This window comes from Bacillus sp. RO1 (assembly GCF_012524115.1).
Lineage (GTDB): Bacteria > Bacillota > Bacilli > Bacillales > Bacillaceae_I > Sutcliffiella_A.
Map to the genome: position 1 here is coordinate 1 of NZ_JAAZWB010000075.1, position 57,671 is coordinate 57,671.

The 57,671-nt window shown below is 39.0% G+C and carries 63 protein-coding genes and 1 other annotated feature (1 of these 64 running past the window's edge); of the genes, 6 read left to right on the forward strand and 57 right to left on the reverse strand.

The window, feature by feature from the left end; translation table 11 throughout:
* Nucleotides 1-139: 139 nt before the first annotated feature.
* From HC179_RS11125 to yqfC, 19 genes are all read right to left on the reverse strand, one after another.
* On the reverse strand, nucleotides 140-1,279 hold the full coding sequence (locus HC179_RS11125) for an acyl-CoA dehydrogenase family protein (RefSeq protein WP_168864373.1): 1,140 nt from the start codon (nucleotides 1,277-1,279) through the stop codon (nucleotides 140-142).
* 148 nt (nucleotides 1,280-1,427) lie between these two features.
* The gene (locus tag HC179_RS11130) at nucleotides 1,428-1,955 is read right to left on the reverse strand and encodes a hypothetical protein (protein WP_168864374.1); all 528 of its coding nucleotides are present in this window, start codon (nucleotides 1,953-1,955) and stop codon (nucleotides 1,428-1,430) included.
* Between the two features lie 127 nt (nucleotides 1,956-2,082).
* The gene (gene rpoD, locus HC179_RS11135; RefSeq protein WP_060665046.1) at nucleotides 2,083-3,207 is read right to left on the reverse strand and encodes an RNA polymerase sigma factor RpoD; all 1,125 of its coding nucleotides are present in this window, start codon (nucleotides 3,205-3,207) and stop codon (nucleotides 2,083-2,085) included.
* A gap of 45 nt (nucleotides 3,208-3,252) precedes the next feature.
* A complete protein-coding gene (gene dnaG / locus HC179_RS11140; protein WP_168864375.1) occupies nucleotides 3,253-5,067 on the reverse strand; it encodes a DNA primase in 1,815 nt (604 codons plus the stop codon).
* A 31-nt stretch (nucleotides 5,068-5,098) separates the two neighbouring features.
* Nucleotides 5,099-5,569, reverse strand: coding sequence for a YaiI/YqxD family protein (locus HC179_RS11145; protein WP_168864376.1), 471 nt, complete (start codon nucleotides 5,567-5,569; stop codon nucleotides 5,099-5,101).
* 733 nt (nucleotides 5,570-6,302) lie between these two features.
* A complete protein-coding gene (locus tag HC179_RS11150) occupies nucleotides 6,303-7,112 on the reverse strand; it encodes a pyruvate, water dikinase regulatory protein (RefSeq protein ID WP_168864377.1) in 810 nt (269 codons plus the stop codon).
* Between the two features lie 14 nt (nucleotides 7,113-7,126).
* Nucleotides 7,127-7,756, reverse strand: coding sequence for a transcriptional regulator CcpN (gene ccpN, locus HC179_RS11155; protein ID WP_082380827.1), 630 nt, complete (start codon nucleotides 7,754-7,756; stop codon nucleotides 7,127-7,129).
* A gap of 221 nt (nucleotides 7,757-7,977) precedes the next feature.
* Nucleotides 7,978-10,059, reverse strand: coding sequence for a glycine--tRNA ligase subunit beta (glyS, locus tag HC179_RS11160; RefSeq protein WP_168864378.1), 2,082 nt, complete (start codon nucleotides 10,057-10,059; stop codon nucleotides 7,978-7,980).
* The gene (gene glyQ / locus HC179_RS11165; protein ID WP_148987640.1) at nucleotides 10,052-10,939 is read right to left on the reverse strand and encodes a glycine--tRNA ligase subunit alpha; all 888 of its coding nucleotides are present in this window, start codon (nucleotides 10,937-10,939) and stop codon (nucleotides 10,052-10,054) included. Before glyQ ends, glyS begins: the two co-directional genes overlap by 8 nt.
* Nucleotides 10,940-11,219: 280 nt before the next feature.
* Nucleotides 11,220-11,397: a binding site (T-box leader), on the reverse strand.
* 40 nt (nucleotides 11,398-11,437) lie between these two features.
* Nucleotides 11,438-12,214 (reverse strand): DNA repair protein RecO, encoded by a 777-nt coding sequence (gene recO / locus HC179_RS11170; RefSeq protein WP_168864379.1) that lies wholly within the window; start codon nucleotides 12,212-12,214, stop codon nucleotides 11,438-11,440.
* Nucleotides 12,215-12,325: 111 nt separating this feature from the next.
* On the reverse strand, nucleotides 12,326-12,466 hold the full coding sequence (locus HC179_RS11175) for a YqzL family protein (RefSeq protein WP_082380828.1): 141 nt from the start codon (nucleotides 12,464-12,466) through the stop codon (nucleotides 12,326-12,328).
* A 147-nt stretch (nucleotides 12,467-12,613) separates the two neighbouring features.
* Nucleotides 12,614-13,531: a GTPase Era gene (era, locus tag HC179_RS11180; RefSeq protein ID WP_168864380.1), complete on the reverse strand. Its 918-nt coding sequence runs from the start codon at nucleotides 13,529-13,531 to the stop codon at nucleotides 12,614-12,616.
* Nucleotides 13,524-13,922: a cytidine deaminase gene (locus HC179_RS11185; protein WP_060665055.1), complete on the reverse strand. Its 399-nt coding sequence runs from the start codon at nucleotides 13,920-13,922 to the stop codon at nucleotides 13,524-13,526. The genes era and HC179_RS11185 overlap by 8 nt, the downstream gene beginning before the upstream one ends.
* Nucleotides 13,923-14,232: 310 nt before the next feature.
* On the reverse strand, nucleotides 14,233-14,628 hold the full coding sequence (locus HC179_RS11190) for a diacylglycerol kinase (protein WP_168864461.1): 396 nt from the start codon (nucleotides 14,626-14,628) through the stop codon (nucleotides 14,233-14,235).
* Nucleotides 14,609-15,082 (reverse strand): rRNA maturation RNase YbeY, encoded by a 474-nt coding sequence (gene ybeY, locus HC179_RS11195; RefSeq protein WP_205825299.1) that lies wholly within the window; start codon nucleotides 15,080-15,082, stop codon nucleotides 14,609-14,611. The genes HC179_RS11190 and ybeY overlap by 20 nt, the downstream gene beginning before the upstream one ends.
* A complete protein-coding gene (locus tag HC179_RS11200) occupies nucleotides 15,079-17,292 on the reverse strand; it encodes an HD family phosphohydrolase (protein ID WP_481747971.1) in 2,214 nt (737 codons plus the stop codon). The genes ybeY and HC179_RS11200 overlap by 4 nt, the downstream gene beginning before the upstream one ends.
* 78 nt (nucleotides 17,293-17,370) lie before the next feature.
* Nucleotides 17,371-18,336, reverse strand: a complete 966-nt coding sequence (locus HC179_RS11205; protein ID WP_168864381.1) for a PhoH family protein — start codon at nucleotides 18,334-18,336, stop codon at nucleotides 17,371-17,373.
* A gap of 3 nt (nucleotides 18,337-18,339) precedes the next feature.
* A complete protein-coding gene (yqfD, locus tag HC179_RS11210; protein ID WP_168864382.1) occupies nucleotides 18,340-19,527 on the reverse strand; it encodes a sporulation protein YqfD in 1,188 nt (395 codons plus the stop codon).
* 15 nt (nucleotides 19,528-19,542) lie between these two features.
* A complete protein-coding gene (gene yqfC / locus HC179_RS11215; RefSeq protein WP_168864383.1) occupies nucleotides 19,543-19,827 on the reverse strand; it encodes a sporulation protein YqfC in 285 nt (94 codons plus the stop codon).
* Between the two features lie 156 nt (nucleotides 19,828-19,983).
* Here yqfC and HC179_RS11220 point away from each other — a divergent pair, with 156 nt between their 5' ends.
* Nucleotides 19,984-21,567 (forward strand): recombinase family protein, encoded by a 1,584-nt coding sequence (locus HC179_RS11220; RefSeq protein ID WP_240948517.1) that lies wholly within the window; start codon nucleotides 19,984-19,986, stop codon nucleotides 21,565-21,567.
* 137 nt (nucleotides 21,568-21,704) lie between these two features.
* Nucleotides 21,705-22,361 carry a hypothetical protein gene (locus HC179_RS11225; protein WP_168864385.1) on the forward strand — a complete coding sequence of 219 codons (657 nt, stop codon included), beginning with the start codon at nucleotides 21,705-21,707 and terminating at the stop codon, nucleotides 22,359-22,361.
* Nucleotides 22,362-22,417: 56 nt separating this feature from the next.
* On the opposite strand, the gene HC179_RS11230 is transcribed toward HC179_RS11225, so the two are convergent.
* The 14 genes from HC179_RS11230 to HC179_RS11290 form a co-directional block, all read right to left on the reverse strand.
* On the reverse strand, nucleotides 22,418-23,194 hold the full coding sequence (locus tag HC179_RS11230; RefSeq protein ID WP_168864386.1) for a hypothetical protein: 777 nt from the start codon (nucleotides 23,192-23,194) through the stop codon (nucleotides 22,418-22,420).
* A gap of 22 nt (nucleotides 23,195-23,216) precedes the next feature.
* Nucleotides 23,217-24,233, reverse strand: coding sequence for a hypothetical protein (locus HC179_RS11235; RefSeq protein WP_168864387.1), 1,017 nt, complete (start codon nucleotides 24,231-24,233; stop codon nucleotides 23,217-23,219).
* Nucleotides 24,234-24,430: 197 nt separating this feature from the next.
* A complete protein-coding gene (locus HC179_RS11240; RefSeq protein ID WP_168864388.1) occupies nucleotides 24,431-24,757 on the reverse strand; it encodes a hypothetical protein in 327 nt (108 codons plus the stop codon).
* 139 nt (nucleotides 24,758-24,896) lie between these two features.
* A complete protein-coding gene (locus HC179_RS21205) occupies nucleotides 24,897-25,022 on the reverse strand; it encodes a hypothetical protein (RefSeq protein ID WP_277351319.1) in 126 nt (41 codons plus the stop codon).
* Nucleotides 25,000-25,194, reverse strand: coding sequence for a hypothetical protein (locus tag HC179_RS11245; protein ID WP_168864389.1), 195 nt, complete (start codon nucleotides 25,192-25,194; stop codon nucleotides 25,000-25,002). Before HC179_RS11245 ends, HC179_RS21205 begins: the two co-directional genes overlap by 23 nt.
* Nucleotides 25,194-25,349, reverse strand: a complete 156-nt coding sequence (locus tag HC179_RS11250; RefSeq protein WP_168864390.1) for a hypothetical protein — start codon at nucleotides 25,347-25,349, stop codon at nucleotides 25,194-25,196. Before HC179_RS11250 ends, HC179_RS11245 begins: the two co-directional genes overlap by 1 nt.
* Nucleotides 25,350-25,352: 3 nt before the next feature.
* Nucleotides 25,353-25,502, reverse strand: coding sequence for a hypothetical protein (locus HC179_RS11255; protein ID WP_168864391.1), 150 nt, complete (start codon nucleotides 25,500-25,502; stop codon nucleotides 25,353-25,355).
* Nucleotides 25,503-25,644: 142 nt separating this feature from the next.
* On the reverse strand, nucleotides 25,645-26,283 hold the full coding sequence (locus HC179_RS11260) for a hypothetical protein (RefSeq protein ID WP_168864392.1): 639 nt from the start codon (nucleotides 26,281-26,283) through the stop codon (nucleotides 25,645-25,647).
* Between the two features lie 2 nt (nucleotides 26,284-26,285).
* Nucleotides 26,286-26,705, reverse strand: coding sequence for a hypothetical protein (locus tag HC179_RS11265; RefSeq protein WP_168864393.1), 420 nt, complete (start codon nucleotides 26,703-26,705; stop codon nucleotides 26,286-26,288).
* 37 nt (nucleotides 26,706-26,742) lie between these two features.
* On the reverse strand, nucleotides 26,743-27,165 hold the full coding sequence (locus HC179_RS11270; protein ID WP_168864394.1) for a hypothetical protein: 423 nt from the start codon (nucleotides 27,163-27,165) through the stop codon (nucleotides 26,743-26,745).
* A complete protein-coding gene (locus HC179_RS11275) occupies nucleotides 27,162-27,428 on the reverse strand; it encodes a helix-turn-helix domain-containing protein (protein ID WP_168864395.1) in 267 nt (88 codons plus the stop codon). The genes HC179_RS11270 and HC179_RS11275 overlap by 4 nt, the downstream gene beginning before the upstream one ends.
* 365 nt (nucleotides 27,429-27,793) lie before the next feature.
* Nucleotides 27,794-27,964, reverse strand: a complete 171-nt coding sequence (locus tag HC179_RS11280) for a hypothetical protein (RefSeq protein WP_168864396.1) — start codon at nucleotides 27,962-27,964, stop codon at nucleotides 27,794-27,796.
* Nucleotides 27,964-28,356 carry a hypothetical protein gene (locus HC179_RS11285; RefSeq protein WP_168864397.1) on the reverse strand — a complete coding sequence of 131 codons (393 nt, stop codon included), beginning with the start codon at nucleotides 28,354-28,356 and terminating at the stop codon, nucleotides 27,964-27,966. The genes HC179_RS11280 and HC179_RS11285 overlap by 1 nt, the downstream gene beginning before the upstream one ends.
* A 392-nt stretch (nucleotides 28,357-28,748) precedes the next feature.
* The gene (locus tag HC179_RS11290; RefSeq protein WP_168864398.1) at nucleotides 28,749-29,195 is read right to left on the reverse strand and encodes a helix-turn-helix domain-containing protein; all 447 of its coding nucleotides are present in this window, start codon (nucleotides 29,193-29,195) and stop codon (nucleotides 28,749-28,751) included.
* Nucleotides 29,196-29,812: 617 nt separating this feature from the next.
* On the opposite strand from HC179_RS11290, the gene HC179_RS11295 reads away from it, so the two are divergent.
* Complete coding sequence (locus tag HC179_RS11295) at nucleotides 29,813-30,379, forward strand: recombinase family protein (protein ID WP_168864399.1); 567 nt, start codon at nucleotides 29,813-29,815, stop codon at nucleotides 30,377-30,379.
* 271 nt (nucleotides 30,380-30,650) lie between these two features.
* Here HC179_RS11295 and HC179_RS11300 read toward each other — a convergent pair whose 3' ends face one another.
* A complete protein-coding gene (locus tag HC179_RS11300) occupies nucleotides 30,651-30,863 on the reverse strand; it encodes a hypothetical protein (RefSeq protein ID WP_168864400.1) in 213 nt (70 codons plus the stop codon).
* A 143-nt stretch (nucleotides 30,864-31,006) separates the two neighbouring features.
* Nucleotides 31,007-31,261: a hypothetical protein gene (locus HC179_RS11305; RefSeq protein WP_168864401.1), complete on the reverse strand. Its 255-nt coding sequence runs from the start codon at nucleotides 31,259-31,261 to the stop codon at nucleotides 31,007-31,009.
* Nucleotides 31,262-31,510: 249 nt separating this feature from the next.
* Here HC179_RS11305 and HC179_RS11310 point away from each other — a divergent pair, with 249 nt between their 5' ends.
* Entirely contained in the window at nucleotides 31,511-31,780 is a 270-nt protein-coding gene (locus HC179_RS11310; protein ID WP_168864402.1) for a hypothetical protein, read from the forward strand.
* A 27-nt stretch (nucleotides 31,781-31,807) separates the two neighbouring features.
* Here HC179_RS11310 and HC179_RS11315 read toward each other — a convergent pair whose 3' ends face one another.
* From HC179_RS11315 to HC179_RS11350, 8 genes are all read right to left on the reverse strand, one after another.
* On the reverse strand, nucleotides 31,808-32,611 hold the full coding sequence (locus tag HC179_RS11315; protein WP_168864403.1) for a restriction endonuclease: 804 nt from the start codon (nucleotides 32,609-32,611) through the stop codon (nucleotides 31,808-31,810).
* Nucleotides 32,612-32,864: 253 nt separating this feature from the next.
* Nucleotides 32,865-33,674: an abortive infection family protein gene (locus HC179_RS11320; protein ID WP_168864404.1), complete on the reverse strand. Its 810-nt coding sequence runs from the start codon at nucleotides 33,672-33,674 to the stop codon at nucleotides 32,865-32,867.
* Between the two features lie 332 nt (nucleotides 33,675-34,006).
* A complete protein-coding gene (locus tag HC179_RS11325) occupies nucleotides 34,007-34,597 on the reverse strand; it encodes a hypothetical protein (protein ID WP_168864405.1) in 591 nt (196 codons plus the stop codon).
* A gap of 76 nt (nucleotides 34,598-34,673) precedes the next feature.
* Nucleotides 34,674-35,663, reverse strand: a complete 990-nt coding sequence (gene floA / locus HC179_RS11330; protein ID WP_060665062.1) for a flotillin-like protein FloA — start codon at nucleotides 35,661-35,663, stop codon at nucleotides 34,674-34,676.
* A 20-nt stretch (nucleotides 35,664-35,683) separates the two neighbouring features.
* On the reverse strand, nucleotides 35,684-37,018 hold the full coding sequence (locus tag HC179_RS11335; protein WP_168864406.1) for an NfeD family protein: 1,335 nt from the start codon (nucleotides 37,016-37,018) through the stop codon (nucleotides 35,684-35,686).
* 213 nt (nucleotides 37,019-37,231) lie between these two features.
* A complete protein-coding gene (locus tag HC179_RS11340) occupies nucleotides 37,232-37,675 on the reverse strand; it encodes a GatB/YqeY domain-containing protein (RefSeq protein ID WP_010196220.1) in 444 nt (147 codons plus the stop codon).
* A 15-nt stretch (nucleotides 37,676-37,690) separates the two neighbouring features.
* Nucleotides 37,691-37,864 carry a 30S ribosomal protein S21 gene (gene rpsU, locus HC179_RS11345; RefSeq protein WP_010196218.1) on the reverse strand — a complete coding sequence of 58 codons (174 nt, stop codon included), beginning with the start codon at nucleotides 37,862-37,864 and terminating at the stop codon, nucleotides 37,691-37,693.
* Between the two features lie 156 nt (nucleotides 37,865-38,020).
* The gene (locus HC179_RS11350) at nucleotides 38,021-38,620 is read right to left on the reverse strand and encodes a flavin reductase family protein (RefSeq protein ID WP_240948518.1); all 600 of its coding nucleotides are present in this window, start codon (nucleotides 38,618-38,620) and stop codon (nucleotides 38,021-38,023) included.
* 36 nt (nucleotides 38,621-38,656) lie between these two features.
* Between HC179_RS11350 and HC179_RS11355 the strand changes: the two genes are divergently transcribed.
* Nucleotides 38,657-39,583 (forward strand): Na/Pi symporter, encoded by a 927-nt coding sequence (locus HC179_RS11355; protein ID WP_168864407.1) that lies wholly within the window; start codon nucleotides 38,657-38,659, stop codon nucleotides 39,581-39,583.
* A 1,059-nt stretch (nucleotides 39,584-40,642) separates the two neighbouring features.
* Here the strand turns inward: HC179_RS11355 and deoC are convergent.
* From deoC to gpr, 13 genes are all read right to left on the reverse strand, one after another.
* Nucleotides 40,643-41,314 carry a deoxyribose-phosphate aldolase gene (gene deoC / locus HC179_RS11360; protein ID WP_168864408.1) on the reverse strand — a complete coding sequence of 224 codons (672 nt, stop codon included), beginning with the start codon at nucleotides 41,312-41,314 and terminating at the stop codon, nucleotides 40,643-40,645.
* Nucleotides 41,315-41,464: 150 nt separating this feature from the next.
* Nucleotides 41,465-42,829 (reverse strand): tRNA (N(6)-L-threonylcarbamoyladenosine(37)-C(2))-methylthiotransferase MtaB, encoded by a 1,365-nt coding sequence (gene mtaB, locus HC179_RS11365; protein WP_168864409.1) that lies wholly within the window; start codon nucleotides 42,827-42,829, stop codon nucleotides 41,465-41,467.
* Nucleotides 42,830-42,839: 10 nt separating this feature from the next.
* Entirely contained in the window at nucleotides 42,840-43,598 is a 759-nt protein-coding gene (locus HC179_RS11370) for a 16S rRNA (uracil(1498)-N(3))-methyltransferase (protein WP_168864410.1), read from the reverse strand.
* Between the two features lie 15 nt (nucleotides 43,599-43,613).
* Nucleotides 43,614-44,555: a 50S ribosomal protein L11 methyltransferase gene (gene prmA / locus HC179_RS11375; RefSeq protein ID WP_168864411.1), complete on the reverse strand. Its 942-nt coding sequence runs from the start codon at nucleotides 44,553-44,555 to the stop codon at nucleotides 43,614-43,616.
* 45 nt (nucleotides 44,556-44,600) lie between these two features.
* Nucleotides 44,601-45,728 carry a molecular chaperone DnaJ gene (gene dnaJ, locus HC179_RS11380; RefSeq protein ID WP_148987655.1) on the reverse strand — a complete coding sequence of 376 codons (1,128 nt, stop codon included), beginning with the start codon at nucleotides 45,726-45,728 and terminating at the stop codon, nucleotides 44,601-44,603.
* A 318-nt stretch (nucleotides 45,729-46,046) separates the two neighbouring features.
* Nucleotides 46,047-47,885, reverse strand: a complete 1,839-nt coding sequence (gene dnaK, locus HC179_RS11385) for a molecular chaperone DnaK (RefSeq protein ID WP_168864412.1) — start codon at nucleotides 47,883-47,885, stop codon at nucleotides 46,047-46,049.
* 55 nt (nucleotides 47,886-47,940) lie between these two features.
* A complete protein-coding gene (grpE, locus tag HC179_RS11390; RefSeq protein WP_481747972.1) occupies nucleotides 47,941-48,513 on the reverse strand; it encodes a nucleotide exchange factor GrpE in 573 nt (190 codons plus the stop codon).
* 76 nt (nucleotides 48,514-48,589) lie between these two features.
* Nucleotides 48,590-49,621 (reverse strand): heat-inducible transcriptional repressor HrcA, encoded by a 1,032-nt coding sequence (gene hrcA / locus HC179_RS11395; protein ID WP_168864414.1) that lies wholly within the window; start codon nucleotides 49,619-49,621, stop codon nucleotides 48,590-48,592.
* 81 nt (nucleotides 49,622-49,702) lie between these two features.
* A complete protein-coding gene (hemW, locus tag HC179_RS11400; protein WP_168864415.1) occupies nucleotides 49,703-50,842 on the reverse strand; it encodes a radical SAM family heme chaperone HemW in 1,140 nt (379 codons plus the stop codon).
* 99 nt (nucleotides 50,843-50,941) lie between these two features.
* A complete protein-coding gene (lepA, locus tag HC179_RS11405; protein WP_168864416.1) occupies nucleotides 50,942-52,777 on the reverse strand; it encodes a translation elongation factor 4 in 1,836 nt (611 codons plus the stop codon).
* A 154-nt stretch (nucleotides 52,778-52,931) separates the two neighbouring features.
* Nucleotides 52,932-53,282 carry a DUF3679 domain-containing protein gene (locus HC179_RS11410; RefSeq protein ID WP_168864417.1) on the reverse strand — a complete coding sequence of 117 codons (351 nt, stop codon included), beginning with the start codon at nucleotides 53,280-53,282 and terminating at the stop codon, nucleotides 52,932-52,934.
* 25 nt (nucleotides 53,283-53,307) lie between these two features.
* Nucleotides 53,308-54,495, reverse strand: a complete 1,188-nt coding sequence (gene spoIIP / locus HC179_RS11415; RefSeq protein WP_168864418.1) for a stage II sporulation protein P — start codon at nucleotides 54,493-54,495, stop codon at nucleotides 53,308-53,310.
* Nucleotides 54,496-54,565: 70 nt separating this feature from the next.
* Nucleotides 54,566-55,753 carry a GPR endopeptidase gene (gene gpr, locus HC179_RS11420; protein WP_168864419.1) on the reverse strand — a complete coding sequence of 396 codons (1,188 nt, stop codon included), beginning with the start codon at nucleotides 55,751-55,753 and terminating at the stop codon, nucleotides 54,566-54,568.
* A 218-nt stretch (nucleotides 55,754-55,971) separates the two neighbouring features.
* Between gpr and rpsT the strand changes: the two genes are divergently transcribed.
* Nucleotides 55,972-56,238 carry a 30S ribosomal protein S20 gene (rpsT, locus tag HC179_RS11425; RefSeq protein WP_060665089.1) on the forward strand — a complete coding sequence of 89 codons (267 nt, stop codon included), beginning with the start codon at nucleotides 55,972-55,974 and terminating at the stop codon, nucleotides 56,236-56,238.
* Nucleotides 56,239-56,751: 513 nt separating this feature from the next.
* Here the strand turns inward: rpsT and holA are convergent.
* Nucleotides 56,752-57,671, reverse strand: partial view of a DNA polymerase III subunit delta gene (gene holA, locus HC179_RS11430; RefSeq protein WP_168864420.1) — the 3' portion only. Its footprint extends 106 nt past the window's final position; only the last 920 of its 1,026 coding nucleotides appear in the window; its start codon lies beyond the right edge, outside the window; it ends in the stop codon at nucleotides 56,752-56,754.

The window sequence follows — 57,671 nt, forward strand, 5'->3', positions numbered from 1 at the left end:
TTGATTTCCGCAAATGGCTTCGCTTTCCTAGGGGCGCTGCTGGAGCCTCCTCGGCTTCGCCTGCGGGGTCTCCACCTAGCGCTATCTCCCTCAGGAGTCTTCGCCTTTTGCTCCAATCAACAGCTAGAAATCCGTTTTACTATACACCTAAAGACCTTGCGATAACCATTCTTTGTACTTCTGAGGTTCCTTCTCCGATTTCTAGGAGTTTTCCGTCGCGCATGAAACGCTCTACGTGATATTCTTTCATGTATCCGTAGCCACCATGGAGTTGAACAGCCTGATCTGCAATTTCCATGCATACTTCTGATGCATAAAGTTTGCACATGGAGGCTTCTTTGGAGAAAGGTCTTCCCTGATCTTTTAACCAGGCAGCTTTATAAACCATCGTTCTGGCAAGTTCCAGTTTCATTGCCATGTCCGCTAGTTTAAATTGGTTAATCTGAAAGCTTGATAAGGAACGGCCGAATTGTTTTCTTTCCTGAGAGTAAGCGAGCGCTCGCTCAAAAGCTGCCTGTGCAATACCAACAGCCATAGCACCGATTCCGATGCGGCCTCCATCAAGAGTGATTAAGAACTGTCTGAAACCTTCTCCGCGTTTTCCTAAAAGGTTTTCCTGCGGCACACGGACATCTTCAAGGACAAGTTCCGTTGTGTTGGAAGCATTAAGGCCCATTTTTTCGTAGTTATCAATGACTTGAAACCCTTTAGCATCTGTTGGAACGATGACAGCAGAGATTTCTTTCTCATTACCTTTTTTATCGGTGATAGCCGTTAATGCCAAATGCTTGGCGTAGGAGGCATTAGTAATGAAACATTTGTTACCATTAATGATGAAATCTTCGCCATCTTCTACAGCAGTTGTCTTTGTACCACCTGCATCAGATCCGGCATTAGGTTCGGTCAACCCGAATGCACCGAGTGATTCTCCTGTGCAAATTGGCACAAGATATTTTTGCTTTTGCTCTTCTGTACCAAACAGGTTTAATGGTGCCCCACCTAATGATACGTGAGCAGAATAAGTGATACCAGTTGATCCGCACGCTCTGCTCAATTCTTCTACGACAATCGCAAAACTAACTGTATCCGCGCCTGCGCCCTCATATTCTTCCGGAAAAGGAAGTCCCATCATTCCTAATTGTGATAACTGTTGAAAGACTTCAACAGGGAATTTTTTATCCCGATCTCGTTGGAGAGCCCCCGGTGCAACTACTTCATCTGAAAACTCTCTAATTGTTTTCTTAATCATCGCTTGTTCTGCCGTTAAATCAAAGTTCAAAATCTTTCCCCCCTTGTTGTTTGGAAAACATTAGCAAGAGCTAGTATTTTTCTTCCTTCCTACAATACATTGAATACGCTTTCATTTGTATTATAATAGATATAAGGGAATTTTCACAACTTTTAAAAATAACTAAATAATCAATAAATTACATTAAAATAATATTTGCAACCAGTAAAACCATCGTTATTATCGCTGAAATGTTTAAATAGTACCATTTCTTTATGTAGCCGATAATAAACCACAGAAGGGTCTGAAAGGTGATGACTGCAAAGGTTAACGGCAATTGAAAAGATACAATTTCAAGTAATTTAATGGAAAGAATAAGTATGAGCAAAGCAAGTACAAAGACCGGTATATGTAGGTAAGATTCTTTTTTTCGAAAAATAAAATATCCGAATATAGAAAGAAGAACGAAAAAAGTTACCAGGAGCATTTGCAAATGAACTGGCATTTCAGTAAAATAAATCACAAGAAACGTTATTGGAACGAGTAAAGAAATTAGACATGCAAAAAAGAGAGAAAATAACTTTCTGCTTCCTTTAGGTGTTTGGTTCACACCCTCTCCTTCTGTATAAAGCGCCAACAGATAGTCACAATATTGCTCTGGTAGGAGACGATTTCTTTTCCAATAGTCGATTTCTTGAATAATGGTTTCTTTTCGATATTTATTCACTTTTGTTAACACTCCAATTACAGGTGTAGATATTAAAAACTGAATATTATAAAAGTATTGAATTGCAAAAAAAGAGAAATAGCTTACTCTTTTCAAGAAAAAGCAAACTATTTCCATATGCCTGATTCTATTCTAGAAAATCCTTCAGACGTTTGCTGCGGCTAGGATGTCTCAACTTACGAAGAGCTTTTGCTTCAATTTGTCGGATACGCTCTCTAGTTACTCCAAATACTTTTCCTACTTCTTCAAGAGTACGAGTGCGTCCGTCATCTAAGCCGAATCTTAGTCTTAATACATTTTCTTCACGGTCAGTAAGTGTATCAAGAACATCTTCCAATTGTTCTTTCAATAATTCATATGCCGCATGATCAGAAGGAGATGTTGCGTCTTGGTCTTCAATAAAGTCTCCAAGATGTGAATCATCCTCTTCACCAATCGGGGTCTCAAGAGAAACTGGCTCCTGGGCAATTTTGAGGATTTCACGTACTTTGTCCGGTGTCAGATCCATATCTTCTGCAATTTCTTCCGGAGATGGTTCGCGACCTAAATCTTGTAATAGCTGGCGTTGAACACGGATAAGCTTGTTGATGGTTTCCACCATATGCACAGGTATACGAATTGTTCTTGCTTGGTCAGCAATTGCACGGGTAATAGCTTGGCGAATCCACCATGTCGCATATGTAGAAAACTTGAATCCTTTACGATAATCAAATTTTTCTACCGCTTTAATCAGACCCATATTACCTTCTTGGATCAAATCAAGGAACAGCATTCCACGGCCCACATAACGCTTAGCAATACTTACAACTAGACGAAGGTTGGCTTCTGCCAAACGACGTTTCGCTTCTTCGTCACCTTCTTCGATTCGGTTTGCAAGACTGATTTCTTCCTCAGCAGAGAGAAGATCCACACGGCCGATTTCTTTCAGGTACATTCTAACCGGGTCATTGATCTTCACACCAGGCGGAACAGTTAGATCATTCAGGTCAAACTCTTCTTCTTTCGCAAGTTGCTGTGTGTTCGGGTCATCATCAGATTCTGTTTCTCCGATGATTTCTACACCCTGTTCACCTAGATATTCGTAGTATTCGTCCATTTGATCGGACTCTATCTCAAAGCCAGCCATTTTTTCGGCTATCTCCTCATACGTTAGGACACCACGCTTTTTACCTACTTCGGTGAGTTGTTCTTTTACTTGTTCGATGGTCAATTCTGTTTCCATCTCTTTTGATTGTGCTGATTTTTCAGCCATCAACTGTCCCCTCCTTCCAACATTGAACGCGATAAAGAGGTATATTTATTGTTTTAACTCTTTTTTCATTTGGATTATTTCCATCGCGATTTGTGCAGCACCAAGATAATCGTTTTGTGCTTCTGCTTGTTTCTTTTCTTGTTCTTTTTCTTTTATTGTTAACAATTTTGGATAATTAAACACCTGTTTCATATAATCATGTAGCACTGCATCACTTAATTCTTCTTCAAGTGTTAGCATACCTAGTTCAGAAATAATTTTCTTGAGCGATTGCTCAGGTATACGCTCCATGAATATACTGATATTCGGCTCATACCCTTCTTCGTAAAATGCATATAGATAGGTAGCAATCGCACGGTGCTCTTCTATGATAAAGGAGCCTGCAATGGAAGCTTGCACCTTTTCAGATACTCCCCTATCTTTGAGCATATGTGCCAGCAAATAGCGTTCGGCATTTAAATAAGCCGGTTTTAGCGCTTGGGTAAAGATTTTGGGTTTGTTAGGTATATTTATTCTATTCTGCTCGTTATAATCCTTTTTTTGCATTAAAGATTTATATACTTGAAACTGCTGCTGTTTTAAAGCTTCCAAAGAGATGGAAAATTCATCAGATAACTGACGAAGATAATGATCCCTTTCAACCGCTTTTGACAGCAGGCTAATCTCTTTTAGAACATCTTCCACATACCGCATCCGTTCGCCTTCGTCTTTCATATTCCTGCCCTTGCGTAAGTACCTGAGCTTAAATGACATGAACGTTAAACTTGCCCCTATTACATCCTGCTTAAATGAATCAGATCCTTTACTACGGATATAGTCATCAGGGTCCATTTTATCTGGCATCATGGCAATTCTTACGTAACATCCTTGCTGAATGAGGATGTTCGCTGCCCTGTAGGCTGCTTCAATTCCGGCATTGTCCCCGTCATAACAAATGGTGACATTTTCAACATGCCTTCTTATGATTCGGGCCTGCTCTTCAGTCAAGGACGTTCCCATCGTAGCGATTCCATTAGGTAATCCCGCTGTGTCTGCAGCAATAACGTCGGCAAATCCTTCAAAAAGGATAACCTGTTCCTGCTTTCTTATATGGGGACGAGCCTGATGGAAGTTGTAAAGAATTTTACTTTTATTAAATAGTGGGGTCTCTGGTGAATTTAAATACTTTGGTTCACCTTCTCCAAGCACTCTTCCAGAAAAGGCAATAACATTCCCTTTATGATCATGAATCGGAAACATAATTCGGTTTCTGAAACGATCAAAATATTCAGCTGTATGCTCCTTTTCAATTAAAAGGCCGGCCTTCTCCAACAGCTGCTGGTTGTAGCCCCTTTTCGTCAAAAACTTTAAAGCAAAGTCCCAACTGTTAAGTGAATAGCCAACACCGAATTTCTTTAACGTTTCGTCGGTAAATCCTCTTCCTGTCACATAATCATAAGCTTCCTGGCCCTCTTTTGTATTTAACAGTAAATGATGGTAAAATTTATGCAAAAGCAAATGTGCATCCATCATCCATTTCGTTTCTTTCGACTGGCCTGATTGTTCTGTTGCAGTATATTCCGGTACTTCCACTTCTACATTGGAGGACTTGGCAAGTTTTTGGGCAGCTTCTACAAAACTGACACCCTCAATCTCCATGATGAAGTTGAAAGCATTACCGCCGGCACCACAACCAAAGCAGTGATAGATTTGTTTGTCTGGGGCAACAGAGAAAGAAGGAGTACTCTCCCCATGAAAGGGACAAAGTCCAAAATAGTTGCGTCCTTGCTTTTTCAATTGCACATATTCACTTATTACATCAACAATGTCAGTAGACTGTCTAATTTGATCAATGGTTTGTTCAGGAATTCGATAATTCATAACCACACTCCGTGACTTACTATTTCTATCTCTATTCGGAAATTCCTGCAATTTTCGACAAAGTTTTTTTAAGTGATTGAACAAATCTTTCTCTGTCTTTCATTGAAAAAGCTTTAGGTCCCTTGGAATAGTTCCCTTTTCTCCGTTCTTTCGCAGATAGAAATCTCATATGCAAGCTCAGTTCCATTTCACTCTCTTCATACTGTTTTCCACGAGGAGTGAGAACATAAACGTTTTTGGACACAAGCATGCTTGCTAGACCAATATCTTGAGTGACTACAACATCATCCTTCTTTGCATGATTCAGAATATAAAGGTCAGCAGATTCTTTTTCATCATCCACATAGACCCAATTTCCTTCCGTTTTATTGGTCATGACGTGGGAATAAGAAGCTACGTAGCACACATCAACTTTATATGTATGACTTATTCTACTTATTTCTTCTTTAACAGGACACGCATCTGCATCCACCAAAATAATAGGTTTGCGATTATTTTGCATGTTAAATGGTTTCTACATCCCTTCCCAAAAACCTTCTTTTTTCGATATGTTTTTTTGTAGTTGTCGAACGAAACTGTTATATTGCCCTTGACTTATTGCTATTTTTAGTTTATTCGATAATCCATCACTCTAAACCCTATCGAGGAATTTTTTATCACAATTTTTTATTATAATATAAACTATCCAAATTGACCACTGTTTCACATCGAATAGTGAGTAATCTAAAATCATAAAAAAAACTGGGCAAAAAACCGCCCGATCCTATAGTATATTGTTTAATCGTCGCTGTTGATTTTCGCAAATGGCTTCGCTTTCCTAGGGGCTGACGAGAGCCTCCTCGGCAAGCCTGCGGGGTCTCCACCTAGCCCTATCTCCCTCAGGACAAGGAAGGCTTTGGCAGCGAAACATCGCACGAAGCAAATGCGTAGCATTTTCGAGGAGTCTTCGCCTTTTGCTACAATCAACAGCTATGAATTACAATAATGTAAAATTAATGCTTTCTCAGATAACTTGGTTAAATACCTTTCATAAACCCTAGGTAAGTGAAATCATTTTGTTGATTGAAGTGTAAGGCGCGTAGACGCCCGCGGGAGGAAGGGACAGGTGAAACCCCACAGGCTGAAAGCCGAGGAGGCTCACGGACCACCCGCAGGCAAGCGAAGCGCCTGGAACGGAAATCAACGGGATTTAGGCTTTCTTCCCTTTAAAAAAAGAGCACTCCTAAAAGCGCTCTTTACTTTAAACGGTTATTATAAATGTTAGAGATAAGGTTGGCCGTTTCTTCTACGGCTTTATTCGTAACATCTATCACTTCACAACCTATTTTATTTACAATTGTTTCAAAAAATGCCAACTCTTCTTTTATTCTTTCAAGGTTGGCATAGGCAGCTTTATCATTCAGCCCCAGTGCTTTCAACCTTTCTTTTCGGATATCATTTAGCTTTTCAGGCGAGATCTTTAGACCGAAGCATTTTTCAGGATTCACTTTAAAAAGTTCTTCTGGTGGGTCTACCTCTGGAACTATTGGTACATTTGCCACTTTTAGGCGTTTATGCGCAAGGTATTGGGATAAAGGTGTTTTAGACGTTCTAGAAACCCCTACTAACACGATATCCGCTTTAATAATTCCCCTTGGATCTCTTCCATCATCATATTTCACAGCAAATTCTACTGCTTCAATTTTTTTGAAATAATCATCGTCTAATTGTCTTACCAACCCAGGTTGGTATTTAGGTTTAACACCGTATTCTTGCTCCATCAAGTCCACAAGAGGTCCGATGATGTCATACACCTGTACGCCTTCTTTTTTTGCCAGTTCTACAAGGTGTTTCCTCATTTCAGGGACAACAAGTGTAAAGGCGATTAGACCTTGATTAAGTTTTGCAATTGAGACTACTTCCGATAATGTTGCAATGTCTTCTACATAAGGAATTCGTTTGAGATGGAAGTTCGCCCCATTAAATTGGCTGATAGCCGCTTTTACTGCCAACTCTGCAGTTTCTCCGACTGAATCAGATACGATATATACGGTACGCTTCTCCATGATTCTCCTCCAATCTAGATAATTTCATCGTGTGCCAAGGCAACCAGCACTTTTGTGATATTCGTTTTGGTAATTCTACCGATTACTTCATAACCTTTATCCGTTTGCTTAACGACTGGAAGAGCATCTATTTGTTTTTCAATCAGTTTTTTTGCTACATCGATGATCAAGTCTTCTTTAAAGCAGTACGTAACATTAGGCATTCTTGTCATAATGATATTAACGGGTATAGAGGTAAGCTCCTGTTTACCGATACTGGCCCTTAAGAGGTCCTTTCTAGAGAGCACTCCCACTATAATAGAGAAGTTGTCCACTACAAATAGGGTTCCCACATCTTCTAGGAACATGGTGCAGATTGCGTCATAAACGGAAACACTTTCATGTACAACAACCGGTATGGACTGGTGGTCATTCACTTGGATCTTATTTATTTTATCGGATAATAGTTGCGATCCTGTTTTTCCAGTGTAGAAATATCCAACTCGAGGACGGGCATCTAAATATCCGGCCATGGTCAAAATAGCTAGGTCGGGACGAAGGGTTGCCCTAGTCAAGTTTAGTTGATCGGCTATTGCTTCTCCGGTAATCGGTCCTTGTTCTTTGACTATTTGCAAAATAGTTTCTTGCCGCTTATTCAGTTCGATTTTTGTTCACCACCTAATGGGTTATAAGGTGCACTTCGCTGAACGGGTGCCCTCCGCTTTTCTATTTGTGACATACTGTATATGTAAATAATATATACTAATTATACTGATAAACAGAAGAATTGGAAAGAGGCTGACTAAATATTGTGAGGAATGCATTAGTCAGCCTCTTTTGTGTGTTTAACTATTTTACCATAGGGTTATATGTTTGTCTTTTTTTATCACTTAACAATGATGCCATTTACATTTCCGAAAATGGATATAACTTTTGCCATATCATCCATTAGAGCGAGGCGATTTGTCTTAATTGCTTCATCATCTGTCATTACCATGATGTTATCAAAGAAGGCATCAATCGCTGGTTTTAAGGAAGCAAGTTCCTCATAAACTACGGAGAAATCCTGTTCTGCCGCAGCACGTAGCACAAGATCCTTTTTGTTGTTAAATTGTTTATAAAGCTCTTGTTCTTGCTCTTGACTTAGTAAGTTTTCTTTAACTTCAGCAGAAAGAGTTGCTTTCTTGGCAATGTTGCATACACGACTTAATGATTCCATCGTTTCTTTAAAGTCTGCTTCGTTTTTCTTTGATTCAAGCGTTTCTGCTTTTTTCACAGTGGAACAAACATTCTCAAGTGGCAGCTCTAAAAGCGCATCTACGATGTCATATCGCACGCCACGCTCGGAAAGATTGTTCTTAAGTCGTAATTTAAAGAAGACTAAGAGGTCTTCCATGATGGCAGTTGCATCTTTCTTTGCAATACCTTTTTCCACATAGCGTTCAACTACTGAATGCATGAATGATTCTAAAGAGAAGGTCCACTCTTTGTTCAAGATTGTCTGGATGATTCCTGATGCTTGGCGTCTTAATGCGTAAGGATCCTGTGACCCTGTAGGAATAACTCCTATAGCAAAGAAACCAACAATGGTATCCAGCTTTTCTGCGATGCTCAGGATAGCACCTACATCAGTAGATGGGGTCTTGTCATCTGCTGATCTTGGCATATAGTGCTCATTAATCGCCTTAGCAACGATTGGGCTTTCTCCTTTAGCCAATGCATACTTTTCCCCCATGATTCCTTGCAACTCAGGGAATTCATAGACCATATGAGAAACAAGGTCAAATTTATAGATGGAGGATGCGCGTTCAACATGTTTTTGCGTTTCGCTGTTCACATTCACAATTTGCGCCAGGTCAGCTGCAACGGCCTGAACACGTCTCACTTTATCTCCGGTTGTTCCAATTTCTTCATGGAATACGATTTTATCCAATTTTTTTATTGCATTGTCTATTACAAGCTTTTCGTCTTCCTTAGAGAAGAATGCAGCATCAGAAAGTCTTGCCCGCAGTACTTTCTCATTTCCTCTTGCAACATTATCTAAATTCTCGTGGTTCCCGTTTCGAACAGTTATGAAGTATGGCAAAAGTGTTCCCGCTTCACTTTTAACCGGAAAATAACGTTGATGTTCTTTCATAGATGTGATTAATACTTCTTCAGGCAATGTTAGATAGTCAGATTCGAATGTACCAAACAATGCTGTTGGATACTCTACTAAGTTATTCACTTCTTCTAAAAGATCTTCATCCACAGGTATGATCCAACCATTCTCTTCTCCTATGATGGATAGTTGTTTCCTGATTGCTTCTTTTCGTTCCACAGCATTCACAATTACATAATGAGAAAGCAACTCTTCCACATAGCTACCAGCGTCTTTTAATTCGATCTGACCACCAAGGAAACGATGACCTGAGGATACTCTGTCCGCCTTTACCTTTGCAATTTCGACTGGAATAATCTCTTCGCCAAAAAGAGCAATCAACCATTTGATTGGTCGAACATATCTTAGGTCCTCATCAGCCCAGCGCATATTCTTCGGGAAGTGCAGGCTAGTAGCAACAGAAGCAATGCTGCCAAGAATTTCTTTCGTTTCTTTTCCTTTTACATGCTTTTGAACATGCACATATTCCACACCGTTGATTTCTTTAAAATAAATATCCTCAACTGTTAGTCCTTGACCTCTAGTAAAACCTTGAGCGGCCTTTGACCATTCACCATCAGCTGAAAGCGCAACTTTTTTTGCAGGTCCCTTCGCTTCTATGGTAACATCTTCTTGTTTTTCAACTAGGCCTTCAACTAGAATTGCAAGCCTTCTTGGAGTAGAGTAAGCTTGGATGTTATCATAGGCCAGTTGATTCGTTTCAAGCCAAGATTTCACTTTATCTTGAAGCTGAGTCATAGAATCCGTTACAAAGCGAGCCGGCATCTCTTCTAAACCGATCTCAAATAAAAAGTCTCTCTTACTCATTGGTGCTCTCCTCCTTTTTCAAGATTGGGAAACCTAGCTTTTCTCTTTCCTCATAGAAAGTTCTTGCTACTTTACGGGCCAGGTTTCTTACTCGACCGATATAACCAGTTCGTTCGGTAACAGATATAGCACCACGGGCGTCCAATTGATTGAATGTATGGGAGCATTTCAAAACATAATCGTAGGCAGGGTGAACAAGACCATGGTCCATCTGGCGGTGTGCTTCTTTTTCATAGATATCAAACAAAGAAAACAGCATATCAGGATCAGATGTTTCAAATGTATATTTAGAGTGCTCATATTCCGGTTGAAGGAAAATATCACGAACGGTGAAACCTTCTGTCCATTCCAGGTCGAATACGTTTTCCTTGTCTTGAATATAGGATGCAAGTCGTTCGATACCATAAGTGATTTCTACAGAAACCGGTTTACATTCAATTCCACCAACTTGTTGAAAATAAGTGAATTGTGTAATTTCCATTCCATCTAGCCAAACTTCCCAGCCTAGTCCTGCAGCCCCAAGCGTTGGAGCTTCCCAGTTATCTTCTACAAATCGGATATCATGTTTAAGCGGGTCAATCCCTAGTTTCTTGAGTGATTCCAAGTATAATTCTTGGATGTTGTCTGGTGATGGCTTCATGATTACTTGGAATTGGTGATGTTGGTATAAGCGGTTTGGGTTTTCTCCGTATCGGCCGTCTACAGGCCTTCTGGATGGTTCAACGTATGCTACGTTCCATGGCTCTGGGCCGATGCTTCTTAGGAATGTATAGGGGCTCATTGTTCCGGCACCTTTTTCTACGTCGTAGGCTTGCATGAGGATACAGCCTTGCTCTGACCAGTGGTTTTGCAGGGTCAGGATCATGTTTTGGATGTTCATTTTGACACCTTCCTTTTTTAAGTTGGTTACTGTTAGACGCCGCTGTTGATTTGCGCGCCAGGCTCCGCTTTCCGCGGGACGGTGTTTGAGCCTCCTCACAACGCTTCAGGGGTCTCAATCAACCGTTATCCCCCGCAGGAGTCTTCGCCTTTTGCTCCAATCATCAGCTTAGAGACTACACTGAACTATAGTAGTCATTCTAAAGAACGCCTTAACTCCATATGTTGGCTGGAGGACAAAAAGGAGAACCTCTTGTCTCTATGCCAACAGAAGTTGTTAGCATAGGGACGAGAGATTCTCCCGCGGTTCCACCCTATTTGTAAAAAGGGATGTCCTTTTTACCACTTTATCCGTATTGCTCCAGAACGCCTTCCCTACCTCTTGATTCCCTAGCTCACACCACCCTAGGTTCGCTTTAATCGAGTTTGATAAGTACTACTTTCCTTCAATGCAATCTTTATGAATGTAATTGGATAATAAATGATTTCTTTTCCAAAGTCAATCAGGTTTTTCTTTTTTTTCAGGTAGATTTGCTTTCAATGATCCTATTTGCTTCAGAAAGCGCTTGGATTTTAACATTATCCCAGAATAGGCTTCATAATATTCATCAATAATGAATCGTAACTCTTTTCGTGTTTCTTCTTTTAGCGACAGGTTTCCAATTCTATTCAAATCATAATAGTAAAATGTCCGTAAGAGTCTCAAGGTAGCTGGAGAGACTTTTATTAGGTATGGGTCCTTGTGAAAGCATCTGTTGCAAAGGAAGCCTCCTTCTTTAATAGAAAAAGCAAAGGTTCCTTCTGTTGCACCACATGAAGCACAGCGATTTAATTCCGGCGTAATACCGATGACATCACACATCTTCATTTCAAAGATGAAGGTCAATATTTCTGCATCGTACCCATCATCAATAAAGTGAAGCACTTGGTATAAAAGCTCATAAAGTGCCGGATTACGCTTCCCTTCATCTGTGGTTCTATCCATCAATTCTACGATGTAAGAAGCATAAGCTGTCAGGAAGATATCCTCTCGAATAGATCTCATCGATTCCATGATTTCACCTTGCTGGAGGCTTCCTAGTCCTGTTCCCCTTTGAAAGACAAAGGTCCCATGGGAAAATAACTGGGAGACAGCGGTAAATCGGCTGCTAGGCTTGTTGGCACCTCTTGCCATTACCCCTACTTTTCCAAGCTCTTTTGAGTAGATGGTAACAATCTTATTATTTTCACCATAGGCATTTGTTCGAATGACAATGCCTTCACATTTATGTAGCAAATCGTACACCGTCCATTTTTCTGGCTTTTATTAATTGTACGTTCTACAAAATAAAAAGGCAATCTACAACACTTACGTGAGTAAACTGCCTTAATAATTGATCATCTGTCATTATGAAATTGGTAAGTCACGATTCGCTAGCTCTTCTGTCTGTTCGGGTAAATCGCCATTCTCTTTCTCAAGTTCTTTGAAAAGAAGATAGGTATCAATATTACCTGTTTCTTTAAAGACCTTCCAGGTAAAATCCAACATTGTAAACTCCACCCTTTCTGTAGTAAAGACCAGCATGCCTATTCCAATTCCTATATGACTATGATGACCGTAGAAGGGTCAAAACATGTTAGATAAATTTTGTAAATTCAATGCTACGAATTGACTATATTCCGCTCGTCTTTCCGATTAGTATTCGTCTTCATTAAAACCAAAATCTCTAAGCTGTGACTGCTTGTTACGCCAATCCTTCTGGACTTTTACCCACAGTTCCAAAAACACCTTGGATCCAAGCAATGCTTCAATGTCCACTCTGGCTTTTTGTCCCACTTCTTTTAAAACTTTTCCTTGCTTACCGATGACAATTCCTTTTTGTGAATCACGTTCCACTACGACAGTAGCCTGGATATCGACCATTTCCTTGTCTTCTCGCTTCTTCATCGAATCAATTGCTACAGCTATGGAATGTGGAACTTCCTCTCTTGTCAGATGAAGCACTTTCTCCCTAATTAGCTCAGCAACAATAAAACGCTCAGGATGATCGGTAACTTGGTCGGCCGGGTAATATTGGGGGCCTTCTGGAAGGAATTGCTTAATTTGTTCTAATAGAACTTCTACATTGTTACCTTGCAAAGCAGAAATCGGAACTATTTCTCTAAAAGGATACAATGCTTTGTAAGTTTCCATCAATGGAAGTAGGTCATCTGGATGTACTTCGTCAATTTTATTTATTACCAAATAAACTGGGGTTGAAGTTTCCTTCAGTTTTTCGATAATAAATTCATCGCCTTTTCCTAGACCTTCTTTTGCATTGATCATAAATAGAACTAGATCAACTTCTTTTAACGTATTTTGCGCCACCTTCATCATAAAATCGCCAAGTTTGTGCTTTGGTTTATGAATGCCCGGTGTGTCGATGAAAACAATTTGTGCATCGTCTTGCGTATATACACCCTGAATTTTATTTCGAGTTGTTTGTGGTTTGTCGCTCATTATCGCAATTTTTTGGCCGATTACTCTGTTCAAAAATGTAGATTTTCCAACATTCGGCCTGCCAATGATGGAGACAAACCCTGATTTAAAATTGGTAGTTGTATTGTTATGCATTAAGATCCTCCGGTGAAAAAGCTCCAGGCAGTAATTCAGCTACTGTTAATTCCTGTATATCACCGTGAAGGTTTGTCAGGATTACTTTCGTTTCAGGTGCACATAGCTCAGATATTACTTGACGGCAAGCTCCACAGGGTGGAACAGGTCGTTTCGTATCGGCTACAACAGCAATCGCATCAAATTCTTTAATACCATCTGAATACGCTTTAAAAAGCGCTGTTCTTTCTGCACAGTTACACATACTATATGCAGCATTTTCAATGTTGCATCCGCGATAGACCTTTCCGTCTTTTCCTAATAATGCCGCGCCTACTTTAAACTTGGAGTAGGGTACATAAGCCATTTCTCTTGCTGCTTTTGCTTCTTGGATTAAAGCTTCGATGTTCACAGTTACTCTTCCTTTCTTCTGTAAGCTTCGGGTGCGCGTTACTTATATTTTACCTCAAATCACTTTTTAAATCACCCTTAAATTTTAAAAAATTTTAAATTTTCAATTTATTTAGTAATTTGATTGTGATAATTTATTTTTGACCAAATATTGAATATTTATCCACCTGTTGACTGCAGTGCAAGGTGAGAGACTCCTGCGGGGGAGAAACGGTAGTCTTGAGACCCCGCAGGCAAAGCCGAGGAGGCTCAAGCACCGTCCCGCGGAAAGCGATCACCTGGAACGGAAGGAAACAGGAGTTATAGTAAATTCACTTATTCAAAAAAATTGTAATATAAGGGCTAAATAAGATTACACCAATAATAACAGAGATACAAGCAAAAACTAAGGCCGCAGAGGCAGCCACATCTTTTGCCGTTTTTGCAAGAGGATGATACTCCTCCGTCACAAGATCCACCACATTTTCGATAGCGGTATTAATAATTTCAATGACAAACATCCCACCAATTACAAGAAACAGGATTAGCCACTCCACTTTTGTAATCTGAAAAAATAATGACATTCCAATCATTACAACAGCTATAAAAACATGAAACTTAATGTTTCTTTCCGTTCGAAGGACAAACATTAGCCCCTCAAGCGCATAGGAAAAACTAGAAGTAAATGACCCTCGATATCCTTTTCTGTTACGATCGCGTGAGTCCATAGGCATCCAGGATTTCTTTCTGTTTATCAAACATAACTTTTTCGTCTGCTTCGTTTTCATGATCATAACCTAACAAATGCAATAGGCCGTGGAGGGCAAGAAATCCGAGCTCCCGTTTTACAGAATGGCCATATTCTTCTGCTTGTTCTTCTGCTTTTGGAATGGAGATGATGATATCTCCGAGCATACGAGGTGCATCTTCCTCATAATGGATTTCGATCTCTCCCTCACCCATCTCCTCCATCGCGAAGGAAATGACATCTGTAGGACGGTCCTTGTCACGATATTCTCGGTTAATCTCCTGAATTCTGTCATTATTCACAAATGTCACGGAGAGTTCAGCACCGGCTTGAATAGACTCTTTTTCAGCAGCAAATATCAATAAATTTTTTATATCATCCCACTGTTCATCTGTCAGTCTTGTTGTTTCATCTAACATATCGATTTCTATCATGATTCTTCTTCCTCTCCTTTCGGATACTCAATTCTTGAATGAAAAATTCCTTGTAATGTTTCACAGAAGGACTTACCGATTTCTTCAAGCTCCTTGAATGTCAGATCACAGTCACTATATTGTCCATCTTGAAGACGGTCTTTAATGATAGCCTTTACAATTGTTTCAATTTTATCGGGGGTCGGATTATTCAATGACCTTACCGCCGCTTCTATGCTGTCGGCAGTCCCAACGATTGCCGCTTCCTTGGAAGTAGCTTTTGGTCCTGGATAACGATACTCTTCTTCTTTAATATTTTCGTTTTGTTCTTTTGCTTTATGATAGAAGAACTTCAATAGTGTCGTACCATGATGCTGTGCTGCAATATCGACGATCTCTTTTGGCATATTATGATCCTTGAGTATTTGAGCTCCGTCCGTTGCATGGGCAATTATAATATTCTTACTCGTCTGAGGAGGGAGCTTATCATGTGGATTTGCTCTTCCCATTTGATTTTCAATAAAATAATGTGGCCTTTTTGTTTTGCCTATATCATGATAATAAGATGCAACTCTTGCAAGCAGCCCATTAGCACCTACTGCCTCACATGCAGATTCCGCTAGATTAGCCACCATTACACTATGGTGATACGTTCCTGGAGTTTCCATCAATATTTTTCTCAGCAATGGGTGATTCGGATTGGAGAGCTCAAGCAACTTCATCGTTGATAGCATTCCAAAGCCCACTTCAAAGAATGGGAGAATTCCGATAGTAAGAACAGCTGAAACCACTCCGGAACCGACTGCCATTGTCCCATTTATCCCAAGTTCTAATAATTCGTTCATGCCAGTTAGGTCTCTGTTTGTCAATAGAATCAACGCAATGACCGTCACCACGTTTATGAATGACACAAAAAGTCCTGTCTGAAGTATTGTAAGTCGTCTGTTATGCTGATTTAAGAATAATACCGACGCCACAGCCGAAATAATCAGATATGACCCCACGGTATAGTTCATGGCTCCTGGAACCATATTAAAAATAAAACTTCCACAAATCCCAAAAATAATACTTGAAAATATGGCAATGCGATCGTTAATCAGCATTTTTATTAGCATGGCACCCATTGCAACCGGGGCAATATAACCAATTTCAGTTGTATTAAGGGTTTGAAAGAAACTAAAAATTTTCAATAAGATTAACGTGATAGAAAAAATTAATAAATACATGGTCAAATACGTATTTTTACTGTGAATAGCAGTATCAATGTTTTTAAACAAGTACACCAGCGCAAAGATCATTAAACCAATAATGATTAATAACCCAGCATAGGGTGCCACATTGTCAGATTGATTGACAAATCCGGCAACGGTAAGAAGCCTATATGTTTCCCGGTCAATAAATTGGCCAGCCTTTACAAGTGTATCACCTTGTGAAATTCGAACAGGTTCAACAGCGTCGATTGCCTGTTGCTTCTTTTCCTGCGTTTGGGCCGAATCATAAATAACATTTTGGATAACAGAAATGCTAGAAATATTAATAATAACGCTTGGCACATTGCCAGATTGTGAGAGCTCCGTTCTCGCAAGGTTTTTCGCTTCACTAGCGTCTTCAGTTGTATGTATATCCCTAGACATAGCGTTATTGATTGCCGTTACGGATGCGTTTTTATACCTAGTGAGGTCAGCTTCCTTAGAACCAAGCAAGAAGAGCAGATTTTCATCTTCCAATTCTTTTTCCCAACGGTCTGGGACTTGTCCTTCAAGTGCTTCTTTTAGCAGCTTTAACTTTTCTGCGTCTGTCAGCATAATTGGCTCAGGTTCTTCTTGAGGCTCTGAGGAATCGTCCTCTCCCTCAGTTGGAGGTGAGGTTTCCGGAACTTTTTCGAGCTCGGCAATCTGGTTTTTAGTATCAATCAGCACTTCAAAAAAGTTCTCAATTCTTGCAATTTGTTGATATACCTTATCCTTGTCTCTAATGAATTGATCAGGGACTTTATCTGCTGCTTCTTTTCTTAATAATTCTGTAGCTTCTCTATCTTCAAAACTATGAGGTGCCACAATCGTTTTTTCAGCAGTGCTGAATAGTTGTACATTTATCTTCTCAGGCTTAACATTACTAAACATAATACCAAACATGATAAGTCCCAACAGCACATATATAATGACATGGTAAAACTTAAAAGCCTTTAAGTGTTGAAAAGAAATTTTCCAGGATTTCGATTTCTTTTTCACTGTTATTTGACTCCCTCCATAAACGACATCCCCAAAAATAAAATCCTTTACAAGTGAAATAGCCCCAATAAAGGGGCTTTATTTTGATTCAAGCTTTTCGTATGCATCGATAATTCTCGCAACCAACGGATGACGGACGACGTCTGATTGTTCGAGTTCAATAAATTGAATGCCTGATGTATTTTTCAAGATATCCCTCACTACTGCGAGGCCTGACTTCATTCCTTTTGGCAAATCAACTTGGGATATGTCACCCGTAATCACCATTTTCGATCCAAATCCAAGTCTTGTAAGGAACATCTTCATCTGGGCTGCAGTTGTATTCTGCGCTTCATCGAGAATGACAAATGCATCGTCCAGCGTACGGCCCCTCATGTAAGCTAAGGGAGCAATTTCAATGGTCCCTCTTTCTATTAACCTTTGGGTATGTTCAGAACCAAATACATCGTGCAACGCATCATATAACGGTCGTAAATATGGGTCCACTTTCTCTTTCAAGTCTCCTGGCAGAAAACCTAAGCTCTCCCCAGCTTCCACAGCAGGGCGAGTAAGGATAATTCTTTTTACCTGCCCGTTTTTTAATGCAGTTACTGCCATAACCACGGCTAAGTATGTTTTTCCTGTTCCTGCAGGACCGATCCCAAAAACAAGATCTTTTTTCCTGATTGCAGAAACATACTGTCTTTGTCCTAAAGTCTTTACACGTATAGACTTACCTTTTACATTTTTTGTTAACTCTTCATCGTATAGTTCTTGAAAAGAGTGCATCTTGTCTTCTTTAGCAAGCTGAATGGCATAGATGACATCTCTCTCACTGATCGTAATGCCTTTTCGAATGACTTCTAATAAATTTTGTATGACGCTATCGACCATCTCCACTTGTTTGACATCACCGGATACATTGACTGTTTCTCCGCGGGTCACAATGGATACGTTCAATTCTTCCTCAATTCTCTTCAGGTTGACATCTTGATTCCCAAAGAGAGCAATAGCTTCGTTTGGATTATTTAGTTGTTGATTCATCATCACTAGTTCTTCTGACATTCATTAGTCTCCTTGAATAATTGGTTCGATTTTGACAATATTTTCAATGACTTGATAATGTATATCTACACTTACTTTACCATTCTCCTTTTGAGTGCGCAAAACTTTTTCACCTTTTATCTCTGCATCTTCACCAAGATTGGAAAGGACCTGATTTCTCCCTATCTCCAGAGCTTGCTCGATGACTTCCTCGTCATCGTATATCCGTTCTACAATCTCTTGTTCATGGACTGTCTTTCCTACATAGGATATTGGCAATTTCCATTTCCAGAAATAGAAAGGTCGCTCCGCCTCATATTCCTCTTTCCGCTCAAAATCCTCGTGGAAAAACCCCCATACCGGAACCTCCACACTGCCCACTCTCAAATAATGCTTATTAAACGCTTCTCCAGTCAATACGGGGAGAGTGGTCTTAATTGGAACATCCACACTAGTAAGATACCATGTTTCACCTAGTACCTCTCCAACAGCCGCAATGGATCTTTTGCTATCCTCTCTTCCAATCAATCCAGAAACCAACACCTGGCCTTTATCGACATAATCATTTACTTGAACGAGTGGTTGTCCTTTTTCAACGTAAATCTTTGCAATCATTGCTTTTTTCTTCGCAACCAAGCTTCTTGGGGACAGTGCTTCCAACTTCTCTGGTTCATTCTTTTCTACAACCTCAAAATGGTAGGATGTCCCATTTAATACCACACCAATCCAAGTAATTTCACTTATTGTGTCCGTTAAATAGCGTTGAATACTTTCCACATCTTTTATGAAAAATTGGAATTTCCCTTTTTTCACCCCAAGCTTGTCTAATTCTTGCATAATCTTATGCTCTGTTGCAGGCTCTGCCCCTTTGATTTCAATACTCCAGACCATATTGGATAATAAAAATACGGTAAGGAAAGCTGCTATGATTCCGACTATCAATCCACTGTTCTTTAGGGAGTACTGAGTTAGAAAAGGCAATCCTTTTCTCGTAAGAAAACGGAATTTGCAATCCTGCTTCTTAATTAATCTCCTCAGTTTACGGACATCTTTCAAAAGCACATGACATGTGTAAGCCTCTTCTCCCAGCTTCTTCACTTGCCATACTTGTATCCCACTTCTTGTGCAGTCGTTAAGGAATCTCTCTACCCCTTTACCATGAATAATTATTTTTACGGTACCAGAAAAAAAATTCATCCATTGATTTTTCATGCGTATCCTCCTAGTTTATTCTTCCAGATACATCACTTGATTAATTTTTCCTTCAAGTAAAATTTCTTCTGGCAAGATGGTCCTGATAACAAAAGACTCTCCTTTAACAAGCAGCTGTCCTTGCTTTAATAACAATCGAATTTCTTTATCGGTAAACGTTAATAAACCTCGGTGATTTTCAATATATATATGTATTTGTCCAATCATTGTAATTCGCGGCAGATCCATCATGACATCTGCGGGTAATTCCATATTGTTGGTGATCCAGTTATTCATGCGGGAACGAAACTTCTTGAGCATGGAAAAACCCCCTTTCCTTTCATATGTATGAGTATATTTACAAGGTGTAGGTTATATGATAATCTTTTCTTTGTACAACATATTCAATTTATTCGGGGTGTATGCACCCTTTGGTTATATATATAAGGAAGGTACAAATATAAGGAAGGAATGTTTTTGTTGAAAGATATAAAAAAAGTTGCCATATATAATAGAATTAGTCGTGAAAACAATGAAACCGAAGATATTCTCTTTAACCATAGAACAATTACAACTAGACTATGTGAGACTAAGGTATATGATTACAAACTTTATGAAGAGGTTGAATCTGGCGGTAAGTTCGAGGAACGCACTAAGCTATTACAATTACTTAAAGACCTTGATGAAGGGTTATTTGATGGGTTAGTAGTTGTGGAATTATCAAGGCTTGCAAGAAATAATCTTTATTCACAGATTGTTGCAGAAACACTTGTAAATAATGATGTTCCTGTTATAACACCTAGTCGTATTTACGACTTAGATGATGAATCGGACAGGCTTATGTATGACTTAGAATCAATGATGTCGAGTAAAGAATTACGTACTATAACTAGACGTATGAAGGTTGGCAAGATTGAACGTGCTAAAAGAGGAGAATGGATTCAAGGCAGACCACCGTTAGGCTACAGAAGAAATAATAAGACTAGGCTACTTGAAATATATGAACCAGAAGCGGAAATAGTAAGGTATATTTTTAACCTTGCTGAAAAAGGTCATGGAGTTACTGAGATTACAAAACAGTTGACAATTTATAAAACAAGAGACGGAAATTCTTTTAACGCTAGTTCTGTTTATAAGCTACTCACTAATACAACTTACACGGGTACTATTAAATATGAAGCAAAAAACAAGCGTGGTGAAGTTATTGAGTCTGTAGTTAAGGTAGATAGCCATGAACCCATTGTCCCTTTAAGTCAATTTAACAGTGTACAATCGGCTATCCAAAGTCGCATGAGTGGAAATATAGCTAAAAGGAATAGGTCAAAGGGTGAATGTCTTAGTATCTTAAAAGACCTCGTTTATTGTAAAGTCTGCGGGTTAAAGATGGGCATTAGACGTGATTCCAAAAGAAAAGAATCTATTTATGTTAATAAGTGCAAATGTGGAAACAAAGGTATAACTGAAAAGAAACTCGTAGATGAATTTTGGGAAGAACTTTCCATAGTTGAAAAGCAGCTTAGACAATCCTTTGAAAAAGCATTAGATGTTTCCAAAACACAAGATACTAAAGAATCCTTGAATAAAACTCTTGAAGAACTGAACAAACAATCTGATAAAGTTAAGGCGAAGCTTAGAAGGGTTCGTGACGCTTATACAGACGGTGTGTTTACTAAAGAAGAATACATTACAGATAAAATGGTTGTTGAAAAAGAATTAACACAAATAAACAAATCAGTGAGTGAGATTACTCAAAAATTAAAACAATATGACGCAGAAACCATTAGTAAAGAATATGAAACAAAATTAAAATGGTTATCTGATGTTAGGGAACTATCAGACATGTATAATAACGGAGAACTTTTTGTAAGGGGTAAAGACATAAAAGATGCACCTATTCCAACAGTTAATACAAAGGACATTACAGAAGTAAACCGCTTATTGAAGCTAGTTATAAATAAAGTGTATTATCATAGATATGACGAAGAAACTACCTTAAATGAAGATGGTTATGTAGATACAGAAAAAGGGGATTTCATTAGGATTACAGTTGAACCGAAATAATAAAATGATGGGACGAGAATTTGCGAAAAAATTTCTGCCCTCCAAAAAGGACACCAAAAAAACTTCACGTCGAAGTTTCTCGAAATATAGTATAATTGTATTATTGTACTATTCTAAAAAATGTGAGGGTGAAGCATTTGGTATTTTGGATAATTGGTGGAGTAATAGCGTTATTACTTATTGGCTTTGTAAAAGAATTACTAAGTGCCTTAAAATTTCGCAAGGACTTAGATTTCTTACATGATTACAACGAAAAGTATGTTAGGTATCTGAATAGCTATCTCAGAAAAAGGATAAATTCAGAGGAAGAAAATAAACTTTACGGTGAATTAATCAGTAAATCTCCAAAGGCACAACGTCTATTGGGTGGTGACGGTTTAATTAGTTACAAACCTGCTGGGGCTTCTTACATGTATAATAACTATCAAATTTTGCTTAACACCGTTCAATCTCTACGAAATCCTTCTTTAATGTCCGAAGAATTCAGTTGGGTTAACAACTTGCTAATCATGAAAATGGCAACTTATAACGATATTATGGACGAAATTAGAAGTGATATAAAAAATCCCTTTGTTCTACTAAGAGAAGGCGTTCAATTCTTTGTTACTCTCCCTATAATGCTTCTTTACTGGACGGGGATAACGAACTATACGACTAGCTACAAATGGTCAAATAATATAGTTGTTAAACTACTTAGTTTTGGTATCTTGCTTTTGGGGTTAATATCTTCTATTATAACGGTTGTACTTGGTTGGGAACAATTCAAAGGCTACCTATTTAAATGGTTACTATAAACAAAAAGAAAGGACGTTACTTGTTTTAAATAACAGTAATCGTCCTTTTTAAAAATCTATTTATAGAAATACTTCATCATATCTTGCCACGGAAACCCACTTTCAGTATCTTTTGAAGTAAGTTCTTCCCTATTCAGTATCCGTAAGTGGTATTTTAATATTGGCTTCTTTTGGGCGTGTTTTATCTCTCCATTTTCTAAGTAAAATGTTTGAAATGCTATCGGTGTTCTAGGTAATACTTGATGTTTTAATATATCTTTTAAATTTCCTTCTCCAGTAAAACTTGAAGGGAAAAACCTCACAAAAGACAAAACACTAACGTTAAGTATCTTTTCTTTGTTATGACCTTCTCTTAATTTTATATCCTCTATATTATCCATAGTTCTATTTCTAGATAAATTCGGATAAACAAAAAATGTATAACGCTTTTCATCTTCAAAAACGTAACTAAGAATTATCTCATTATCTTTGTCACTATAACGATTTCCATTAAGTGCTTTGAAGTATTGAAACTCTTCTTTTGCTTCTTCTTGTGTTCTATACACTAACCCTATGAATGGACGTTCTACATTATTAAATTCATCAAACCCTACTGCCACAAAGGTCTGTTGACCTTCTTTATGGATTTTAGGCATTGGGTTTATGTAAAATAAATTATATGTATATATGATTCTTTCTATAAAAATTCCAATAGCAACCAACAATATCGATACTGGTACCGCAACACTAGTTTCTAAAGTAAAGAAACTGATAATTATAGAAGCAATAATTGTTGTCCACTTTACAATTGATATAGTATTTTTATAACGTACTGGCACTTGAACCTTTTTCATGGTTTCCCCTTTTTGTAGAAGTTTATAAATATTTTTCTAGTTCTATTCTAATATTTTTTTTCTCTTTCAAGCATTGAACTAAAAAATTTCCTAACTGCTTTAAGCTAGAATAATACACATTCATTTTGTCTTTACTTAAAGTATTATTCAGGTATGCTTCGTGTATTAATTTATGACGATAATTAATCATTTCAGATAGAACCGAAACAAGTTTTGTTTGTTTTCCTTCTATTGAAACTTGGTTTGATAAAATATCTTCGAACAAATTTATATCTAAGTATCTTTCAAAGGCTTTGTTTGCTGAATTGAAATTTTGAAAAGAATACTCTTCTATTTCGATATCAATTATCGTTTTTTCGCCATTTAAAAGTTCTCTAACTATATTATAGGGTAATTTACTGTCCTTCTTTTTATAAATTAAATTTTGGGCCTCTTCATTAGTTTCAATATATCTATACGTAATAGTTTTTAATAAGTTTTCCATAATTGACACAAAGAACGGTAATAATATGTTGTTTCTTATGTAATTCTTTTCAAATATAAGGGGAATTCCGGAATCTTCGTAGAATTTTATCTTTTCTAAGTCTACTTCTTCAATTAACCCCTCTACTGAAGCCAGGTTTCTTTCGAAAGTTATATACGCATATCCACAAGCAATCTCTGTTCTTGTAAGTTTAGGTATGTCATTTTCAAAATACCCTTCCTCACCATCATTATATACTATACCTCCAAATGCCTTTTCTAATTTCTTGATTGTATCAAGTTGTATCTGAAAGTCGTCATAACTTCGTCCCGCATGAGTTGTAGTAGAACATACTGTTTTAACTATTCTATCTTCTTTCTCATATGAAATTTCAACATCATAACTGAAAGAAAACCAACAACCTCTAATTGAAACATAAATATCATTATGCCATAGATATGAATTATCGGATTTACTGTAACCCAATGAAAAAATTATATCTTCAATATCTCGTTTATCAATATAGGTATCTATTAATAGTTCAAGTTGGACACTCATTAATTCATCTACTTTCATTATTTTAACAATATTATACAATATACAACATTTCTTTTGGGGACTTGTATAAAAAAAAGACAATTCCCGAAGGGATAGCCCATAACGAAAAATAGATTTTGATTGAATGGTACAGGTCTACTTCATAAAAACACCCCTTAAAAAACCTTAGTAAGCAAGGGGCTACGAGTCCATTTTTTCGTTATTTCCCTTTAATCCTACCTTTTAGCATTGTATCTTCTATGCGATTTTCTCAACGATAATTCACGGCAGCTAGGCGAACAAAACTTTGTTGCGTTTGTCTTTGGTTTAAATAATTCATAACATTCCTTACATTTTTTTGTACTATACTTTGTATCTTTATTCTCCGTCTTAGGCTTCGGGTCTACAAACTTATCAAAGTAGTCACATTCCATTTCCTCACATGGAAACTCCTTGCCCCTGTACTCGAACGGTGTCAGTAATGGACATTCGTAGCCTTTCAAGATACAAATACCGTCCTTGTAGTTTGCACAATCTTTCTTGATTTTTTGTTTACGATTCATTGTTACTCTCTCCCTTTAAAAGTTGAATATTATTTTTCAAGTGGATACAAAAAGAAAAGGAAGGCGTTTAGCCCTCCCGTCAACAATTTCCCTATATAGGTGTATCCACCCGTTATGTACTGGAACGGTCGCCCGTCCCTTACTTTGTGTACTGCTTATTATGTGCGTCTACCATTTGTTTAGCTGAACTAGGCTTGTACGTTCCGCCGTTCTTACGTGTACTATTTACCGCCTTACGCGGTTTACTCGCCTTCTTTAGTTTCATTCTCTTTGTCCTCCTTTGGTTCATATCCTTTAGACAATAACTCAAAAGGCGTTAATTCCCGTCCCTTGCGTTCTTCCTTGTGTAGAATATCCGCCTGTTTGTCGTCCTTGTGTTCCTCTTGTGTCTTGTCGTAGCCTTTAACTAATAGTTCAATTCCAGATAAACGTTCCATTACTTAACACCCTCCTTACATTCTTTGCAATTATCGAAATAGAAGTCCTTATATGATGGGTAGTCCTCTTTTAATTTGATAATTCCGCAACCATCACATAATTTAGATGCGATTTTTCTTTCTTCTTCGTGTATATAAATAACTACTTTTTTCATGGTTTATTTTCCTCCTTTTAGTTCTTCTATGATGTGTTTTAACGTGTCTACGTCGTTGATGTTCTGTATCTGTTTAACGAATAATGCTAGTGCTTCATCTTGTAGCTTTCTAACCACCTTACCGCGTTCCAATGCTTCTACAAATTGCTTCATGAATGAATCCCCCTTAGTTGAATATGATTGAAAATCCTGTATATACGAACAATGCAATTAGTGTGTAATTTGTATTCTTTATCAGTTGTTGTTTCATGATTTCCTTCTCCCTTTTCTACCATCTGATTTTTATGAATGTGAATTACTTCTTGAATGCGTCTTTGTTCTTTTCTGTTAAGTAGGGTAGTTTCCTATTTATAAATACTTCTCGTACTTCGTCTTGATACAACATAGGTGAATAGTATCCCGATACTTGGTGACCTTGGTTAAAATTTAGTTTGTGGTGGTCTCTAGGGTCGCTTAATCGAAGCCCTACGCGTTCTGAAACGTCTCTGAATGTCCTTACATATTCGTTACCATAAGCAACGTGTTTGTTACGGTATTCAATAATCTTGTTTAGATACGCTAATTTAAGTTCGTTTATTTCGTCAAATAACTCTCGGAATTCTTCGCCCTTCTCGGCTACAAACTCACGTCTTTCCTTTTCCACTTCTTCACGTTGTTTGACTAATTCGGATTGAATAACGCCGTCAATCATGGATAGCTGCGATTTAGTTTCTTGAAGTTCTTCACCGATTTCCTTACGGGCTTTTGCTAGTTTCTTGTCGGGTTCTCCACCTTCGATAATCGCATTGTTGAAGTCGTCCTGTTCCATTTGATACATAGCTTCATATTCTGCTTTAAGCTTGTCCACCTTCTCGGCTAGCTTTTGTTTACGCTTCTCCGCGTTGTCGATTAATTTGTTTACTCGTTTGATTGTGTCGCCTTTAAATAATTTCATGATTACATTTCCCCTCTCTTAATTAGTTCCTGTTTTACTTCCTCCATGATGTGTGAAGGAAAAGTTACTGCTAAATATCTTTTACTTTCACGTAACTTGCGTTCGTTAATATAAATCTTGTTATAGATTTCTTCGATTCCTTGAATTCGGTAAACAAGTTCCTTTATTTCTTCCTCGTCCTTTACCTTGTTCATTAGTCTTGCATATCTCGAACTTGGATTATTTTCGTACTTCTCCAGTTCTTTACGAAGCCTTTCAAGTTCCTTTTCTATTATTGCGATATTGCTAAGAGTTATTTCGTAGCATTTAACGGCATGTAGTAGGCTTGAAGTGTGATAATTTCCTTCTGTGTCTTTTGTCGGGCTTATAGGGTTCATATAAGCTTGGTCAAACTTTCTTATTTTCTGTGTTTTTGTTTTCATGTGTGATTTCCTCCTAGTTGTAAAAGATTATTAAACGTTACTTAATTCTTTTGATTGTTGGTGATTCGCCTTTAAGTAGTGCGTCAATATCGGCAAACATTTCTTTGGATACGCCGTCTTTAACAATATCTGTCTTAATCTCTTCCGTTTTGATTTCCTGTTTGGTAGGTGCATACAATCCATGTATGCGGGCATATAAAATTAAGGCATCTTTTCGTCCTTGCCTCACTTGCTTATCTAGGACTTGAAAGAACGTCGGCATAGAATCTTTGCTTAATTCTTTCATCATATCCGCGTGAATTTGTTTGGCATGATTCGTGTTCGACCATTGCGAAAGGCTTTTTCTGGAAATGCCCCACTCCCTCGCTACGTCCTCTTGTTTCGCCCCGTCTAGTTGTTTCTTAAACCAATCCTCTACAATCGCTACCCTTCTAGCGTCCAATCTAGTGTCCTTCCTCATTGTTGTTGTTCCTCCTTTTGTTGTCTTTCGTAGTCCTCAATCAATAATGTAATAGCTATAACATGAGAATCACTTACGCCTAATTCACGTAATGCACGTAGGATACGAAAATGATTCTTATAAGACATTGTTCTAATTTCTCTTTCAATCTGTGTTAGAAAATTGCGGTCAATATCTGCTAACTCTCCTAGTTTTGTAGCTGATAAGCCGTGAAGCATTCGAATGTGTCTGATTGTCTTTCCTCTTAATTTAAAATCTTTCAAAATGTAACCCCCCCCTAATAGTTTGATATTGTCTATTTGTGATTTAATTGATTGCTAATGTTACCCTTTATCCCAAAAGAAAGACCGACGGGTCACACAATAACCCGACGTTGTATATCTTTCTTTTCATCATCAGTCAGAAAAAGGAGAAAGGAGAGTTCACCATAAAACAATAAACAGAAAAAGTTTATGATAATAGGTTAGTGCGATTAAGCACCAACCAATGTTAGTTATGTTATCTGTATTCTTTAAGACCTTCTGTCCTATGAAAATACAAGTCTTTAATTAAATAAATTTTTAAGTGGTAATAGCTATTTAGTAGTATTCCTCTAGTCAAAATACGGGCTACTTTTACAAGTGTTTTATCAATATTTTTTAAAATACTTTTGTAGTCCCCTTCGTTCCCGTTCTTCGGGGGATAAATCGTTAATGTTAAACGAACTAACGGGGTATGCCGTCGTTAATTCGACTACCGTTAATATCGAATCTTTCTCCCCGACGATTTCTGCATAACGCTTGTCTAGTAAATTTCCCATTACTTTTGTCCTCCTTTAGTCTGTTTGTTTTCTTCCTCTGCTAACTTTTCAAGAATGTACAAAATCCCTTTGTTTACAATTTTATTTTCCAGTTCCTTTTTCTTCGCCTTTGTCGTTAGTCCGCTAGTATTTAAGAGTTCTTCTAATTTTTCTACTACTTCTTCATCTAATTCAAACGTTCGTTTTGTAGCTTCTTTATGCTTCGTCCACGATTCTTCATTCTTCGTTTTGACTAGCCACATATAGCCCGTGTTTTCTTCTTTTATCTTGTTTACGTGTTTGAATCCATTACCGTCGTAAATTACTTTTCTTCCTGTCTTTGAACAAACAAACTTGTCGCCCTCCTTTACCTTGCCTTCGTATGCTAGTGATAATAATTGTCCTCTGTTCATTTGATACCTCTCCTTTTGTATGTGTGATTGTGATTTACAAAATTACCGCCGTCCGCCCCCGTGCCATGCGTGTGTGTGCGGAACCTGGTTTTACTAACGTTCTTTTAACTTTTCTTTACAAACTTCCATAACGCCTTATAACGCTATAACGCTTTTACTTCTATTACTTAATCTTTTAGATTGTATATACAAAGATTTAATAGATTCTTTTTGTAAATAATAGAGGAAGTGGTTTTCTTCCTCGCGAAGCTATTTGATTCTTATTCTATGATTCTTATTCATTGATTCTTATTATTCCGTAAGTCTTGCATATACCTAACCGCAATTCTTGCGTATGGCTTATTACATTATTTGCGGTAGGCTTCTTCCAGACACAAAGGTTGTGCTTTGGCTTACCCTAATAAAGCTTTTATTGCCTTCTCTCGTTCGTTCTCTTCCTTTTGTTCGGGCTTCTTTAGAATGGGTTCAATCTTCTCAATCTCTCCGCCTTCAAACTTTGTTATTTGTGAGATAGGATGAAGGACATATACATAGTTATAGTGTCCCGAATCTGTGCGATACTTCTTAGCCGTTAAAATAGGCTTACCGTTTATTCGTAAATCTAATAGTTCCTTAATGTTTTTGTGAATCGTTCTTTCAGATATTCCCGTTCTATCCGCTAATTGCTTTTGTGTTGGGTATGCTACACCCTTTTCGTCCATATACGAAGCTAGTCCCATAAGTGTAGCCGTCTTACTCGCCCCCAATAGGTTAGCTAGTCCACTCGTATAAAACGATAGGTGTACTTTGTGGAACATTGTTTCTGGTGTCCATTGTTGTTTACTCTCTTGTTGTTTCATTGTGAATCTCTCCTTGTGTATGATTTATTTAGAACGGGTGATGAATCCGCCCTAAAAAAGTTTGTATATACGTCCCTTCTAATGGGGTACTTATACAAGTGTTTTATTTGTGACAAAATAGTGAACCCTTATTCTCAACTAAACTCTCTACTTCTAGTGTGGGTAAACGGGTGTGTATTGTGACATACCTAGACTTTCCAATTGACGTTAAGCCTTACGGGGATAAGGGATAGAGAAATTTAAAAAGTTACAATCTGAGGTTTGAAAAATTGCAGAAAAATTTTTATAGCGATATTGGGGAAATGGATAAATGAAAATCTTGGGTAGGGGGGTAGTGAGTGACTTTCCGAGGTCTGAAAATTGATTACGTATATCTCGATAGGTTGTTGTGGGAATCCCTGTACTGCCTCCCCCCTGCCGTACCCCCTCTTGTTGAATAATATTTTTCAACTTTATATATTTATATCCGTCTATTGTTCACCGTCTAAAAGTTTTCCCTTTTGTACACGGAATAAATAGACGGTATTCTCTATGAAAATAACCCTTCACATCATCTAGAAGTTAGTCTAAAATATGATGTATAGAAGTTCTAAGACATTTATACGGAGGTAATTACATTGGTGGTTATTGGATATGCAAGAGTAAGTACGGTAGAACAGTCGTTAGATATTCAAGTAGAACAATTAGAAAAGTACGGGGTAGAAAAGATATATAAGGAGAAACAAAGCGGTGGTTCTGCTGACCGTGAAGAACTACATAAAGTATTGGATTATCTACGTGAAGGGGATACGCTTGTAGTGTACAAGATAGACCGTCTAGCCCGTTCTATTATGGACTTAACAAAGATAGCTACAGGGCTACATGAACGCGGTATATCGTTAGTATTCATTAAAGAGAATATAGACTTCTCTACAAGTACGGGACGGTTAATGTTCAATATGCTTGGTTCTATTGCAGAATTTGAACGTGATTTAATCAATGAGAGAACGGCGGAGGGACGGGCAAAAGCAAAGGCGAAGGGTACTCATATGGGAAGGAAGGGAAAGCCGTCTAAGGACGTAGAAAGGGCGGTAAAGCTATTTCGTGAAAGGCACGATAATAATTTAAGTGTTAATGAGATTGTAAAACTTACGGGTGTCCCACGGGCTACAATCTATCTGAAACATAAAGAATTATCATTGTAGGAATTACATTGTAAGGTGTACTAGATAGACGTTAGGATTCTTGTCCTCGCGTTTTTATTTCTGCCTTCTGGTGGTGTTTTATCTGCTTTAAATGGAGGATATAATGACAGTTAAAATGAACAATTTTTGGTAACTATGAAAGCCGTGTGTACAAATAAAATAACCCCCGATTGTACATGTATAAAGGGGTTTCCTTAACACGTAACAAAAGGAGGTTTATGGAAATGATACGCTTGGGGCGTGTTTTATGTATATTATAGATACGTCATCTTTATAAAGCTTTTTGTTCCAGTTTGTAAATTCGCCTTTCTAATTCGAGGTACTTATGATAATAGAAGTTTGCTTTTTCTACTTTTACCACCGCCTCCTTATCCCGTTCTTCTTTATTCATTAAGTTATGCAGGCTTTCCTCTAAGTTATCAATACGGCTATTTATCTCTTGTTCTAGTCGTTCAATTGCAAGTAATATCTTTTCTTCATTCATTTACAACTCTCCTAGAATGTTATTTGTATAACACCGAACAACCCTAACACACCTACAATTGTGCCTAAAATGGCATTAACTATAACCCCGACTTTTACTGACATCATTAGATATTTATAGAACATTGTATCTTCCTCCCCCTTTTAAAGTTTTACCTTGCCCGTTACTTGGTAATGGAGTTTCTTTATGTATACCTCTTTTCCTTGCATTGTCAGTTCGGTAAAAGTAGCCAACATTTGAAAAAATGGTGTTGTATCGTATTTACCGCCTTTCGTTTTCTTAATTAAACCAGATTCAAGTAAATCCTCGAGAGATTCTTCAAAAGCTTCTACACTTTTTCCTAATTGTCTTGCTATTTGGTTCTTGTCTTTAGGCGTTAATTTGACTTCTTTTTTCACTTTAATTACTTTCCCCTCTCTACTAACTAATGTTTATAATATATTAAACTATTTTAGATTTGTCAATTATTACCAATAACCGTAATACGGGTTCACGTAATCTTAAATTCGGTAGTTTTGGACTATTCTTTATGGTAATATTATCCTAAGAGGTTATTCAATAAAGTTACTTACATATTTCAGATGTCTATCCTACTAGAGTTTTAATGAATGAATAATTTCACGTTACAAGTCATAGGAGGAATACAAATGAAAATTGAAGGTATTGTAATCCCAGGAACTAAGGGGCGGTATGGAAGGGCGAAAATAACAGTTCATGTTATGTATCATGGATTTAATGGCTATAGCGAAGAGTATAAGGCGTTTGCTTGGTCAAAGCATGGCTTATTTATTGAGGACGGTCATACACCGCAGAAAGCAATTAAAAAAGCAGAAAAGAAAGCTGTCATCTATCAGAATTTAATCATAGAAGAACGGAAGAGTATGAAAATAACAAAAAGAACCTTGTATAAACTTTAGGTTCTTTTTGTTTTTAAACATTTACTTTTAGTAGTACCTTCTTCTGTAATACCCCCTATAATTACTTCTTCTTTTTTTATATCCATAATTCACATGGATATGGACATCTTCTTCTATAATGTGTTTACATTTACAATGTTTAGTCACTTTGCCATTCTCAATTCTACATTGATTCATCTCACCACAATTAATGCAAATTAGGTTTATGTAGTCCGCAGAACCTTCTGCGTTATATATTTTATTTACTAAAATCATTAATTTATTTATATCTATTAATTCTAATTTACCTTTAAAATTTTTTGCGTATTCATGGGCGGCCTCTGAATACTTTCCAGTATTAATAAAGTATCCATAATCTACATTATCAGAGACCATAGCACCAACAAATTTTTGTATGTCTGGACGCCCTATTGTTGACTTTTTATATAACTTACACTCTACGTAATATTTCTTCCCATCTTTCCACATAACAATATCCTTTCCTCCATCATTTGTTGGAGGAGAAACTTCAACATTTTCAAAACCAAATTTAGAAAACAAGTCACCAACGTAATGTTCAAATTGGGAAGGTTTAAATTTTCTTATATTTGCTTCATTACTTAAATAAACTTCTCTTATCCTTGCAATTTCTGAATCCTTTTGTTCACGTGCCATAATAATTATCTTATTTTTTTTAATTTGTAGTTGTGTACTATTGTGAGAATCTACTATACACTCAAAACAAATTTTTAAATTACTCCCTCCTATAATTCCATGAGAACATTTGTAAGATAACCCCTTTTGTATCAGTAGTCTAATTCTTTTCAAAATACCCTCATACTTTTCTAACATTAATGAACCTTCATAATCTAGTGTGTGACTACAATTACCACATTTATATCCTTTAATATTTGCTTTATTTATAGATTTAATGCCCTCTTTGTTTAGTGATAACTTATTCTGGCTATAACAGTTTGGACAATATATTAAATAATTTCCTTTTTTCTCATCAGTAATTTTAATCCCCCATTTAAAATAATAATAGTTGTATTCTTATTGATAACTACTATATACATCAATAAAGTTAATAAATACCTTCTTTTAGTTACGTTGGAATTTTGATTCTCCCTAAATTCCTTTGGTATTGGTAGGTATGAAATAAAAAGTTTGCTACGGTTTTGGCAGAATTAACTACAAGTAAAGCATGGTGCAAACTAGGGACAACTTTTCTAGGGTGCATATCCCCGCTAATATTCCTAGCTTCATTTAAACCGTGTACCACCTGTATTAACCCGCTTAACACTTGTTTTAATGGCTTATCAAGTTCTTTATTACTAGGGTCTAAATTCAAGTGGATACGGACTTCTTTAAATAATTCGGTTATCGGTGGTTTAGTATCGAGTTCTTTTCCCTCAATATTAAAGATAATCTCTTTAAAAACACCTTCAATTAATGACCTAGCCGAAGTCAATGCACCAGAGTAATCTCCTGTATTAATTCTATCTTCACACTTCGCTATATCTTCTAAAATATGCTTATAGCTTAATTCTTTTGGTACGTCAGATTCTATATGAATGATTTGAACTTCTATGTTTTCCATTTCTACAATATCAATAAATTTATTAAACTGATTTGATATATAACCCAAATTTTCTCCATAATGAGAGTTGTAATCACTTGCTAAAAAAAGAATAAATTCTTCTACACTTCTACATTCTTTAAAAATTTGTGGTATTTCCATTTCATGTTCTTTACCCAGTTTCATAATAATCAACCTCGACTGTTTATAATCGTCGTCAGTCAAGAAAATATTAAAATCATCAAGGTGGTAGTTATTATTCTCCATATATTCATCGTAGGTTTTTCTTAACCCATATTTGCAATTCTCTAATAGTGAAGCAGTGGAATTAATCATTATACCCCTCCCGTTTTTATGTTATTTATATTTTACAATATTTTATAGAATAAGAATATTAATACTATTACAATATTTTCTACTTTTTTTGTAAGGATTAATAGTTTGTCGAACTGTGCTTGCGTTCTTTGCCACGGTAGGTATAGATTATTACTGATATTACTGCTTACTACATTTAAGTTAACTCTCAATAATTACACCTTATAAAAAAATTCATATGTATGAAAGAAGCAGAGGGTTTAATACAGAATTTTTCAAGGGGAAAGGGTGAGGTATATAATAAAAAAATCCCTGCACAAAGTTTACTTTATGCAGGGATTAGCGAATGTTGGTTATTTTCTTTTTGAAAAATGTTCTGTGTAAACAGGACGATGAGGATTCCTTGAACGAGGTTGGCCCAGAATTTCCGACCACATAACCCCTTCCACCACTCTGTTTGGCTTTATGCGGTGACGGGAAGAAACTACTTTCCCTTCTGAAAGCTGTAGCTCCTGTTTTAGAATCGGACTGTCTTTGGAGATTTCTTGTCCTTTTATCGACAACTCCTTAACTTCGTCTTTCATCTGATTCTGAATGGAGGTAACCTGTTCTTTCTTTTTTTCTACCTTCTCCAGATAAGGGTTCACTTTTTCCCGGATTTTTTGCTCCAGTTCTTCAAGTTTCCCTTCTCCAAAGATATCTATATCCCAATCGAAACGGGGCTTTTCTTCTTTTTTTGGAGATGGTGCACTTTCACGCCGATAATCTTCATAGTCTTCTTGCCTTTGAGGTGCCTGTGTGGCAGTTTGCTGTCGCTGGCGTTGCTTTTGCCTCTGTCGCTGTTGCTCTTCTTGTTTTCCACCTTTAAAAAGGGTGGAGAAGATACCAAGCAACACAAATATTAGCCAAGGAGCCTGCTGAAGAATATCAAAAATCCATTCCATTTTCACATCATCCTCCCTTCCTTAAAAGGAGTTACAGGAAAAGCGTCCATTCTTCTCCTGCTTCATCTTTTCTTGCTTATTTTTCACCGTCTTCTGGCTGATCTGTCAGCTTGCCGATAGAATCTCTCATATCCGTATCAGCGGTAATATTCTTGATATTCATATAATCCATTACTCCTATGTTACCGGAACGTAATGCTTCTGCCATTGCAAGTGGTACTTCTGCTTCTGCTTCCACAACTTTCGCACGCATTTCCTCTACGCGGGCGCGCATTTCTTGTTCTTGTGCAACTGCCATCGCACGTCGTTCTTCTGCTTTTGCTTGTGCAATTTTCTTATCCGCTTCTGCTTGGTCAGTTTGTAATTCTGCTCCAATGTTTTTCCCGATATCAATGTCAGCAATATCAATGGAAAGAATCTCAAATGCAGTACCTGCATCCAAACCTTTTGATAAAACCGTTTGTGAAATCATATCAGGATTCTCAAGTACTTTCTTATGATCTGATGCAGAACCAATTGTACTTACGATACCTTCACCAACACGAGCAATAACTGTTTCTTCACCAGCACCACCGACAAGACGTTCGATGTTGGCACGAACAGTGATACGAGCTTTTGCTTTCACTTCAATCCCGTCCATCGCCACACCGGCAATGAATGGTGTCTCAATTACTTTCGGATTAACGGACATCTGAACCGCTTCTAAAACGTCACGGCCTGCAAGGTCAATCGCAGCTGCACGTTCAAATGTTAATTCAATGTTTGCACGTTGAGCCGCGATAAGTGCGTTTACTACACGGTCAACATTACCACCAGCTAAGTAGTGACTCTCTAATTGATTCGTTGAAACTGCTAAACCTGCTTTATGTGCTTTAATGAGTGGGTTAATTACACGACTTGGAATAACACGTCTTAATCTCATCCCTACAAGCGTGAAAATACTTACTCTAACTCCTGCTGCTAATGCGGAAATCCATAGCATGACTGGCACAAATGTAAGTAAAACAGATAAAAAGATAATCCCAAGAACAACTGCTAACAAAATAATTAAAGTACCTGGATCCATAATAAAATTCCTCCTAAATATTATTCAACAGAATGGATTTCCCGTACGACAATACGAGAGCCTTCCGCTTTTACAATCGTTACTTTTTTGTTTGCTCCGATAAAGTTACCTTCTGTAACCACATCAATTCTTTCGTCGTTAATCACGGCAGTCCCTGAAGGCCTTAACGGAGTTAATGTTACCCCTTGCTGTCCTACCAATTCAATTCTAGATACATTTGAAACATATCCTTGCTCGGTATTGGTAGAATCACGGAGTATGATCCGGTCAAACAAACGGATCTTCTTGCCAAATACCGTAAACAACAATACCATCGCAATAATTGTAACAAGCATAGCAATCAATAAGGATAACCCCATCCCTGCAATATCATCTGTTGCCAAAAAGAAACTTGTCACCACCGCCCCAAGGCCAAGTATACCAAGTATCCCTCCCGGCACAAAGAGCTCTAACACAATGAGCACGACTCCTACCACAAATAGGATAATCGTTTCCATTCCAGCAAGCCCAGCTACCATATGTCCGTAAAAGAACAACAGCAAGGCGCTAATTCCCATCGCACCAGGTATCCCAAATCCTGGGGAGTATAGTTCAAGTACCAACCCTAGTGAACCTATTGATAAGAGAATTGGAACAACAACCGGATTGGTTAAAAACCTAGCCACATTTTCAGCAAATGTAACTTCTGAGGTAACAACCTCTGCATTTTCATAGCCTAATTCACTCAGTAATGCATCCAGATCGGCTACGGTCCCTTCTGAATACTCAACTTCGAGTGCAGAAGATGCCCCAAGAGTAACTAAATCTCCTTTAGGTGCTCCAACTTCAGGAAGATCTAAATCTTTGTCCGCCATCCCAAGTGCGTACTTAGGATCACGCCCATTTGATTCCGCAGCATTTTGCATTTCTCTTAACCAAAAAGATTGAGCTTTATCCTCTGCTGCATTTCCATCTCCCGTAATAACAGCCGCCGCTCCCATGGAGGCATTTGGCGTCATATAGATTTGGTCAGCGTACAAAGCCAAATAAGCTCCTGCAGACAACGCCTGACTGTTGACAAAGGCAACTGTCGGAATAGATGTCCCTTCGAATTTATTTGCTATTTCAGTTGCAGCATCCACTAATCCACCCGGTGTGTGGATATCAAAAACTATTAAGTCCGCTCCATCTTCCTCAGCAGTTTGGATGGACCTGTTAATAAATGACAAAAGACCCTTTTCAACTGTGCCATTTACCGGTATAACATGGACCAGCTTCTCGGCACTGCTTGTGTGTGATGGCAAAAGCGGTAATGCCGATAAAATAAGTGCTAGAACAAAAGCGCTAACATAACTAATACGAAGAACTTTTTTCATCGTGTCCTCCTCTCCAAAACCTATTCATTTTATAATCACCGTAACCAGTATGTAATACGCATGATAAACCTCAAAGTTTCACGATGTTGAGTTTTTTTATAAGTAAATTTTAAAGTGTGGCGGTTGTGTGAACAAAATGAAGAAAGAATGGTAGGGTCAACTTGCTTGCTTAAAAAATAGCACCTTACATAGGTAAGGTGCTATTTTGGGTTTTTATGAAAGATGTTGTTGTACAAGTTTGTTAACAAGGCTACCGTCCGCTTTGCCTTTAACTTTAGGCATAAGTGCTCCCATTACTTTGCCCATGTCAGCTTTCGAAGTAGCGTTCACATCAGCAATCGTCTGTTGGACGATTGCTGAAAGTTCGTCTTCTGATAACTGCTCAGGCATATAATGTTCAACTATTGCAATTTCACCCTGTAATTTATGAACCAAGTCTTCACGACCGGCTTTATCAAATTCTTGGAGGGAGTCTTTACGTTGCTTTAATTCACGAGACAATACGGTAAGTTCTTCCTCTTCAGATAAGTCTCTGCCGTGCTTGATCGATTCGTTTTGAATCGAAGACTTAACCATTCGGAGTACGGAAAGCTTCTCTTTGTCCTTATCCTTCATAGCTTGCTTAATATCGGTATTTAAACGCTCGAGAAGACTCATTCTTACACCCTCTTGTTAAAATTTACGCTTTCTAGCAGCTTCAGACTTCTTCTTACGTCTTACGCTTGGTTTTTCATAGAATTCACGCTTTCTTGCTTCTTGCAACGTTCCTGTCTTTGAAACTGAACGTTTGAAACGGCGAAGAGCATCTTCAAGCGATTCGTTTTTACGAACAACTGTTTTTGACATTCTAATTCCCTCCCTCCAGAACAACCACTAACATTTTCAGAAAAAACATGATCCCATAAATGCAAAAAAGCATGTATAGAACATGTACTTACCAATTATAATATATTCACTATTGCTGGTCAACAATTATAAGGAAATGCTTTGAAACAATCTTCCTTAACTATTATTTCGGTATAAGTTTATGACCTTGGAATCCTGATTTGCCAGCATGTATTGGGATCTCCCCAGATATAGGGGGATGGATAGTTTTTCCCAGTTCGGCAGTCCATTTTCCGCAAATAAGGCTTTATCCTTGTAAAACCCTGTGATTTCTCCTACAAACCAATCATGATCCCCATACGTCTGCTGGTCCATCATTTTGCACTCATAAGCAATATACGCCTCTTTTAAGATAGGTGCGGAAACTGTTTTTCCTTGTTCATAGTCTATATTAAGTACTTTAAATTTATTGTGCTCTTTTCCTGTAAGCATACCAGACTGCTGTATATAATGAGCGAATTTTTCAGGTACAAAGTTTATCGCGAACTCTTTAGAGTTTTCAATTAGGTGATGCGTATATCTTTCCTTTGCAATGGCGACCCCATAGATGGGCGGTTCATATGATATGTAGCTATGCCAACCTGCAGCCATGATATTCTGTTCACCGTTCCATTCAGCTGTTACCAGAGCAACCATGCCTGGGTAGCTATGCATGACGGTATTTGTCGTCCACTCCCTCATGTTTGTGATCTCCCCTTTTCTTTTCTTACTTGTCATTCTTGTCCACCACTCGCATATATTGAGATAGAGGTGATGGGCTTGTTTTCTATTATAACGTTATTAGCTGTTTATTTAGCGATATTTTTAATTGGCATGACCGTTATGAGGTCAGGTTTGCTTCAATTATCCGAGGAGAGGACAAAAGGGTACCTCACCAGATTCACAGATATGCCTTGGAAAGGTTTGTTGATCGGGATATTGATTACAGGCTTGTTGCAGAGCAGTTCTGCTGTAATGGTCATCACTGTAGGATTAGTGGCCGCCGGTTATCTTACCTTTTACCAATCCATCGGCATCATGCTCGGAAGCAATATCGGTTCGACTTTTATTACCGAGCTCATTACTATAGATATATCACAGCTGATTTTCCCCATGCTTATTATCGGATTCCTATTTTTATTTTCTAAAAAGAAATTACCTTTCAGTTTTGGATCAAGCTTGTTCGGGCTTGGATGTTTGTTTGTGGCGATGAATGGATTTGAATCCCTGGCTATACCTTTGGCAGGGTTTCCGTCTGTTCAGGATATGCTTGCGATGACAAATGATCACCATCTATTTGGTGTAGGAATCGGGACACTGCTTACAGCCATCATCCAATCAAGCTCGGCTACGACCGGGATTAGTATGAGCTTTTTAAATAATGACCTGTTATCTCTTCCTGCAGGAATAGCGATTATGCTTGGGGCTAATATTGGAACTTGTGTGACTGCTTATTTGGCTAGCATTGGTTCTATTCGGGAAGCAAAGTTAACGGCGTATGCGCATATATGGTTGAATGTGATTGGGGTTGCGGTGTTTTTCCCTTTGATTCCTTGGTTGGGTGGGTTGGTGTCCATGCTTGCTTCTAGTGCAGATGTTCAGTTGGCTCACTCGAGTTTGATTTTTAATGTGATAAGTTCTGCTTTGGCATTGCCGTTTGTGCGGCCTTTTGCACGGTTTGTGGAAAGTTTGCATGGTTGACTGTTTGGTGGGGCTGGTGGTTGTTGAGGCAATTGGAGGCCGTTCTCTACGACCGTTTGCAGGGATTTGTTGCCTATTTGAGCTTAGAGAGGTGTTCTCTTAATCAAACTTAGTAGCTGTTCGGGCCTATAGGTTCCTTTTATTCCCTCCTAAACAGCCATTCCCAAAGGTATGTAACTCCTAGCAAATTGATCAACCAGAGTAAAATCGCTAACGCGACCTAAAACCCCGCCCCAAGTAAGACTTTAATCTCTTGGGACGTTTCTCGCTTTTCGCATTGCTTTGAAATATTTGCCTTGTACGGCTCTTTCCTTTGCGCTTCATCTTTGACAATTTCAATGAAATTTCATTGTCACTGTGGTCTTCATATTGGTGATAAGGACCTCTCTCCTCCTTTTTCCTCGTCACTAAGGTCTTCATAACGGCGATGAGGACCTCTCTCCTTCTTTTTTCTCGTCACGGAGGTCTTCATAACGGCGATGAGAACCTCTCTCTTCCTTTCTTCTCGTCACTAAGGTCTTCATAACGGGGATGAGGACCTTTCTCTTCCTTTTTTCTCATTACTGAGGTCTTCATATCGGTGATGAAGACTTCTCTACTCTTCTTTCTTCGCCACTGAGGTCTTCATCACACCCATGAGGACTTCTCTCCTCCTTTCTCCTCATTACTGAGGTCTTCATATCGGTGATGAAGACTTCTCTACTCTTCTTTCTTCGTCACTGAGGTCTTCATCACGCCGATGAGGACCTCCCTCCTACTTTCTCCTCGTCACTGAGGTCTTCATAACGGCGATGAGGACCTCTCTCTTCCTTTCTCCTCGTCACTAAGGTCTTCATAACGGCGATGAGGACCTCCCTCCTACTTTCTCTTCGTCACTGAGGTCTTCATCACGCCGATGAGGACCTCTCTCCTACTTTCTCCTCGTCACTGAGGTCTTCATCTCATTGAACAAAAATGACTCTGAAGACAATTCCAACATTCCATAATTTTATAATTTCTTAAACACTAAAAAACACTCCCTCAAGCAAAATTTGCTCAAGAGAGTGCTTTTCACACATCTTAGTAATCCGTATCAGCTGTTAATCCTTTAACAATAGCAATACCAGAGCTTGCTCCTATACGTGTAGCTCCAGCTGCGATCATTTCTTCCGCACCTTTCGCATCACGTACACCACCGGAAGCTTTTACTCCGATTTCAGGGCCTACAGTTTGTCTCATAAGAGCGATGTCTGCAACAGTTGCTCCTCCTGTAGAGAAACCAGTGGAAGTTTTCACATAGTCAGCTCCAGCTTTTACAGCCAATTGGCATGCTCTTACTTTTTCTTCGTTTGTTAGCAGGCATGTTTCAATGATGACTTTAGTCAAAGCGCGACCTTTGGCAGCTTCTACTACTGCACGGATGTCTCTTTCTACTAGCTCATCGTCACCGTCTTTAAGTGCGCTGATGTTGATAACCATGTCCACTTCAGTGGCACCGTTGTCAATAGCGTTAGTTGTTTCGAATGCTTTCACTTCTGGAGTGTTTGCTCCTAGAGGGAACCCAATTACTGTACAAACTTTAACATTGCTTCCTTCTAAAAGTTCTGCAGATGTTTTTACCCAAGTTGGGTTAACACAGACAGATGCAAAGTTGTATTCTCTCGCTTCTTGGCAAAGTACTTCTACTTGTTCTTTTTTTGTATCGGCTTTCAATAATGTATGATCAATCATTTCTCCAATGTTTGTATGCATGTTCATACTCCTTTCAAGTTAAGAGGTCTGACCTCTAACATCATAACATGTTTCAATTATTTTGGCGAGTACAATGTTAGTATTGCCTGCAACTTTTTCTTCACGACAAAAAAGTGACTCCATAATAATGGAATCACTCTCTATATTTTCTTATGAACTGAGACGAATATTTTCTTCTTCAAGTCGTGGCGCATCTTCAAGGACGCGAACGAATTGCCCCTCGTTGTAAGGATATCCAGCTTTTACAATTTTTACTTTTACAAGCTTTCCGACCATTTCTTCCGTGGCAGGGAAAACAACCTTTAGATAGTTGTCTGTGTAGCCAACATATAAGCCTTGATCTGGTGCTTCCTTGTAGATTTCTTCCGGAATGACCTCTAACACTTCGTCTTCAAAAGTGGAAGCATATTCTTTCGCCAGTTGATCAGAAAGTGCAATTAAGCGGTGAACTCGCTCATTTTTCACTTCTTCATCTACTTGGTCCGTCATTCTTGCTGCTGGTGTTCCTGTACGCTTGGAATATGGGAATACATGCAGTTCAGAGAATTTATGCTCTTTAATGAAATTGTACGTTTCCATGAACTCTTCTTCTGTTTCACCAGGGAAACCAACAATTACATCGGATGTAATCGCAAGTCCAGGTAAAGCTTCCTTCAATCGGTCCAAACGCTCTGCGAAGAATTCCATCGTATATTTACGACGCATTCTTTTTAACACAGTATTAGACGCTGATTGAATTGGTATATGAAGGTGGCGTACAATTTTTTCAGAATTGTTCAGAACTTCGATTACTTCGTCGGTAATTTGGCTTGCTTCAATGGAGGAGATGCGTATACGCTTTAAGCCTTCCACTTTTTCATCCAATTCACGAAGAAGCATGGCAAAGTTATAATCTTTCATGTCTTCCCCGTAACCGCCTGTGTGAATTCCAGTCAAAACGATTTCCTTATATCCTGCATCTACCAATTGCTGTGCTTGTGTAACAACCTCTTGCGGGTCACGGGAACGCATAAGTCCGCGAGCCCAAGGAATGATACAGAATGTACAGAAATTATTACAACCTTCCTGAATCTTCAAGGAAGCACGTGTACGGTCAGTAAATGCCGGCACGTCCAACTCTTCATAGACACGAGCCTTCATAATGTTGCCGACGCCATTGATTGGTTGACGCTCTTGTTTGAACTGCTCAATGTAATCAAGCATTTTCACACGGTCTTGCGTTCCCACGACTACGTCTACTCCAGGAATAGCCATAATTTCTGCAGGTGATGTTTGTGCGTAACATCCAGTTACACAGATAACAGCATCAGGATTTTTACGGATGGCACGACGGATCACCTGACGACTTTTTTTGTCTCCAGTATTTGTAACGGTACAGGTATTGATGACATACACATCTGCCGTACCCTCAAATTCTGTACGTTCATAATTATTTGCTTTGAAAAGCTGCCAGATAGCTTCTGTTTCATAATGGTTCACTTTACACCCTAGTGTGTGAAAGGCAACAGTTGGCATGTTTTCCACCTCACATTAATTCAAAATGATACGAAATTGCGGCAAGCGCATAAAGCGGAGCCGTTTCCGTTCTCGTTCTTAATATTCTTGGCCCGAGCGCGCAAGGAACAAATCCATGCTCCATCAGTTTATCAATTTCTTTATCAGTAAGGCCCCCTTCAGGTCCAAACACACAAAGAATTGATTCGCCGTGTTGCAAGCTTTTTAAAATGTTCGCAAAAGAGGAACGCTCCCCTTCTTTTGCACTCTCTTCATAGGCAACCATTTTATAAGTATAGTCTTTACTTTTCTCTAAAAGTTGAGCTAAAGAAGCAGGTTCCTCAACCACAGGCACCATGGAACGATGAGACTGTTCAGCCGCTTCCTTTGAGATCTTGTTCCAGCGTTCTACTTTCTTTTTGCCCTTCTTTTCGTCCCACTTCACAATAGAACGAGCAGCATTAAAAGGGATAAACGATTCTGCTCCGAGTTCTGTTCCCTTTTGTATCACTAGCTCCAATTTATCCCCTTTAGGCAGCCCGTTCGCAATCGTAACACGAACCGGTATTTCCGTTTCAGCCTTTATCCATTCTACAATATCTGTTACTACCATATCATTGGTAATTTCAGCAATTTTACAAAGGGCCGTCTGCCTGGTTTTCGAACAGCTACATAGTATTTGATCGTCCACGTTCATCCTCATAACCCGTGTTATATGATGTACATCTTCCCCTGTTATGGTAATAGATGTTTCATCTATTTGATTAGAGTTAACAAAATAACGTTGCACAATCTTCACCCTCGCTTATTCTTCTTTTTTCGCGATAAATGCGACCCAATCTTCCATCATCATCGTTTCTTGGATTTTAAAACCTGACTTAATAAGGGCATCTTTCACTTCTTGCTTTTTCATACTGATAATTCCGGAAGAAATAAATGTCCCACCGTTTTCCAATACGTGGTAAACATCATCCGTGAAACGGACAATAACCTCTGCCAAAATATTAGCAACAACCACGTCAACTGGGCCTTCTACATTTTTAAGCAAGTTATTCTGTTTCACCGTCACTGTTGGATGCACTTTGTTCAACTTGATATTAAGTTTAGCAGACTCCACTGCTACATCATCCAGATCCAGAGCAAGTACTTCCTTTGCATCAAGCATGGCTGCTGCAATACTTAACACTCCAGAACCCGTACCTACATCAATGACTTTATCTTGAGGTTTGACCGTTCTTTCTATCGCTTGGATGCAGAGTACCGTTGTTGGGTGGGTACCCGTTCCAAACGCCATTCCCGGATCAAGCTCAATGATTTTCTCATCAGAGCTGACTGGCTCATAGGTTTCCCAAGTAGGGACGATTGTGAACTTCTCAGAAATTTTCACTGGATTGTAGTACTTTTTCCACGCGGTAGCCCATTCTTCTTCATTCACTTCACTGATGGAAATGTTGTTCAATCCAAGATCAATATCATAGACCAAAAGGTTATTGATTGCATCCTTTATACCTTCCACTGTTTCACCTAAAAAGCTGTTTACAGGCAGGTACGCTTTCATTACAACGCCTTCTTCAGGGTAATCATCTGGATTGAGTTGGTATATCTCTCCGAATTGATCTTCTCTTTCTTTAGTAAGTTCGAATGGATCCTCTATGACCACCCCGCTTGCACCTGCTTCGTGAAGAATATGGGATATAGGTTCCACTGCCTCATTTGTTGTATGGATACTAATTTCTGACCATTTCATACATACCAACTCCAATCCTAGCTTAATGAAAGCTATTGATACTTTTTATTCACCTTTTAGAACACGTTTCACTTTTGAGAAAAAGCTATCTTCTTGTTCGTCCGGAGCTTGCCCGCTTGTTTCGGCAAATTCACGGATTAATTGTTTTTGTTTTTCTGAAAGTTTTGTAGGGGTGACCACTCTAATCTTGATATGTTGATCCCCTTGACCATAGCCACGTACATTGGCAATTCCTTTGCCTTTTAGGCGGAAATTCGTGCCAGTTTGTGTTCCGGCCGGTACTTTCAGTTTCACTTTCCCGTGCAATGTTGGAACTTCTACCTCATCACCAAGTGCTGCTTGCGCAAAAGTAATAGGCATTTCACAATACACATCATCGCCGTCACGCTCAAAGAATTCATGTCTGCGAACATGGAAGACTACATACAAGTCCCCTGCAGGTCCACCGTTTACACCAGCTTCTCCTTTTCCTGCTACACGTAATTGTTGACCTTCGTCCACACCAGCAGGGATGTTGACTTTGATTTTATTGCGCTTTTTCACACGGCCTGCGCCATGGCATGTTGTACATTTGTTAGGGATGGATTTCCCGGAGCCGTTACATTTGGAACAAGTTCTTCTGTTAACGATTCGTCCAAATGGAGTGTTCTGCTCAACACTTTCCTGACCTGTTCCACGACATTGTGAACATGTTTCCACTTTCGTACCAGGTTTTGCACCTGTACCAGAACATGTATCACATGTTTCTTCCACAGGAATTTCAATAGTCGTTTCTTTTCCGAAGGCTGCTTCTTCAAAAGAAAGGGTCATTGTGTATTGTAGATCTGCCCCTTGTCTTGGAGCGTTAGGATCACGACGTCTTCTTCCTCCGCCTTGACCACCAAAAAACGTTTCAAAAATATCTTCAAAGCCAAAGCCTCCGTCAAATCCAGCGCCACCGCCAAAGCCTTGGTTAGGGTCTGTATGTCCAAATTGGTCATAGTGCGCTTTCTTTTGATCGTCGCTTAGTACTTCGTATGCTTCTTTGATTTCTTTGAATTTGTCCGCTGCATCGTCTGCTTTATTGATGTCCGGATGGTATTGTTTGGATAGCTTTCTGTAAGCTTTCTTTATTTCATCTTTCGACGCGCTTTTACTGACGCCAAGCACTTCATAGTAATCGCGTTTACTCATTAAATACCCACTCCCGTTTCATTCACATAAAGGTTATTGTATCACCTGAAAGAGGGAAAAAGCAATAAAAGTTATGTGCTTAACCCCTATCTGGTTAACTCCTTGGCACCTTCCGTTTCAGGTGGTCGCTTTCCGCGGGACGGTGCTTGAGCCTCCTCGGCAAGCCTGCGGGGTCTCAATCTACCGTTACTCCCCCGCAGGAGTCGACCACCTTCCACTCCAGGCACCAAGGGAAATTCTTATTTACATAAAAAGAAAGCCAAAGCCATGGCTTCGACTTTCTTTTTATCTTTATCAGAAAAGCCCTAGGACTTTATCTTACTTTTTATCGTCGTTTACTTCTTCGTATTCTGCATCGACTACGTTGTCGTCGTTGTTTGCAGCGCCTTCTGCACCTTCTGCTCCTTGAGCCGCTTGTTGTGCTTGTGCAGCTTGCTCATAAAGCTTCATGGAGATTTGTTGAACGATTTCTTGAAGAGCATCCTTTTTCGTGCGAATTTCTTCTAGGTCGCCTTTTTCGATCGCAGCTTTTAATTCTTCTTTAGCGTCTTCTGCTTTTTTCACTTCTGCTTCTTCCACTTTACCTTCTACTTCTTTAAGTGTTTTTTCAGTTGTGAAAACAAGCTGATCTGCTTCGTTGCGTAATTCTACTTCTTCTTTACGCTTTTTGTCTGCATCCGCATTCTCTTCCGCTTCTTGAACCATGCGGTTGATCTCTTCCTCGGATAGACCTGAAGAAGATTTGATAGTGATTGCTTGCTCTTTGTTTGTACCAAGATCTTTTGCACGAACGTTAACGATACCGTTTTTGTCGATGTCAAAAGAAACCTCGATTTGCGGTACACCACGAGGTGCTGGAGGGATATCTGTCAATTGAAAACGACCTAATGTTTTGTTGTCGCTTGCCATTGGACGCTCTCCTTGAAGTACGTGAATGTCTACTGCTGTTTGGTTGTCAGCTGCTGTAGAGAACACTTGAGACTTACTTGTAGGGATAGTCGTGTTTCTTTCAATAAGCTTTGTGAATACGCTGCCCATTGTTTCAATTCCTAAAGAAAGTGGTGTTACGTCAAGAAGTACTACGTCTTTTACGTCACCAGTCAGTACTCCACCTTGAATTGCTGCACCTAGTGCAACTACTTCATCCGGGTTAACCCCTTTGTGTGGGTCTTTACCAGTTTCTTTTTTGATTGCATCTTGTACGGCAGGGATACGAGTAGATCCACCTACAAGGATAACTTTGTCAAGTTCAGAAGCAGAGATTCCTGCATCTTGCAATGCTTGACGAACAGGACCCATTGTACGTTCTACAAGACCAGCAGTAAGATCATCAAATTTCGCACGGGACATGCTTACTTCTAAGTGAAGCGGTCCAGCTTCTCCAGCTGTGATGAATGGTAGAGAAATTTGTGTGCTTGTTACACCGGAAAGGTCTTTTTTCGCTTTTTCTGCTGCATCTTTCAAGCGTTGTAATGCCATTTTATCTTTAGAAAGGTCAATGCCGTTCTCTTTTTTGAATTCTGCTACAAGGTAGTCAATGATAACTTGGTCAAAGTCATCCCCACCAAGACGGTTGTCACCAGCTGTAGAACGTACTTCGAATACGCCATCTCCAAGCTCTAGTACAGAAACGTCGAACGTTCCGCCACCAAGGTCATAAACAAGGATTGTTTGATCTTCGTCCATTTTATCAAGACCGTATGCTAATGCTGCTGCAGTTGGCTCGTTGATGATACGTTCTACTTCAAGACCAGCGATTTTACCTGCATCCTTAGTTGCTTGACGCTCTGCATCATTGAAGTATGCAGGAACTGTGATAACAGCTTTTGTAACTGTTTCTCCAAGATATTCTTCTGCATAACCTTTTAAGTGTTGAAGGATGATCGCAGATACTTCTTGTGGAGAGTATTCTTTTCCTTCTACTTCCACTTTGTAGTCTGTACCCATGTGACGCTTAACAGACATGATTGTGTTAGGGTTTGTGATGGATTGGCGTTTTGCCACTTCCCCTACTTGGCGTTCGCCGTTTTTGAAAGCAACAACAGATGGAGTTGTTCTGTTACCTTCTGGATTTGGAATTACTTTTGGTTCGCCGCCTTCAAGCACAGCTACACATGAGTTTGTTGTACCTAAGTCAATACCGATGATTTTACTCATTTTGTTTTTCCTCCTATTGCAACTTACATTGATATGTAGTTATTTATATTTTAGATTATTGCTTTACTTTTACCATAGATGGGCGGATGACGCGGTCTTTGAGCTTATACCCTTTTTGGAACTCTTCCAAAACAGTGTTAGATTCCGCTTCTCCCTCTTCCACCTGCATGACTGCCTGGTGTAGGTGTGGATCAAAAGACTGTCCAACTGCTTCGATGGATTCTAATCCTTCTGATTTCAGTGCCTCGACTAACTGACGGTGCACCATTTCCATGCCTTGTAAAAATGTTTTGATTTTCTCATCCTCTGAATCGACTTTAAGCGCTCGCTCAAAGTTGTCTAGGGCAGGAAGTATATCTGTAACAAGATTTTGTGCACGATATTTCTGTGCAGCTTCTTGGTCAAGTCTCACACGACGACGGTAGTTATCAAAATCGGCTTGCAAGCGAAGTAGGCGATTTTCCGATTCTTCAAGCTTAGCTTCCAATTCGGAGATTTTTTGCTGTTCAGCAGAAACTTCTACTTCTTCCACTTTTTCCGTCGTTTCTTCCGTTGCTTCTGATGTTGCTTCTTCATTTTCAACTGTTGCTTGTTCGTTCTCGTTTACCAATGGTTTCACCTCCCTCAAAGTGTAAAAATCATGTTGTTTTTCCCATGGTGATAGGATGGAGCAGGAACTCCATCCTCTAACAATATTTCCATGCTCAGTCTTTTTGATACAGTTTATTGACCGCCTGTGAAAGGTCGGAACTAACAAGTTGCAAGAGACTGACGACACGGGAATATTCCATTCTGGTCGGACCGAGCAATGCGATGGTTCCTAGCTGTTCTGGTCCGATGGAATAACTAGCTGAAATAATGCTGCAGCCTTCCATACCAGGTATATTATTTTCGCTGCCTATCTTTATATGAATGCCAGCTTCTTTTGCACGAATATGCTGAGACAGGTCCTTGCCTTGGTCTATCAATAACATTAATGAACGAATTTTATTGATATCATTAAATTCGGGTTGGGCAAGCATGTTCGTCTTGCCGCCAAAAAACACCTTATCCTTTTCTTCCATGTAAAGAGTGGAACTCAAGGATTGCAGTATATTTTCGTAGTTTCCGATATGAGACCTTAAGAGGGTTGCCACTTCTTTATATAGCTTGTTGATAAGCTCTGAGAGGGGCACTCCGACTAGGCGTTCATTTAGGATGTTGACCATTTTTTGTATATCAGATGAGTCCATGGTGGCAGGAAACGAAAACATTCGATTTTCCACATGGCCAGTATCCGTTACAATGATGGCAACTGCCTGTTCTGCATTTATCGGGATGATTTGCAGGTTTTTAAGCCTGTGATCCCTTACACCCGGTCCAAGGACGATGGATGTGTACTTGGTCAGATCAGAAAGTATCTGCGCTGATTTTTGAACAGTTTTTTCTAGTTCATATATTTGCTCGCGAAAGATGGATTTAATTTCAAATACATCCCTCTTTGTGAGCCTTTCAGGAGAAAGCAGGTGATCGACATAATAGCGATACCCTTTTTCTGACGGAACTCTTCCTGAGGACGTATGTGTTTTTTCAATAAATCCTAATTCCTCCAAATCTGCCATCTCGTTTCGGATAGTGGCTGAACTGAACGAAATTTCCTCTTTCTTTGAGAGCGTTCTGGAGCCAACAGGTTGTGCAGATCGGATAAAGTCATCAATTATGACTTGCAATACTAACAACTGTCGTTCTGTAAGCACTCAGCATCACCTCTGTTAGCACTCCTATTCATCGAGTGCTAATTCTATAAATAAATTACCAAATACCTATTCACATGTCAATCAGATCGCACCAATAAAAGCTTGAAAAACTTCATTACCTAGAAATTTCCCTTTTCTCGTAAGGCGTATATGGTCATTTTCGTGTTCTAATAGGCCTTTTTTAAGATTTTCTTCAATGGGATCCTTAAAAATTGTCAGCAAATCTTCTTCAAATTTACGCTTGAATATGGAGCAAGAGACTCCCTTATTTTTCCTAAGCCCTAGGAACATTTCTTCTTCCATTTTCTCCGTTTTTGTTACCTTATGCTGATCCTTATACGGAAACCCCGTATCTTCTATAGAGTCCATGTACTTTTTCAACGGACCATGATTGGCAATTCTCACTCCATCTATATATCCGTGAGCACCTGCTCCAATTCCATAATAAGCTTGATTGTCCCAATACGTAATATTATGGTTGCTTTCATAACCCGTTTTAGCAAAGTTGGAGATTTCGTATTGCTGATAGCCGTTTTTCGACATCTCGTCCAGTAGCACTTCGTACATTTCCGCTTCTTCTTCTTGAGTTGGTAAAGGAAGTTTCCCTTTGTTCATTAAATTATAGAAAACAGTTTTGGGTTCAATAATCAAGGAATAAGCAGAATAATGCTCCATCTCTAAGGAAAAAGCAGTATGCAATGTTTCCTTGAAATCAGCCACTGTTTGATCCGGGAGACTGTAAATTAAATCGATGCTGATATTCTCAAAACCTGCTTGTCTGGCATGTTCGATGGATTTAAAAACATCCGCTTTTCTATGAGACCTCCCGATTCTTTTTAAAAGATCATCATTAAAGCTTTGAACGCCGAAACTGAGTCTGTTAACACCACCTTCTTTTAGGAGACGGAGTTTATCCAAAGATAGATCACCAGGGTTGGCTTCGAATGTGTATTCCATTTCTGGTTTCACCGGATAATGCCTTCGAACCGATTCTAGCAAGTATGCAAGTTGTTTTTCATTTAGTGCGGTAGGCGTTCCCCCTCCGACAAAAATCGTCTGGAGTCCTGTTGCTGGGTGTTTTTCTATCGTATTTTTCATTTCTGTATCCATATATGCCAAGTATTCATCAACCGGCTGGTTTTTTAGAAATACTTTGTTGAAATCACAATAGTGGCAAATATGTTCACAAAAAGGGATATGGATATAGGCTGATTTAATCATAAGATCACACTTTCGTTTGTTTACTTCGTACCTTTTAGCATAACACATATGACGCATGTATGAAAAAATACCGCAGAATGAGCTGCGGTATTTTTCTTATTATTTTTTGTTGGCATTGTCGTCCATTTTCAAGACAGCCATAAATGCTTCTTGCGGTACTTCTACGGAACCAACTTGCTTCATACGTTTTTTACCTTCTTTTTGCTTATCTAAAAGCTTACGTTTACGGGAGATATCTCCTCCGTAACATTTTGCAAGAACGTTTTTACGCATCGCTTTAATGTTTGACCTTGCAACAACTTTCTGACCAATTGTCGCTTGGATTGGCACTTCGAATTGCTGCCTTGGAATAAGTTCTTTTAGCTTCTCTACAATGATTTTCCCGCGTTCATAAGCAGAATCACGGTGAACGATAAAGGAAAGGGCATCAACCTTCTCAGCATTAAGCAGGATGTCCATTTTAACAAGATGTGAAGGTTTGTATCCAATTAGTTCATAATCAAATGATGCATAACCTTTTGTATTGGATTTCAACGCATCGAAGAAATCATAAACAATTTCTGCTAATGGAATTTCATAAATAACACTCACGCGAATATCATCAAGATACTGCATATCAATGAAGTTTCCGCGCTTCTCCTGGCACAACTCCATAACTGCACCTACGTAATCATTTGGTACCATGATCGTAGCTTTTACGTAAGGCTCTTCTACTCGATCGATTGTCTGAGGATCAGGCATGTTAGACGGGTTGTCCACACGCAATTCTTCCCCATCAGTTAAATGTACATGATAGATAACGGAAGGAGCTGTTGTAATCAAATCAATATTGAATTCACGCTCAATACGCTCCTGGATGATTTCCATATGAAGCAATCCAAGGAATCCACAACGGAAACCGAAGCCTAAAGCTTGGGAAGTTTCCGGTTCATATTGAAGAGCAGAATCATTCAATTCCAGTTTTTCAAGTGCTTCACGTAAGTCGTTGAATTTTGCTGAATCAATTGGATATAGTCCACAGAACACCATTGGATTTAATTTACGATAACCTGGGAGTGGTTCTGTCGCTCTATTTTTCGCATGTGTGATCGTATCACCAACACGAGTATCCCCAACATTTTTGATGGAGGCAGACAGGAAACCAACATCTCCGACTGTCAGTTCATCTAGCTGGACGGCTTTCGGAGTAAACACTCCAACCTCATTTACTTCAAATTCTTTTCCTGTAGCCATCATTCGGATTTTATCGCCGACCTTAACAGTTCCTTCCACAATACGGATGTATGCTACCACCCCGCGGTATGGATCAAATAGACTGTCAAAAATCAATGCTTTTAACGGGGCATCCGGATCACCTTGAGGGGCAGGGATTTTCTCCACTACTTGCTCTAGAATTTCACCAATTCCGATACCAGCTTTCGCACTTGCCAGAACTGCATCTGATGCATCAAGTCCGATAACATCCTCAATCTCTTGTCGCACTCTCTCTGGCTCGGCACTTGGAAGGTCAATTTTATTGATGACAGGCATAATCTCGAGTTCATTATCAAGTGCCAAATACACATTTGCTAATGTTTGAGCTTCAATTCCTTGTGCAGCATCCACAACAAGAACGGCTCCTTCACAGGCAGCCAAACTTCTGGAAACCTCATAAGTGAAATCGACGTGTCCAGGCGTATCAATAAGATGGAAAATATATTCTTCGCCATCGTTTGCTTTATATCGTAATTGAACGGCATTCAATTTAATCGTAATCCCGCGTTCACGTTCAAGGTCCATGGAATCAAGCAATTGATTCTTCATTTCCCTTTGTGTCAATGCAGACGTTTTTTCTAAAATACGGTCTGCTAATGTTGATTTCCCATGGTCAATATGGGCGATGATGGAAAAATTTCTAATCTTTGATTGTCGTTTTAACCGTTCTTCTCTGTTCATTATCTGTTTCACTCCTACACTTTCGGCAACGTACACTATTTCTGATTATATCAATACGGACAAGAAGATTCAATGAAATTTGAAGGGTTTGGGTTTTCAGAGATAAAAAGATGCTTCCACCTCGGAGAAAATGGTGGAAGCATCACTTTTTATATCATCCTGTTTTCTCTTCGACGGTGTCTTGGACTTTGTTAAAGAGTCCGCTCATTATTCCAGAGACTCCGTCTGCTAACTTTTTGCCGGCAGATGAGAAGACATTGTAGGCTTTTATACCTTCTAACTTTTCTTGTTTTTCTTTCATATCTTGGGTGTCTAGTTGACGACCCAGGATTGTTCCATTATATCCTTCAGCGGTTTCGGCTACATGAAATACTTCTTCTTGAAAGGCCGGATCATCGTATCCCTTCATCTTCCGCATCCCGTCATTTGCCTGTTGCATTCCCAAAAGCACTCCAAGAAATAACACCAGGGAAATGAATAAACATTTTACCATAAACCTCTTCATCGTACTTTCAGCTCCTTACTATTTATCATTGGGCGTCCCCTTCAGGTGTACCGTCTACTTTTTCTGCTTGCCAGTAAATTTCACCGAATACATCTGCAAAAATCTCAAGGGTTCGGTTCATCTCTTCAAACGTATTATCGACTCCCCCAACCTCTATCAACATGGAATTAGGAGAAAGGTCTTGATTATATATGCCATTACGAGTTTCGACAGCTGGTGGGACAAATATACCCTTACTTAAACCTGGGTACAGCTTCTCCAATTTATTATGAATCTGCTCAGCCAAGTATTGGTTCTTTTCATAGTTTTGATTTTTCTTTCCTATTACAAAATACAACCGAGCATGTGGAACACCGTTAATGTCCATCGTTGTACTTTTTCTTCTACCCGAATCTCGGTGAATATCAATCAGGTAATTCAGGTCTTGGTTGCCGGCCATGGCCTCTTCCACAATTGGTCGTGTCACATCATAGGATTGTCCATACACCCATCCTCTATTTTTCAACGCCAACGCTGTATCGGTTGTATCTATGTCTGTCCCAATTCCACGCTGAATCAATTCCTCTTGAAGTTTTTTGCCCAGCCTTGTCACATTTACTTCAGGGTGACTTGCAGCATTTGGACTTGTCACACCTTCTAAGTATGGCAAAAATGATTCCCTCGAGTGAGAGTGATAGATAAATACAGTTCGCTTATCTCCAGTTGTCTGTGCTGGGGGAGGAGTATCTTCCCCTTCTTCTTCTTCTACTTCAATGATGGAAGCTTGTCTCTCCTCAAGCAACACTTCCATAGGAGGGGATGATTCCACCGGCATATCAGTATAATTGACACCTGACCCTGCAACTAGAATTTCTCCATCATAATGCGCAAAACCTGGGATTTCATTACGAATAAGACTGCGTGGGTCATCTAAGTTGAGACTTGTCGTAAGCTCAAACAAGGCGGAAGCGTAGTTTGGCGCCTTTGCTTCACTTGAAAGTCCTTGCGTAAAATAGGCATTAGTATACCCGAATATATGTAACAGCGACTCCCCCGAGAATCGTTTGGAGAACTCATGAATGGAGCTTGAGCTGACTCGATATTCTGGTTTTAGAGAGGTCATGACACCGGATACCGCAAATAAGAGAATAAATCCTAAGATCACTGCTACGACTGATTTCTTTAAGCTTGTCCCATTTAATATGACGATGCGTGAGGACCGGTAGCCCTTCATTTTCTCACCCTTTCACATACTTCTTGCTACTATGTGTATGCGAAAAGGGAGAAAAGTAGAACTATGCTGCTTAGTGAGTATATGCGTCTACATTATCTTGATTCACATGGTAATGCAGAGCAGCGTTTAACCCTTCTGCAATGACATTTGCCATATCTTCTATAAAATCATCCACTTCTTTTGGGGTTACCATCAAATTATGACCCAGCGGCGAGAGAACCTCGTGGATCAATCTCCGCTTCTCCTCTTCTTCAAGTGTCCCCACAATTCCAAGGAAATTCTTTCGATGTTCTTCACCTGGAAGGTCCTCTTCGGTAAGCTTCCTTTTTTCTCCAAACGTCATACCGGCAGGAGCAAGGGACCTGGAAGGACTATCTCCTTCTTTCATCTCTTTGCCGAAGTGCTTCAAAATGAAATCAATCGTATCACTGGCCATTGATACAGCATCCACTACAGTCGGAATACCAATAGCAATTACCGGAATTCCAAGCGTCTCCAAACTGAGTTCTTTACGTTTGTTACCAACACCGGATCCCGGATGAATGCCGGAATCGGAAATCTGGATAGTTGCATTCACACGCTCAATCGATCGCGCTGCCAATGCATCAATGGCAATGACAAAATCAGGTTTCGTCTTTTCTACCACACCGACAATAATGTCACTCGTTTCAATTCCAGTAATCCCCATCACACCAGGGATTATCGCACTTACCGGCCTAAATCCATCTTGAACTGATTCTGGCTGCAGTTTAAAAAGATGTCTTGTAATTAACAGGTTTTCACAAACTAAAGGACCAAGTGCATCGGGCGTCACATTTGAATTCCCAAGCCCCACTACTAGACAGGTTGCATCCTTAGAGATATTAAGCGAGTTTAAGAATGCACTAAATTCTTTAGCAAAAACTGCTTCTACCTTTTTTTGAAGGTCACTGTCCTTCTGGCGAATCCCCGTTGTTTCAAGCGTGAGATAATTTCCTGGTTTCTTACCAGTCATCTCTGCCCCTTTATCAGATATAGTGACAGTGGTAATATTAACTCCATCTGTTTGCCTTTCCTTTACCACTACACCCTCAATAGATGAAACTGGTTGTGATGTTTGATTGCTTTCGTTTGTTTCATTTTGATTTTGCTGGTTCTGGTTTTTCCCATTTTGACGGTTTTGTTTTTCAATCGCCATCTGATTGGCTTCAATTGCCAAATCGGTTCTTACTTCGTATTTACTTAAATCCAAAGGTTGTTGCGATTTTGGTTGAGTCATTGATGCACGCCTCCAGCATTGCCAAATTTTAGTTTTATTTTGACCTTACATTCTTTTTTCATGCATAGGAAAACCCTTGTAATTAACATTCAAGAAAATTCCCTTGACTCCCTATTGCATAATCATTATGGATTTGATAAAATATCACTTGTTCTCATAAGTAAAGAAATGTCGAGTTTATATAATCTCGATCGTCGAATTGTATGGAGGTGAAAGATATGCCAAACATTAAATCTGCTATCAAACGTGTGAAAACTAACGATGCACGTCGTGCTCATAACGCTACTATCAAGTCTTCTATGCGTACTGCTGTGAAGAAAGTAGAAGCTTTTGTTGCTAACAACGATGTTGAAGGTGCAAAAACTGCTTACCTAGAAGCTGCTAAACGTTTAGACAAAGCTGCGCAAAACGGTATCATCCACAAAAATGCAGCAAACCGTCAAAAATCTCGCCTAGCGAAAAAAGTAAACGGAGCTACTGCATAATAAAAGGGCGATCCGGACGGGTCGTTTTTTTATTTTTTGTCCTTTGGGGGTCAGACCCCCAAAGGATTTTTTTGATTTATGTCGAATACCTTATGATACTGTGGTTTTCTGCTTTGCCAGGTGGTGAGAAGTCCAAATGTCCGAAGATTTTTGGTTTTTGACCGAAGTTTCCGTGAAGTTGGCCGAAGTTTTTGCAAAGTTGACCGAAGATTGGAGCTATTTGACCGAACCAATTTTATAATTGGCCCAACAAACATTAATCTTGACCGAACAAGGTGGTGTAAATGTCCGAACCCCCTTAGAAATAGCTAAATGGTTGACCGAACCAACGAAAAAGTTGTCCGAACACTTTCGAAGAAGCTCAAAATGACCAAGAAACTACCCTTTTTTGTTAAATAACTTCCCTCAACACTCCAATTCCGAATAGCACTATTCACAATACCCCTTAACAACAAAAAACCACCGAACACTTAATTGTTCGGCGGCTAGAACGCGTCTTCTTATTCAATTAGTTCATTTCACCGGTGCAAGTTTAATCAGCAGCATCTCCATCGCCAGCTGTTTATCTATTTTCCCACTCTTCATTAAATAGTCAGCCTCGGCAAGATCCTCCACCATTTTCATCAATTCCGATCGTTCAAAGAATCGACCCTGCTGGGATGCAAGCTTAACACGGTAGGGATGCACCCTTAAAATCCCAGCCATCTTTTGCTGACTATAGCCCTGTTCACTCAAATCTTTCACTTGATACAACAAGCGGAACTGATTGGCAATCAAAGCGTGTAATTTGATCGGCTCTTCATTGTTGCGCACTAAATCATAAAACAGCTCCAATGCTTCGTCCACTCGCCTATGTACCATTTTTTCAATCAGTTCAAAAACCGAATGTTCAATGGACTTCGCCGCCAACAACTTCACAGTATCAACTGAAATTTCCGGTTCCGAAACGCCAATATACATCGCCATTTTATTGATTTCCTGTGACAGAACAGAAAGATTGACACCAGCGATTTTCAACAGTTCTTCGGTAGCCGCATCACTTAAATCTGCTCCGTTTTGCATAGCCTTTTCTTTCATCCACGCTTTCAGATCTCGCTCTCCTAAAGGCTGGACTTCTATGACCTCGGCCAGTTTTTTCAACTGTTTCACTATCTTCTTCCGCTCATCCAACTTCTCATAAGAGGCCTGAATAACAAATATTGTATAAGGTGCAGCTTCTTGTATGTATGCAAGAAATCGGTCTGTATTATGCTCGACTTTACTTTTACTTTTTTCCGCAGTCAGAAAGAATGGATTCGATAAAACCACCACTCTTCTTTCTCCCATGAAAGGCAAGGTTTCTGCATCTTCAATAGCCACATCCACTGGTTGTTCTTCCATATCATAAAAAGAAAGATTAAAGTCATGCTCTTCCACGCTTAGTGCATGCTCTA

What these genes read in the sequence shown, in the direction of transcription:
- rpoD (WP_060665046.1), bottom strand. Translation starts at nt 3,207, where the DNA reads ATGGCTGAAAAATCAGCACAATCAAAAGAGATGGAAACAGAATTGACC.
- dnaG (WP_168864375.1), bottom strand. Translation starts at nt 5,067, where the DNA reads ATGAATTATCGAATTCCTGAACAAACCATTGATCAAATTAGACAGTCT.
- HC179_RS11145 (WP_168864376.1), bottom strand. Translation starts at nt 5,569, where the DNA reads ATGCAAAATAATCGCAAACCTATTATTTTGGTGGATGCAGATGCGTGT.
- HC179_RS11150 (WP_168864377.1), bottom strand. Translation starts at nt 7,112, where the DNA reads ATGGAGAAGCGTACCGTATATATCGTATCTGATTCAGTCGGAGAAACT.
- glyS (WP_168864378.1), bottom strand. Translation starts at nt 10,059, where the DNA reads ATGAGTAAGAGAGACTTTTTATTTGAGATCGGTTTAGAAGAGATGCCG.
- glyQ (WP_148987640.1), bottom strand. Translation starts at nt 10,939, where the DNA reads ATGAACATCCAAAACATGATCCTGACCCTGCAAAACCACTGGTCAGAG.
- HC179_RS11175 (WP_082380828.1), bottom strand. Translation starts at nt 12,466, where the DNA reads ATGTTGGATTTTACCTGGAAGGTCTTTAAAGAAACAGGTAATATTGAT.
- era (WP_168864380.1), bottom strand. Translation starts at nt 13,531, where the DNA reads ATGCATAACAATACAACTACCAATTTTAAATCAGGGTTTGTCTCCATC.
- HC179_RS11190 (WP_168864461.1), bottom strand. Translation starts at nt 14,628, where the DNA reads ATGGACTCACGCGATCGTAACAGAAAAGGATATCGAGGGTCATTTACT.
- ybeY (WP_205825299.1), bottom strand. Translation starts at nt 15,082, where the DNA reads ATGATAGAAATCGATATGTTAGATGAAACAACAAGACTGACAGATGAA.
- HC179_RS11205 (WP_168864381.1), bottom strand. Translation starts at nt 18,336, where the DNA reads ATGTCAGAAGAACTAGTGATGATGAATCAACAACTAAATAATCCAAAC.
- yqfD (WP_168864382.1), bottom strand. Translation starts at nt 19,527, where the DNA reads ATGAAAAATCAATGGATGAATTTTTTTTCTGGTACCGTAAAAATAATT.
- yqfC (WP_168864383.1), bottom strand. Translation starts at nt 19,827, where the DNA reads ATGCTCAAGAAGTTTCGTTCCCGCATGAATAACTGGATCACCAACAAT.
- HC179_RS11230 (WP_168864386.1), bottom strand. Translation starts at nt 23,194, where the DNA reads ATGAAAAAGGTTCAAGTGCCAGTACGTTATAAAAATACTATATCAATT.
- HC179_RS11235 (WP_168864387.1), bottom strand. Translation starts at nt 24,233, where the DNA reads ATGAAAGTAGATGAATTAATGAGTGTCCAACTTGAACTATTAATAGAT.
- HC179_RS11240 (WP_168864388.1), bottom strand. Translation starts at nt 24,757, where the DNA reads ATGAATCGTAAACAAAAAATCAAGAAAGATTGTGCAAACTACAAGGAC.
- HC179_RS21205 (WP_277351319.1), bottom strand. Translation starts at nt 25,022, where the DNA reads ATGAAACTAAAGAAGGCGAGTAAACCGCGTAAGGCGGTAAATAGTACA.
- HC179_RS11245 (WP_168864389.1), bottom strand. Translation starts at nt 25,194, where the DNA reads ATGGAACGTTTATCTGGAATTGAACTATTAGTTAAAGGCTACGACAAG.
- HC179_RS11250 (WP_168864390.1), bottom strand. Translation starts at nt 25,349, where the DNA reads ATGAAAAAAGTAGTTATTTATATACACGAAGAAGAAAGAAAAATCGCA.
- HC179_RS11255 (WP_168864391.1), bottom strand. Translation starts at nt 25,502, where the DNA reads ATGAAGCAATTTGTAGAAGCATTGGAACGCGGTAAGGTGGTTAGAAAG.
- HC179_RS11260 (WP_168864392.1), bottom strand. Translation starts at nt 26,283, where the DNA reads ATGAAATTATTTAAAGGCGACACAATCAAACGAGTAAACAAATTAATC.
- HC179_RS11265 (WP_168864393.1), bottom strand. Translation starts at nt 26,705, where the DNA reads ATGAAAACAAAAACACAGAAAATAAGAAAGTTTGACCAAGCTTATATG.
- HC179_RS11270 (WP_168864394.1), bottom strand. Translation starts at nt 27,165, where the DNA reads ATGAGGAAGGACACTAGATTGGACGCTAGAAGGGTAGCGATTGTAGAG.
- HC179_RS11280 (WP_168864396.1), bottom strand. Translation starts at nt 27,964, where the DNA reads ATGGGAAATTTACTAGACAAGCGTTATGCAGAAATCGTCGGGGAGAAA.
- HC179_RS11285 (WP_168864397.1), bottom strand. Translation starts at nt 28,356, where the DNA reads ATGAACAGAGGACAATTATTATCACTAGCATACGAAGGCAAGGTAAAG.
- HC179_RS11290 (WP_168864398.1), bottom strand. Translation starts at nt 29,195, where the DNA reads ATGAAACAACAAGAGAGTAAACAACAATGGACACCAGAAACAATGTTC.
- HC179_RS11300 (WP_168864400.1), bottom strand. Translation starts at nt 30,863, where the DNA reads ATGAATGAAGAAAAGATATTACTTGCAATTGAACGACTAGAACAAGAG.
- HC179_RS11310 (WP_168864402.1), top strand. Translation starts at nt 31,511, where the DNA reads ATGAAAATTGAAGGTATTGTAATCCCAGGAACTAAGGGGCGGTATGGA.
- HC179_RS11315 (WP_168864403.1), bottom strand. Translation starts at nt 32,611, where the DNA reads ATGTTAGAAAAGTATGAGGGTATTTTGAAAAGAATTAGACTACTGATA.
- HC179_RS11320 (WP_168864404.1), bottom strand. Translation starts at nt 33,674, where the DNA reads ATGATTAATTCCACTGCTTCACTATTAGAGAATTGCAAATATGGGTTA.
- HC179_RS11325 (WP_168864405.1), bottom strand. Translation starts at nt 34,597, where the DNA reads ATGGAATGGATTTTTGATATTCTTCAGCAGGCTCCTTGGCTAATATTT.
- floA (WP_060665062.1), bottom strand. Translation starts at nt 35,663, where the DNA reads ATGGATCCAGGTACTTTAATTATTTTGTTAGCAGTTGTTCTTGGGATT.
- HC179_RS11335 (WP_168864406.1), bottom strand. Translation starts at nt 37,018, where the DNA reads ATGAAAAAAGTTCTTCGTATTAGTTATGTTAGCGCTTTTGTTCTAGCA.
- HC179_RS11340 (WP_010196220.1), bottom strand. Translation starts at nt 37,675, where the DNA reads ATGAGTCTTCTCGAGCGTTTAAATACCGATATTAAGCAAGCTATGAAG.
- rpsU (WP_010196218.1), bottom strand. Translation starts at nt 37,864, where the DNA reads ATGTCAAAAACAGTTGTTCGTAAAAACGAATCGCTTGAAGATGCTCTT.
- HC179_RS11350 (WP_240948518.1), bottom strand. Translation starts at nt 38,620, where the DNA reads ATGACAAGTAAGAAAAGAAAAGGGGAGATCACAAACATGAGGGAGTGG.
- HC179_RS11355 (WP_168864407.1), top strand. Translation starts at nt 38,657, where the DNA reads ATGGGCTTGTTTTCTATTATAACGTTATTAGCTGTTTATTTAGCGATA.
- deoC (WP_168864408.1), bottom strand. Translation starts at nt 41,314, where the DNA reads ATGCATACAAACATTGGAGAAATGATTGATCATACATTATTGAAAGCC.
- mtaB (WP_168864409.1), bottom strand. Translation starts at nt 42,829, where the DNA reads ATGCCAACTGTTGCCTTTCACACACTAGGGTGTAAAGTGAACCATTAT.
- prmA (WP_168864411.1), bottom strand. Translation starts at nt 44,555, where the DNA reads ATGAAATGGTCAGAAATTAGTATCCATACAACAAATGAGGCAGTGGAA.
- dnaJ (WP_148987655.1), bottom strand. Translation starts at nt 45,728, where the DNA reads ATGAGTAAACGCGATTACTATGAAGTGCTTGGCGTCAGTAAAAGCGCG.
- dnaK (WP_168864412.1), bottom strand. Translation starts at nt 47,885, where the DNA reads ATGAGTAAAATCATCGGTATTGACTTAGGTACAACAAACTCATGTGTA.
- hemW (WP_168864415.1), bottom strand. Translation starts at nt 50,842, where the DNA reads ATGATTAAATCAGCCTATATCCATATCCCTTTTTGTGAACATATTTGC.
- lepA (WP_168864416.1), bottom strand. Translation starts at nt 52,777, where the DNA reads ATGAACAGAGAAGAACGGTTAAAACGACAATCAAAGATTAGAAATTTT.
- HC179_RS11410 (WP_168864417.1), bottom strand. Translation starts at nt 53,282, where the DNA reads ATGAAGAGGTTTATGGTAAAATGTTTATTCATTTCCCTGGTGTTATTT.
- spoIIP (WP_168864418.1), bottom strand. Translation starts at nt 54,495, where the DNA reads ATGAAGGGCTACCGGTCCTCACGCATCGTCATATTAAATGGGACAAGC.
- gpr (WP_168864419.1), bottom strand. Translation starts at nt 55,753, where the DNA reads ATGACTCAACCAAAATCGCAACAACCTTTGGATTTAAGTAAATACGAA.
- rpsT (WP_060665089.1), top strand. Translation starts at nt 55,972, where the DNA reads ATGCCAAACATTAAATCTGCTATCAAACGTGTGAAAACTAACGATGCA.